Origin of the sequence: Funiculus sociatus GB2-C1, assembly GCF_039962115.1 — a bacterium.
In the GTDB taxonomy this organism is placed as follows: domain Bacteria; phylum Cyanobacteriota; class Cyanobacteriia; order Cyanobacteriales; family FACHB-T130; genus Funiculus; species Funiculus sociatus.
The window spans coordinates 1-57,671 of sequence record NZ_JAMPKJ010000029.1 but is presented as its reverse complement, the minus strand read 5'-3'; the positions used below and the strand labels follow the sequence as shown (position 1 = coordinate 57,671).

Sequence of the window (57,671 nt, the reverse complement as noted above, 5' to 3'; positions counted from 1 at the left end):
GTCAAGCCAGTAGAAATTTACAATTTGGGCGCTCAATCTCACGTAAGGGTCAGCTTTGACTCGCCGGAATATACTGTCGATGCGGTGGGAATGGGGACGCTGCGCTTGTTGGAAGCAATTAGAGACTACCAGCAGCGTACCGGGATTGAGGTACGTTTCTATCAGGCGGGTTCTTCTGAGATGTTTGGTAAGGTGCAGGAGGTGCCTCAGAAGGAAACGACACCCTTTTACCCCCGCAGTCCTTATGCTTGTGCCAAGGTTTATGCTCACTGGCAAACGGTAAATTATCGGGAATCTTACGGCTTATTTGCCTGTAACGGGATATTATTTAACCACGAGAGTCCGCGCCGGGGCGAAACGTTTGTAACGCGAAAGATTACCAGAGCGATCGCTCGCATCATTGCCGGAAAACAGAAAAAAATCTACCTGGGTAATCTCGATTCCAAGCGGGACTGGGGCTATGCTAAAGACTACGTAAAAGCAATGTGGCTGATGCTCCAGCAAGAGGAGCCGGATGATTACGTGGTAGCAACCGGAGAAACTTACTCAATTCGCCAATTCCTAGATGTTGCTTTTAATTACGTCAATTTGGATTGGCATGACTATGTAGAGTTTGACGAACGCTACCTGCGTCCAGCAGAAGTGGAGTTACTCATCGGCGATCCGACTAAGGCTCTAGAGAAACTAGGCTGGAAACCTTCTGTTACTTTTGAACAATTAGTTCATTTGATGGTGGAAGGGGATATGCAAGCTTTAGGCTTAACTTCACCTAACGGTAACGGTTCCCACTCCCCTCTGGATATGGCTACGATTCGCCAGGCTGCCGGTAGTATGCACGACTAGAGAGTTAAAAGTTAGGAGCTAGGAGTTATGAGTTATGAGTTTATTCATAACTCATAATTTTTAGCAGATATCCAAAAATTTAGGGGAGGATGGTAAGAAATATGGCTACTTTAGATTTGAGCAATAAACGGATTCTAGTTACGGGTGGGGCTGGTTTTTTGGGGCGTCAGGTGGTGGAACAGCTGAGGTTAGCAGGGGCAGACCTAGAGAAGATTACGATACCGCGATCGCGCGATTATGATTTGCGATCACTTGAAGCTTGCCAACGCGCTGTCGAACACCAGGATGTCGTGATTCACCTCGCAGCCCACGTCGGCGGCATTGGCTTGAATCTGGTAAAACCTGCTGAATTATTCTATGACAACTTGATGATGGGCGCTCAGCTGATTCATGCCGCCTATCAAGCTGGTGTCCAAAAGTTCACCTGTGTTGGCACTATCTGCGCTTATCCCAAGTTTACACCAGTGCCATTCAAAGAAGATGACCTTTGGAATGGCTACCCGGAAGAAACCAACGCCCCCTACGGCGTTGCTAAGAAAGCTTTATTAGTTCAACTCCAATCTTACCGACAGCAGTACGGCTTTAATGGTATTTACCTGTTGCCAGTAAACTTGTACGGCCCAGAAGATAACTTTGACCCCAAGAGTTCCCATGTTATCCCAGCTTTGATTCGCAAGGTACACGAAGCCCAAATTAGAGGAGATAAGCATCTACCTGTATGGGGCGATGGTAGTCCTACCCGCGAGTTTCTCTACTCAACTGATGCTGCTTTGGGTATCGTCATGGGTACGCAGGACTACGATGGTACAGAACCCGTGAACCTGGGAACAGGTTATGAAATTTCCATCAAGGAGTTGGTAGAACTCATTTGCGAACTAATGGGCTATGAGGGTGAAATTGTTTGGGAAACAGATAAGCCCAATGGTCAACCGCGCCGCTGTTTAGATACCGAACGGGCTAGCCGAGAATTTGGCTTCACCGCCAAAGTTGACTTCAAGCAAGGTCTAAAAAATACCATTGAGTGGTATCGACAACACGCAGAGTAAGTCGAAAAAATTTTGAGTGTGAAAAACCCGTTTTGTTTAACAAAACGGGTTTTTGTGTTGACAGTATCCAAAATCTTCTTACCGAGCGCACAGCAAGCCTCCTAGGATAGGGAGACACTAAGATGGAAGCTAGTATAATCTCACAACCAACCTATCCATAGAACTTGTGAACAAAGTTGATAATCAACTAGATAAAGTAGAATTACGGAGATCGCTTCTCAAAATACGGCAATTTATGCCTGTGAGAAAATGGAGAGAAAATAGCGATCGCATCTGCACTTACCTGCAATCCTCGCCTCTATTTACTCAGGCTAAAACTGTCCTCGCTTACTTCAGCTTTCGACAGGAACCAGACCTCAGCCCTTTATTTGTAGATAATCGCAGATGGGGATTTCCCCGATGTGTTGGCGATTCCCTGATGTGGCATATCTGCACACCTGGAGAATCGACGAGCCAGGGAGCTTATGGTATTCTTGAACCGCGCCCAGATGCTCCCATTTTGCAACCAGATGAAGTTGATTTAATTCTTGTACCTTCTGTGGCTTGTGATGTTCGCGGATATCGCTTAGGTTACGGTGGTGGTTATTATGATCGCTTGCTAAGTTCATCTCCGTGGGCGGACAAACCGACTATAGGGATTGCATTTGAATTTGCTTTTTCGCCCAAATTACCTATTGATGAATGGGATAAACCCTTGCATGGCGTTTGTACAGAAACGGGTTTGAGGATAATGCGATGAATCAAATCTCCAAATTTCTGATTTCCGCGCAGAGGACATTGTCCTCTGCGCTCTAACCACCTACCTTTAGCAAGCATTTGGTTAGACCAATACATTCACATAATATGACATAACAATGTTAATTGCAAGTATTTGTAGAAAAATAATTAGCAAATTTTCGGCAGTAAAAGCGCAATAGTTGATAATTTAGAGATGACCATTAATTGGAAATATAAAGTGTAATTGTAGATGAATAATTACCAGGCTAAAAAACCGAAGAACCAAGCTAAGAACTCAAAAATAAGAACTGTGTGGATGTATGGGATCTTGGGAGCGATCGCGGTGATTATGCTTTTCCCTCTGATCTGGCTCATCAGCACATCCCTCAAATCCCCATCAGAAAACATCTTTCAATTTCCACCCCAGTTGGTGCCAAGCCAACCGACATTCCAGAACTTTGTGCAAGTTTGGCAAACAAATCCCTTTGGGCAGTATTTGTTTAACAGTACCCTAATTGCAGTCCTGACAGTGGGCTTAAATTTGCTGTTTTGCTCCCTCGCCGCTTACCCGTTAGCGCGGCTAAATTTTCGGGGACGCGACATGATTTTTGCCGGAGTTGTCTCTACTATCATGATTCCGTTCCAGATAGTGATGATTCCCCTGTATATTTTGACGGTGCAACTGGGTTTAAGAAACACTTATTTGGGCGTTATTTTGCCAAGCGTTGCATCTGCCTTTGGAATTTTTCTACTGCGCCAAGCTTTTCAAGGAGTCCCCAAAGAACTCGAAGAAGCTGCCCGGATGGACGGCTGTTCTGAGTTAGGCTTGTGGTGGCACGTAATGCTTCCAGCAATTCGTCCAGCATTGGTCTGCTTGGCTCTTTTTGTTTTTATTGGTTCTTGGAGTGACTTTCTTTGGCCTTTGATTGTCCTCGATAGGCCAGAATATTACACTCTTCCTTTGGGTGTTGCTAATCTTGCCGGGACATTTTCTCTAGATTGGCGATTAATTGCCGCTGGGAGTGTTATTTCAATTGCGCCAGTACTGCTAGTTTTTCTATTCTTGCAGCGTTACATTGTGGCGACAGATACTGGCAGCGGCGTTAAAGGTTAACGACTTTTTAGAAGCAAGGAGTATTTTTGGGTTTATATGGAATCAACTCCAAGACAGAAACGAATAATTCCAGTCTCTCCTAATCCTCTGCGGTTGATTCTAGCCCTTTAAACGCAGAGGATAAGATCTACCGCTATATTCAGCGGCAGGCGCAACCATTTCCCGCATCCGGTGAACCATCGGCAAAAAATAAATCTGGAGTTTTCCGGAGGAGACTACCTTGCTAATGGAAACAAAGATTAGTAGATGCACCCTGATGTTTGCCCCAGGCGATAAGCCTGGGGTTTTCTTTTTGAGGGTTGAGATTTTGTGGGTGGGTAGGCTTAGATTACAAGAAAAACGAGCTATCGCAGACGCTGAAAAGGCAGGGTAAAGACAGGAAACTATAGAAGGAAGTAGTCCTGTGAAGATTTTGTCATAATCTCCTACCTGTCAGGTTGCAAGTGGGAAAAAAGATTTTGCCAGTCTAGGGAGTCAGCGCTATTTTCTCCCTCTTTCACCTCAAAAGTTACGTTACACGCTTTGGGTTGTTCTAAGGCTTGTATGCACAAATCGGCAATATCTTCTCGGCTCACTTTCCCCCGGATGTTGTCGCCTTGCTCGAAAATTAATTGTTTGCCTCCTGGTTCTTCAGTCAGCGCACAAGGTCTGATAATTGTGTAAGGGATTCCACTTTCTCTAACGCTATCTTCTCCGCGCAATTTCCAAGTTAAAATTCCTCCGAGTTGCTCGTTCATTCTCACCGCTGGCGGTTCTTCTTCTAAATTAATTCCAGGGCGGCCAGGACGAGTTACACCTGCTGAACTGATCATGATAAATTGAGGTAAAGTTTCACCACCGTAAGCTTTGATGGATTCTACTTGTAAGGCAAAGCCACCGGGAGAAAATTTGGGATTTAGCCCACCATCGTATTCAAACTTGCTCAACATGAATTGAAATGAGCAAATTTTACTGGAATTGATTGGCTCTCCATCTGTCAAAGTTTTGGCACGGAATACAGGAATTAAGTCCGCGAAAGGTACGCAAACATTAATCCAAGTATTTGCTACGGTATCGAAGGAATGGCTATAGGCAACTCCATCCCATTTAGCTTCTGTACGGAGAAAGAATTTATATCGTTTTCCGTCGCCTCTGACGCGCAATTCTATACCTTCGTAACCAGCTAAATCAATCGGTGACTCGAAGTTTTTCGTGCGAATTGAAGCAAAGCCGCCGGAGTTTTCGGTTGACACGTTTCCAGCAAATAGTACAGTGTTTTCAACCAGTTGGATACCACTCTGACTCACGCCACCCATAACAACATCATCCACTGCACCCCAAGTATTTTTGATGTCATCCGATGGGTTGGTAAAATCAAATATCCGTTTTTCGTCAGCTCCTCCTTTATTATGGGAGGAAAATTGCTCAGAGACGGCTTGTACTAGGTTTTTAATGCCTTGATAGTCTACAATTTCGGGCTTGTCCACGACTTCAGGCATATAAAATTTAATACCTTGATAATACTTAGCTCGATCTGGCGTGTCGCCTTCGACTGGCTGCACTTTGACACCCGTACAACAGACAATGGCTGTTACGTTTTGCATCATTGCGGAAGTGAGAGTTTCTGGGATGGTGATGTCTCCCTCGAACAGTTCCACATTGTCGCCAAGTATTTCCTTTGCTCTATGGGCATCTCTGACAAGCGATCGCACTCTATAACCCCGCTCAACCAGTCGTCGCACTACTCGCTTACCGACTCCGCCTGTCGCCCCTGCTACCAGTATCACTCCCACGCGCTTTTCTCCAGTAGGTCTGTCCTTATTATCCTTGGCACGACCTTGAAATAACCGCTGTAGACAACTGAGGAAAGGGATAACCTCGAAATAGGCAAGGGTTTGCAAAAATCTGCCAAAATCCCATTTAGAGCGATTGTTTTGATTTGACATTTTATTCTCAAATGCACATATATCTTTTTGATAACAGATAAGATTGAGGCATGGAGCAGGAAGATCGAGAAATAACCGCAGATATAAACCTATTAATATTGGACATGGATGGTACTGTGAGGCAACCGCTCTCAGGTAATAAGTTTATCCAGCGTCCGCGCGATCAACAGATTATCGAAGGTGTTGAGAATGCGATCGCATATTTCGCCGCTACTGGTTGAAAAATTGTCGGCGTGACAAATCAAGCTGGTGTCGCCAGTGGCAAAAAATCCCTCCAAAGTTGCATCAAAGAACAGCAGTACACGCTGGAATTATTGCCAGAAATCGAAGAAATTTATTTCTCTCCAGATTTTGATGGTAAAAAGTGTTTCTGCGTAACGAAAAACCAAGTTCTTAATTACAGCAAGCATCCCGAGTCTGGAAATTTTGGTTCTTCATTACTTGGTATGCCAAACTATTAGTTTAAAGGGCTGAAAAGCCTGGAATAGAAACCTTTGGGGCTTCTTAGCGCCTCTACCGCCAAAAACAATTTAAAATAATGCCCAAAACTCCTGCTAAGTAACAATTTTGGGCATCGCAGGAGGCAGATTAGCATATTAGGTACGGAAGAGCCGAAATTTTCGCAAACCAAACCCAGGAATGCTAAATTTGGTTATCCAAAAATATTCGCCTGTCTCAGTTTTAATGGTAGGCGATCGCAGTGAAGACCGAGAAGCAGCTGCAAAAGCAGGCGTAAAATTTCAGCAAGCCCAAAGCTGGCGACAAACCTATGGCGATGCTGATCTTTGAACTGGCAGGTGATAGATGCGATCGCTATCAGCTAGACTTATTATCGGATGCTTGCTGTACTTGCTCCACAGTCAAACCTAATACGCCTGCTATTTGTTCCACACTCAACCCCAATGCCAACAACCCAGGCACGGATTCTAACTTACCCTCTATTTTGCCTTCTTCCAAGCCTTCCTGCTTGATGGATTGATACATCCTTGTCTGCCTGAATTCGTCGTCTATTTCCAACATCTGCGCCAACTCCTCGCGGCTTAGCCGGGTAAATTTGTACAACAAAATAGTCTCTATTAATTCTAAAATTTTTCGCCTAGTTGCTTCATCCGCAAGTTCCTCACGCGCTTGCAAAATCAACTCTCTGCCTCGGTTAATTGCTGTAGCTTCGCTTTCCACAATTAACTGCACAACTGCAATTTCCAGAGAGCTTTCTGCTGCGTCCCCCAACTCATTCAAATACACGCGCTGTACTTGCGTACTCTCTAGTAGCAACCGATACGGTTCTTCGTCGTCTGTCTCTATACTTCGAGTAGGATAGATAACGACGGCACGCCAAAAGTTAACAGATTCATTTTGACGCAGGTAAAGGAAGATTTCTGCAAAGAAGCGTCTGTAAAAAGTTGAATCTTGTTGAAACTGGACTTCTACAAAGTAAACTGGTTGAACAGGAGCTTCTAGATTTGAGACGAACACCCCATCAATCCTAAAAGCTGTTTCTTTGAGTTCAACCGAGGTGAACTGATAGGCAGCGGCATCTGCACTTGTATCGCCAATTAGTTCAAAAAAGATGCTAGGAAATTCCTGAAATAGGCTATAAAATATTTTATCAGTTCGCACAAGTTAAATTATTAAATAATCGCTAGAATTATTGAATTTTACCAGTTAAGTATAAAATATAATTCTTTTCATTTTTGGTTCAGCACCATATTAATTTTAAAATTGCATCGCGGCACTTGATAGTAGTTACAGAAAAGGGTAATTGGCACTCCGGGGGTAGCGATCGCTATCTTACTGAGGCAAAATGTCAGTAAGATCATTCGTTGCAAACCATGCTTCAGTTTCAACCTCTCGGCTTTGAACAAAAAGTTATCGAAACCTCGCTGGGATCAATGGTTTACTACAGCGCACTAGACCAACCTTGGTCCTTATCCCGACAAGGTGCAGATTTGCCGCCGTTAATCTTCCTGCATGGCTTTGGTGGAGGATCGTCTGCTTATGAGTGGTCGAAGGTGTACCCAGCTTTTGCTACCACTTACCGCGTGTTAGCTCCGGATTTGATAGGCTGGGGTCAGTCGGCTCATCCAGTTCGAGATTACCAAGTTGCAGACTATCTCAAGACGCTAACTGAGTTTCTGGAAAAGATTTCTATCTCGACGGGAGAGCAAGGCTTTGCGCCGCTACAGGTGGTAGCTTCTTCTCTGACCGCTGCTATTACTATTCGCCTTGCTATTCAACGCCCGGATTTATTTAAGACACTGTTTTTGGTTTGTCCGTCTGGGTTTGCCGACTTTGGGCAAGATGCGGGGCGCAGACTACCCCTTCAGGTAATTGGCACCCCCATATTAGATAAGTTGATTTATACGCTTGGGGCGACGAATGAAGTGTCGGTGAGGAACTTTTTGGAACGGTTTCTCTTTGCCAAGCCAGAGCGAGTTTCTCAAGATATGGTAGAGGCTTTTTTGGCATCAGCGCAACAGCCGAATGCAGAATATGGGGCATTAGCATTTTTGCGGGGCGACCTTTATTTTGACCTGTCGCTATATATTCAACAGCTGACAGTTCCCACTTACGTTCTTTGGGGAGAGGAAGCGCAATTTACTAAGCTTCGACTGGGGCGGCGTTTAGCTGGGCTAAATAAACAAGCAATTTCCGTGTTTCAACCAGTTCCGGGAACAGGAGTTCTACCGCATTTAGAGCAGCCAGAGTTAGTAATTGGATTATTACAACATTATCTGTCAGCAACTAATGGCTAATAGTAAATAACCTTTTCTAGCAATTAGCCAATAGTCTTAGCTATTAGCTATTTCAAACTGATGCCTGACAACTTTTCTCTGAATTAACCACTAATTTAGGATAAGCAATGCGTTGGTGATTGTACTGTTGCCAGACTTGCACGAAGACTTGGGCAATGCAGGTTAAATCTTCTCGCGTTAGCCCAGAATCTACTAACTGGTTATCTTGCCAACGGGCGCGGAGGATTTTGTTAATCATCGCTAGCGCTTGTTCCGGTGTGGCTTCTTTGAGACTTCGCAACGCCGCTTCGCAGGAATCCGCCAACATCATCACCCCAGTTTCTCGCGACTGGGGAATTGGGCCGTCATAGCGGAAATCCTCCTCCCGCACAACTTTACTGGGGTCTTTTTCGGCGATTTGCTGCGCTTGGTGATAAAAATAGGCAATCAGCATTGTTCCCTGATGCTCCGGGATAAACGCCCGAATCGCTTTTGGTAAACGACACCGCCGCGCCATCACCTCACCTTCGGTAACGTGCTTTTTGATAATTGCTGCACTTTTCCAGGGGTCATTAATCTCATCGTGCTTATTTGGCCCACCCATCTGATTCTCAATAAATCCTAATGAGTCGTGCATTTTGCCGATATCGTGGTAGAGTGTACCCGCTCTGACGAGTTCCACGTTACAACCGAGTTTCCGGGCTGCCGCTTCTGCCAACGTAGCCACGAACAGGGTATGTTGAAAGGTTCCGGGAGCTTCAGCAGCTAATCGTTTCAGCAGGGGACGGTTGGGGTTAGCAAGTTCTGCCAGACGAATCGGTGTAACCAGGTCAAAGACGTGTTCAAGATAGGGACTAAGACCAAGGGCTACAATACTCCAAGCTAAACCGGAAAGACCGCATAAAGCAGCTTCTTGGAGGACGGTGTACCAAATTGAACCAGCAGCTGCACTGAAGATAAGATTTACCACTAGGTAGACAGTGCTTTGAGTTAATCCTACGCCAACACCTACAAAAGCCAATTCTTCGCGCGATCGCATTCTCCCAGCCAACAGGCTTACTACTATCCCACCCGCAATACCAGCCAGCAAATAATCCCAGCCGATTTTCAGGCTAATTGGTAATACGGCACTCAGCAGCCCCACAACCGTGATGCCCAAGGCCGAACCGTAAAAGCTGCCCACCAGTAAACCAACAGCTGCCAAGTTCGTGTAGCGAATACCCAAACTCACCAGCACTGGCGTACTCAAAGTTAGCAGCAACACCAGCAGGTGATCTCGTTGCCGCATTTTCCGGTGAAATCGGCGTTCCACCAGCCAGAAAGTACCAACAGCACCAGAGATGAGAATCCCAAACCCCAGCACACCAGGCAAACTGATGCCCCGGCGACTCAATTTGAAATAATCTAACAGCACAAAATCTGCTTGAGAAATTACTTCACCAGCTCGGACAATCGCCTCGCCTTTGTGCACCATCACCATTTGCGGTTTTACAGCTTGTGCTGCTTGTTCTGCGAATAATTTCGTTTGTTCTTGATCTTCGGTTAAGTTAGGTCGCAGCGCCCAAAGCAACAACTGGTTGGCTACAGGCTCAGCTTCGATGGGAACCAACGAACGCAGATGGACTTTCAGCGCCTCCTGTAAGATACTGTCAGGTAAGCCTGGAGGAATGCCTTGGGTAAGAATGCGTTCGGCAGCTTGCAGGATTCCCGTTTGGGTTTTTTGCCAGACATCATTTGATAAGTCAAGCAGGGAAACATCGTAGCGACTTCTGGCTTTGTCTGTTTCTGAGAGCGCAGCTAAAGCCTTGTCGTAGCGATCGCGTGCTTGGGTAATTGTATCAATCAGGATGGAAAACTGTTCCGGGCTAGCCGTCTTATAGTAGGCTCGGAGTTCAACCGCAGCTGGTGCTGTAGAAGCATTTAATTGCTTATCGGCATCAGGCAATGACCCCAACTGAGATTGGTTAACATCCATATCGGTGTTAACTGCTGCCAGCACACCCCGCCACTCCCATTCCGGACATTTACGGAGGGCAATCTGCGTGGGATATGACAATACATTAGCCGGAACTAAAGGAAAAAACCCGGCGATTTGTCGAAGGTCGTCCGCGGTGCGAAGCGATCGCTCCAGATCCTCGTACACTTGTTGAGTGACATCTTGATTTACCATCAAGATTGGTACAGCACCTGTGCGAGCAGCTTTGCGTTTTTCTTCCGTAGTTTTGAAATCCTCAATGCTGGCATCATAGGGAGCGCGGATGGTTTGAGGAGCTGTCTTGCCGACATCCAGCTTCGGAGCATTGTAAAAGCGTTGTCCCATCGTCCCCGTGAGAGACACCACTGCCAGCATCCAAACGAACTTGGGACGGTTTCCTCGCCTACGAAGTGTAGAATCAATACCTAGCCGCAAGCCTCGCGCCGATCCATCTGCTGCTCGACGAGATGAGCGGGATGGAAAAAGATTGCGAATAGGCTGGTTCGTTCGCCGCCATTGATCAAGCTGATGTGTCAATGACTGAAGCGTCTTCATAGTATGGTTATGACTGCCGTTTCAGGCGACAGGCGTGGTGAGAGGGAGCTAACTTTGCTTGGGTTCAAGGCATCTAACAGCAATCTTTACCTCTAGGCGGCACCCGATTGTTGGCTTCTTCCTACCTTACAGAACTCCGATGGGAATGCCTAGCCCCCTGTGGGGAAATAATCTTATCAGATTTGATTTCCTTTTACCAACTATAATCTTGGCATCTATTCTTGGGACTAAAAAAAGTTAACGTGGCTGAATTACGCGCGGAGCTGCCACAGCGCTACTTAGAGACGCAAAATTTTGTGTCTCTACATCTGTAGAAGGATCATAAACACCAGACCAAACGCCAAAGAGGCGGTCGGATAGTTGCAGCAATTGGGCTATTGACGTGATTCCCCAATGCTGTTTACAAGGTAGCCGCCATCCCACAGGAATGCCCCCTGTAGTGTTATACGCTCCAGACATTGCACCGACTAAACCGCAGGTAATCTGGGTTTGATAGCCGCTACGAGCCGCACGGGCGACACTCAGTCGAAAATCTTCTAAGGTACTAAGGAAGCAGTAAAAGGCTAAGGCAATTGGGGTACTATTTGGCTGAGCATCCCGACACAGTTGGGTTACAGCCATCTCTAAGCCAGCACCCTGCTCTAATAATATTTGAACTGCACCCAGTTGTTCCACCAGAGGTGTCTGGGAATTTTCTAGAAAGTCGAGGGTTTTGGGAATTAATGTGGCGGGATTCAATTTTTCTCTGAGAGATTGCGCGATCGCATATCCCACCGCCAACACCGCATCCTGCAATTCTGGCTCGTCTGAAAAAACGCTGGCAACTTGTTGCAAGTTTTGCCGCAGTTTCGCTTTATACTCGTGGGAAAATAACACGACAGTTAACGTCGAAATAATTGCTTCTGTAGAGACGGGATTCATCGCCTCTGGTTCCAAAAATTCCCTTTTGAGGCGATACCAATCTTCTAAATCTAATCTAGATTGCTTAATTAAGCTTTCTGCACCCAAAACCGCGATTTTGCCCCAGCCAGAAGAATGCTGCGGCTGTTTTTTGCCTTTATAGGCGTAATTTTCCCCAATTGCAGCCCCCAATAAGGTGGCGCGAAATCGACTTAAAAGTGAGTAGCGCATGATTTCTATGGTAGACTACGCAGCCAATCCATAAAAGCCTAAAGCTTGCCGTTTACTCATGGAACGCGGCGGCTGGATTTATCTTTTTCCAGCCTTTCCCGCAAATAAGGCATCTAGCGCCCAGTCCTCGCTATCCAAGAAAGTCAGATGGGTCAGCTGATGATTCTTAGTCTGGAACCATCTAACTAGAGAAACTGCGATTGCATTTTCTCTATAAATTTTCTAGCGTTACTACTTCTCCAGTTTTGACGTTCCTAAAAAACGGGATTCCCGCCCAAACCTCTATATTAAAGCTGTAAGATGAATTGTAGTCATTTATGATGTAACACCCATTAAAGCCGCGAGTTCTATTTAGAGATATATTCCAACAAGTAGGATACACGCCCCAATATTTATTAACTTCTCCAAATTTATTTTTATGGGGTTTCAAACTAACTTTATAAGGAACCTCAACAATATCTATAAACTCATACTCATATTCGTATCTATTCACTATTTTTTGCACATCTTCCCAATTTTCAACTTTTAGCTTTTTCTCAAAAATTTGTGAACTTATCCAAGATTCACCTAACCAAAGCAGGTTTTTAGCTATTGATTCAACGCGATTAGCGTCTTGTTTAAGAAACTCCAAATCTTCAGGAAGTAATACCCGATCTGGGATAACATTCCAAACCTCAAAGAAAGTTTCTGTATTAAGTAAAATAGTAGATTTTTTGATGCCAGGTATTTCTTCAAAAACTTGAATGGCGCTAATTGGTGCCAAGGAATCTAAATATCTGGCTCTGGTAGCGATTTTTTCAACATCAGGTAATTCTTTATTATGGTTTTTAGCTAATTCATATTCTGGAGCTTTAAATAAATCTTCTGGAATAAATCCTTTATTGGCAGTAAGCATATTTTTCACCTTTGAATGTTTCTAGTTAAATTAAACTGCCATAGTTGCTTAATGCCTGTAACTTATTACACTTTATTAAAAATAATGTTTTAATAGCTAAAAGCAGACTTTTTCCATCTATCAAAAGGTGTGTATTTACTGCATGAGCTACACTTAGCTATCAATCAATTACTCAATTCTTAGATGCGATCGCTGTAAAACCTGTCTCGCGTCAGAAGTCAGATGCCAACAACTTAATGTATTGTCATGTGGGTTCTCCTTTGGAATTGACATGAAAAACTTTTTTCATCGTTCCACTCGCAATAAAATACATCGCTTCCAGATTTTAATCGTCATCACTGGCGTTTTGTTTACAGCAACTCCAGCTGGAACCCAAGAGATGCCTACGTCGAAACCTACACCTGTAAGGGTTTACGGGGAAGAACTTTATTTTGCTGATGTCATAGTCAGAGGATACCCAGTTTTTCAAGTCGGAAGTTTGGCCGGACTTAGTGCTAAGGAGCGATCACAAATTATCAATCGGCGTATTGCTAGCGTACTGGCACAACCCGAAGCTTTGGGGCAAGTCGCCGTCAAGCCCGACGATCCAAAGAAAATCGCCACCTTACAAGTGAATAACCGCGTCTTGATGACAGTGACTCAACAGGATGCCCGCGACTTCGGTTTGCCTGTAGAAGTGCTTGCCGAGAGGTGGGCGAGGCAATTGAATGGGGCTTTTGAGAAACCGTCTCTAGCCATTGATGTCGGACAGCGCCTATATATTACTGTGCGGGATTTGCTGCGCGACACGATAAGCAAGTTGCCGTCAATTTTAGGGACGCTGGTGGTGATAGGCATTACTTGGGGATTTGCCAAGGGAGTGCGTTACGTGACCTTAAAATGGGCGCAAAAGACTGAAGGCGATCGCAGTGCTGAAATCCTCTTAGGACGAGTGGGATACGGTGGTGTTTGGGTAATTGGCTCAGTAGTTGCTCTAGGTGTCTTGGGACTCAACTTTGGAGCTTTACTAGGAGCGGTGGGACTCACTAGCGTTGCTATCGGTTTTGGTCTTAAAGAAATTTTTAGTAATTACATTTCTGGAATGATTTTACTTGCAGGCAGACCTTTCCGGTTAGGTGATCAGGTAGTGATTAAGGAATTTGAGGGAACCATCACCCAAATTCAACTGAGGGCTACAACCCTGAATACCTATGATGGGCGAAAGGTTTATATTCCTAATCAAGAGGTTTTTCAAGCGAGTATTACTAATAACACTGCTTACTCGTATCGGCGCAGTTCGGTAACGGTGGGCATTACTTATAAGGCAGATATCAATACGGCTACGCAAGTCATAACCGATGCTGTTGTCCAAGTTGAAGGGGTGCAGTCGAACCCACCGCCAGAAGTCTTGGTTCGAGAACTAGCTGCTGGCAGTGTGGGTATGGAAATACGCTTTTGGGTAAATTCCCGACGGTTAGAGTTTCTGAAGACTACTTCTAGCGCTAATCAGGCAATTAAAGAGGCGTTGCACAAGGCTGGAATTGAGATCCCAACGGAAGTTTATACGGTGCTGGTTCGCAATCCCCAAAATGACGCTGCTGGCGATCGCGATTCTCAGCGGTTATTTTCTAATGGCAACCCGATGCGATAAATCTCATCTGTAGCTCAGGTATCTTGCCTGCAAAAATAAGGACACGGCACAGCCGTGTCCTTATATAATGGAAAATTAAAAAATAATAAAGTTTTAGACTTTTAATTTTTAATTTTCTTTGAGATAGTGAATCAACGCCTGTAGTCCAAGCAGATAGCTTTGTGAACCAAAGCCGCTGATTTGCCCAATTGCCACTGGTGCAATATAGGAATGATGCCGGAAAGCTTCGCGGCGATAAATGTTACTCAGATGCACTTCAACTGTGGGAAGGTTCACAGCCGCGATCGCATCTCGTATGGCTACGCTTGTATGAGTGTACGCCCCTGCGTTAATCAAAATGCCTTGGTGCTGCCCCAGAGCGTTCTGGATGGCATCAACTAAGACACCTTCGTGATTCGACTGGATGATAGAAAGTTTCGCCTGTAGCGTTTGCCCTTCTTGCTCTAACAGGTGGTTAATTTCATCCAACGTTAAATATCCATAAATCCCTGGTTCTCGCAGTCCCAGCAGGTTCAGGTTTGGCCCGTGCAGTACCAAAACACTTACAGCGCCCAAAGTTTTATGAGTCACGTATTACACTAACGTCTTTGGCGCGATCGCTCGTTTACGGGTATTGGAATTGGTTCCGGTTCCGGCTCAGCCTCCGGCCCTAGCAGCGTTTCGATGAGCTTCCGCGCCCATTCTTTAAGCTTTTCCAACACGTTTTCTATGTAGTCCATTGTACTGACGGCTCCTGCAATACAACCAGGATAAATAGTTTACAACTGGGCAAAATTGACAGTTCTTAAATCCTATTGTACTAATAAGATTTATTATTTTAACCCTAGCACATTAGGAAATAGCATCTCTCTCCCACCATAGAAGAGTGTTTTAGTATCCTCTATCAGTCAAAAGACTGATAAGAGGTTCAGCGGGTCAGCAATTTTCGCCGCAGCAAGTCAAGGGCATTACAAGCGCTGGCATAGCGAATTGAGTCACGTTCTCGAGTTTGACCCAACTGGTACTTAAAACTTGACCCAATGTTATTTGGCCCTGCTAATCCAATGTAGACAAGGCCAACTGGCTTAGCATCCGTACCTCCACCTGGGCCTGCAATACCAGTTATACTAAGCCCCCACGTAGTGGAGAGACGTGATCGCACCCCAACCGCCATCGCTGTGGCAACTACATCGCTTACCGCACCGAATTGGGATAAATCTTCTGGATTGACACCCAAAAGGGAAATTTTCACCGAGTTGTCGTAAGAAATGACACCGCCCAGAAAGTAACTAGAACTTCCGGCGATAGACGTGATCATCTGCCCCAAGCCGCCTCCAGTGCAAGATTCCGCAACCGAAAGCGTCTCACCCTCTGCTTGCAACAACTGCCCCACCACAGAGGCAAGAGTGTCAGTGTCGCTGCCATAATAATCCAGCCCTGCAATCTGCTGCAATTGCTGCGCTACAGGCTCAATTAGTCCCAGCGCTTGGGGCTCCGATTCCCCCCTTGCGGAAATTCTCAAGCGTACCTCTCCAAAGTCAGCATAAGGAGCAACCGTGGGATTGGGCAAATTGAGAAAAGCAGAAACTTTTTCAGCTAAGGCCGACTCAGCAATTCCCCAAAATCTTAACATCCGGCTTTTGATAATTTCTTTGCCCCAGCCTTGACTTTTGAGATAGGGTACAGCGGTTTCTTGCCACATCCGCTGCATTTCGCTGGGGACACCAGGGAAAGTGAGAATCGTCAATCGTGGGCGCGGTTGCCAGATAATGCCAGGGGCTGTACCGCCTGGATTGGGTAAAATTGAGGCACCGTTCGGCATCAGGGCTTGTTTGCGATTGCTGGGTGTCATTTGCCGCCCCCGCTGGGCATATTTCCGAGCAATATCTTCGATAATTTCCGGGTTTTCCAGCAAGGGCACGCCAAAAAAGTCCGCGATCGCTTCCGTTGTCAGGTCATCCGGAGTCGGGCCAAGCCCACCAGTAAAAATTAAGATTTGCGATCTTTGCAGGGCAATTTCTATGACCTGCTTGAGACGTTCTGGATTATCTCCCACCACCGTTTGATAATAGTGCGGGATTCCCAGAGATGCTAGTTGCTGCGCCAAAAAATAAGCATTGCTGTTGAGGATATCGCCTAGTAGCAGTTCCGTACCAACACAAATAATTTCAGCACTCATAACTTTTTACTCTTCGCCTCTGACACGGGAGGATCGCCAAACTTGCCAACTGGTATAACCCAGCAGCAAAGTTGCGCCAAAAGCATAAGCTAGTCCGCTGGGTACCTTAGCCAGAGCCAGCGCCAGACTTCCCACCCACAGAGTTAAAGCGTAGATAAACAAAACTATCAAGCGTTGTGGCAGACCAGCTTGCAGTAACCGATGATGTAGATGGAATTTATCGCCAATGAAAGGGGAACTGCCGCGTAACAGCCGTTGTACAATCACGGCTGACATATCCACAATCGGCACAGCTAAAATTAAGTAGGGCAATAGCACAGCGGTGACAGCGGTGCTTTTCACTAAGCCAATCACCCCGACACCAGCCAAAGTAAAGCCCATAAAATAGGCTCCCCCATCTCCCATAAAAATCTGGGCGGGGTTGAAATTATATCGCAGAAATCCTAGTGCGCCGCCAGCAAGCGCTGCCGCAATTAGGGCTGCTGCTGGTTGGTTCATAAACAAACTTACAATTAGCATCACCACGGCACCGATACCAGAAACTCCAGCAGCTAGACCGTCCAAACCATCGATCCAGTTAATGGCATTGGTCATACCTACCAGCCAAATGACTGTGATCGGCCAGCTGATACTGTCTGGCAACGTGACAAGCCCAGCGAAGGGAACTGTGAGAAAGTCAATTTGGACGCCGAAGTGCCACGCCCAGCTAGCAATGATTATTTGCATAAACAGCCGCGTGAAGGGCGAAAGACTGAACAAGTCATCGGCCAGCCCAATCAGGAAAAAGCCTAGACCACCAACAGTGACTCCCCAAATCTCGGAGGATTTATCTGCGCTGAGAGTGCCAAATCCCCCGGTTCCCCAAACAATCAGCAGGGCGATTATGGTACCTGCAAAGATAGAGATACCTCCCACTCGCACTATCGGCTGCTTGTGGACTTTGCGTTCACCGGGTAAATCAACCAATCCCTTTTGCAAGCCAATTTTGTTGACAACGGGTGTCGTCCAGAGGACAACAAAGGCAGAGACGAGAAAGGCAACCAGATGGTATAGCTGGGGAGGCATCTGAAATTTAGTAGGGTGCGAGACATCACAAAGGATAATTCAAAAAAGCTGTTAGCTGTTAACTAATCGCTATTGATCTTTCATCCTTTAAAAAAGGCGTCAGGCAGAGTCTACTACATTTGGGACGGTAAACGTCAGTAGTTAGTCGTCATTTGTCTCTTGTCAGGGGTCAGTTGTCCGTTGATACTGACCGCTGGCCAATGACTGGTAACTAAGCTAGAGCTGGGACAGGAATTGTTAGATGGGGGTATAGGGGGAAGACTTCGCATAATGCCCCAACTCGACGCCGACAAGCAGCCGCTACTGCTTCGTCTTCCGGATTCAGCAGCCGTTCGGCAATAATATCGCCAATTTCGGTAAATTCCGTTGTTCCCATACCGCGAGTTGTCATTGCAGGCGTTCCCAGCCGCAAGCCACTCGTTACAAAAGGCGACTCTGGATCGAAGGGAACGGTATTTTTGTTGGCGGTAATATTTACCCCGCTCACCAGATGATCGGCTTGCTTGCCAGTCATGCCGATGGAACGCAAATCTACTAGCATCAAATGATTGTCAGTGCCGGCAGAAACAATCTTAAAGCCGCGTTTTTGCAACTGGGCGGCTAAGGCACGGGCATTTTCAATCACTTGCCCTGAATACGTTTTAAAGGCTGGTGTCAGTGCTTCCCCGAAAGCAACTGCCTTAGCAGCAATAACGTGTTCCAAAGGCCCGCCTTGTGTGCCGGGGAAGACGGCTTTATCTAGCTGCTTACCCAATTCCGGGTCATTGGTCATAATTAAACCACCTCTGGGACCGCGCAGGGTCTTATGAGTGGTCGTGGTGACGACGTGACAGTGGGGGAGGGGGTTGGGGTGATGTCCTGTCGCGACTAACCCGGCAATGTGGGCGATATCGGCTAACAGGTATGCCCCAATTTCGTCTGCGATCGCGCGGAATTTCTCAAACTCTATCACTCGCGGATAAGCTGAGTAACCACAAATTAGTAGCTTAGGACGATGTTGCAGCGCCAAATCCCGAATTTGGTCATAGTCTAGCTGCTCTGTTTCCTTACTGACACCGTAGTGACAAACTTTGAACCACTTTCCCGATACATTCACTGGCGAACCGTGGGTTAAGTGTCCCCCGTGGGACAAATCCATTCCCATAATCGTGTCTCCAGGCTGCAACAGCGACAGGAAAACGGCAAAATTCGCCTGCGCCCCGGAATGGGGTTGTACGTTGGCATGAGCCGCCCCAAATAGTTGTTTAATGCGGTCAATGGCCAGTTGCTCAATTTTATCTACAAACTCGCAGCCGCCGTAATAACGCTTTCCAGGCAAGCCTTCGGCGTACTTATTCGTCAGGACGGAACCTTGTGCTGCCAGAACCGCTGCTGAGGCAAAGTTTTCACTGGCAATCAGTTCCAGGTGGTCGCGTTGACGCTGGAGTTCCTGCCCAATAAACTCGGCAACGACGGGATCGGTTTGGGCGAGAAAGTCTAAGTTAGTTTTTGTCACGGAGTAAACCCCTAGAGATACTGTTAGCGATCGCTTCCTACTTTAGTTCGGATGCTTTCTTTTCTGGCTTGCGCCTGTATTTTCCTGAGTCTTTTATTTTAATGCTGTTGGAGTCGCGTCCGTCCTGACCTTTCTGTTAACACTCTACCAGTGATTCTACGGAGTTCCGTCTCTCCTAAAAATACCTTACCTGGCAACAGAACATATTAAAACTTTAAGACTATAAGGGTTAAAGACATTAAGGTGTATGTTAATTTACCATATATTCCCGAAAACCTGGCTTAAAATTGAGGAAAGCGGATAAGCCTCTTAAGGGAGGTGTCAAATGTTAGTCATTCTTACGGATGAACAAATTCTCTCTCCCAAGCAAGTTTGTCAGAACTGTTTACTAGCAGACTCTAGCGGTCAACCCCGCTGGCGGAAAGGACAACTCGGCTGTGGTCAATCGATTCACAAGCTGACGGAAAATCAACCGGAGCAATACGAGTGTCTCATGGGCTTCCGGATTGCCAATATTAAATGAGCGCGATCACTACCCCGGAACCATCTGGGGGAAAGATCCGCCTCACGCAGCCCCAACATGATTGACCTGCTGTGTGCGTTATCCTGAACTTAGTAAGAACTAGCGATTAATAACATTACAACAGGAGAACGCACGATGACTTGGCGTGGTTCAACAACAACCAAAGACCGGATTTTTTCTTGCCTTCCTTATATACTGCCTTTACTTTCGGCGTATCCTTTTCGTCTGTTTCTGGTTAGACAGTTTCCTGTATTTGGCCTTATTTACACGCCGCTGTCACCTTTGTTAGCAATTTACAATATACCTTTTGCTAGCTTAATAATTTTCTTTGCCTTGTTCTTAGGAGTAGTTAGAAACGAAAACATTAACCATTTTATTCGTTTCAACACCATGCAGGCAATACTTTTAGATATCCTGCTGTTTCTGTGCAGTATGCTTTTGGGGATTTTACTTCCAGCGCTAGGCGGCGCTAACTTAATCACAGAAACGCTGGTCAATGTAGTCTTTTTAGGAACACTGGTAGCCTGCGGCTATTCAGTTGTCCAGTCAATACTGGGACGTTACGGAGAAATACCCGCCATTTCCGAGGCAGCTTACACGCAAGTGCGCTAGTATTCAAACCGCAGGCATTTCTTTGTTTAGGACGCTGTCGGTGCGGGGCGTACCACAACGGTATTTTCCATCTGACCGATACCCTCAATTTCGATGCGGACTCGATCGCCCACTTGCATCGGCCCCACTCCCTGCGGTGTTCCAGTAAGCACTACGTCCCCAGGCAGCAGTGTCATCACCCTAGAGATGTAAGACACCAGAAAATCTGGCGAAAACACCATCTGATTAATTAAGGCAGACTGCACTGGCTGTTTATTGTCATTAAGAAAAGTTTGCAAGCGGGCAGCAGGACTCAATTCGCGGACAATCCACGGACCCAGGGGGCAAAAGGTATTAAACCCTTTTGCCCGCGTCCACTGACCGTCTGATTTTTGCAGATCGCGGGCAGTAACATCATTGGCAATAGTGTAGCCCCAGATTTTTTCTTGTGCCTCCTCTGGGGTACAGTCGCAAGCGCGATCGCCAATGACTAAAGCTAACTCGCCCTCATAGTCCACCTGCTGCGATTGCGGTGGATAATGAATTTCTGTACCCACTGCGGTGACAGAAGTCGGCGGTTTGAGAAATAGTAGCGGCTCTTTTGGCACTTGGGTTCCCATTTCCGCCGCATGGTTAGCATAATTCTTGCCCACCGCAATAATTTTAGACGGCGCACAAGGAGCCAAAATTTGGTAAGTGTCTGGTTCTAACTGCAAATCTGTAGGTTGCCCATGCAACCAGGGAGGCGCATCAAGCACCTGAACACCTCGGCTCAGTTGCAGTAAACCGTAGTAAGTCTGTCCTTTTTCAGTGCGAACTCGGACGTAGCGCTGCGCCATATGGTTGAGTAATGTTTGATTATGCTTTAAGAGTGTGCTTCAAATGTCACAGATGCAAATTTAGCCCGGTTAATTTGTAGAATTTGTGAACTGGTAGTAAGATTTTAAGTCCTTGCTTCTTCATGTTGTTAGGCGTTAGGGAAGAGTTATCAGGGTAGAAGGCCACAAGGCGAGGAATCACTACCCAGTCACCTCCTCCCCAGTCCTTAGCCCCCCAAGAAGCCTCATTGTCCATAAGGAGATTACCAAAATGCAGATCGTTTACGAAACTATGTACATCCTCCGTCCCGACTTAGGCGAGGAACAAACCAACCTAGCGATCGCCAAATACCAGAACATCCTGACCGAAAATGGAGCTGAGGAGATTGAAACTCAGCATCGCGGCAGGCGGCGTTTGGCTCAGGAAATTGGCAAGCACCGGGAAGGTGTATACGTTCAGATGAACTATAAGTGCAATGGCAGCCAGATTGCGCTTCTAGAACGGGCAATGCGTCTTTCCGAAGACGTGATCCGTTACCTCACAGTCAAGCAGGAAGTCCGCGAGGCGAAGCCAGAAGCTGAACCTGTTGAGCAAGAGGCGTAAGCTAAACCCCGACGACTAAAGTCGGGGCTACACAAACAAAGACCGCCTTGGCGGTCTATAAGCTGGCTACGGCTTTGTTTGTGTAGTAGCCATAAAAGTCTCTGGCGCACTTTAGTTAATAACTAATGACCAATGACCAATAACAGATTGTTATACTAGCGTGTGGGACACGCTATTTGACTGAGATATATTTTATAAAATGCAGCCTACTGACTCTACCAAGTTTACTGAAAAAGCCTGGGAAGGCATCGTCAAATCCCAAGATGTGGCGCGTCGCTTCAAAAATCAGCAGCTAGAGGTAGAGCATTTAACCATTGCCCTGATAGAACAAGACGGGTTGGCGAGTCGGGTTTTGAGTCGAGCAGCGGTAGACACCACAGCATTAAAAGCGCAACTGGAAGCCTTCAGCCAGCGCCAGCCAAAAGTCACCGTAATTGACCAGCTGTACCTGGGCAGAGGCTTAGATGTTATGCTAGACAAGGCTGACGCAGCAAAAAGTGCCTTACAAGATGAATTTATTGCCATAGAGCATATATTGCTTGGTTTTGCGGAAGATGACCGCGTCGGGCGGCGCTTGCTTAAAAGCTTCAACGTTGACAGACAGAAACTAGAAGCGGTAATCAAGGATGTCCGGGGCGCTCAGAAAGTACAAGACCAAAATCCAGAGGGACGCTATGAGGCGTTGGCAAAATACGGACAAGACTTGACAGAAAAGGCAAAATCTGGTCAGCTCGACCCGGTAATTGGGAGAGACGAGGAAATTCGTCGGGTGGTGCAGGTGCTATCTCGGCGGAGTAAGAATAATCCGGTGCTGATTGGGGAACCGGGCGTAGGGAAGACAGCGATCGCAGAAGGTCTGGCGCAGCGGATTGTTAACGGGGATGTTCCGGAATCTCTGAAAAAGCGCCAGTTGATCGCCTTGGATATGGGTAGTCTGATTGCGGGTGCCAAATATCGGGGAGAATTTGAAGACAGGCTGCGGGCTGTATTGCGCGAAGTTACCTCTTCTGACGGTCAAATTGTCCTGTTCATCGACGAGTTACATACCGTCGTCGGTGCTGGTGCCACTCAAGGCGCGATGGATGCGAGTAATTTACTCAAACCAATGTTGGCGCGGGGGGAATTGCGCTGTATAGGGGCGAGTACGCTGGACGAGTATCGTAAGCATATCGAGAAAGATGCGGCGCTAGAACGTCGATTTCAGCAGGTTTATGTAAATCAGCCTTCAGTAGAAGATACGATTTCGATTTTGCGGGGATTGAAAGAACGCTACGAAGTTCATCACGGCGTGAAGATTACGGATTCCGCTTTAGTGGCTGCTGCTACTTTAAGCGATCGCTACATCACAGAACGGTTTTTGCCAGATAAGGCGATAGACTTGGTGGACGAGGCAGCAGCTAAGCTGAAAATGGAGATTACCTCCAAGCCAGTAGAATTAGAAGCGATTGACCGCCGACTGATGCAGCTAGAGATGGAAAAGCTATCTTTGCAAGGGGAAGGTCAACGGCTGGGTTTAACTGTTGTCGGTGCTTTCCGTTCTTCCCAAGAGCGTTTGGAGCGCATTGAGCAAGAAATTGAGTCTTTGAGTGAAAAACAACGTCAACTAAGCTCTCAGTGGCAATCTGAAAAGCAACTGTTGGAAGAAATTAATGCTGTCAAGGAGGAAGAGGATCACCTGCGGGTGCAGATAGAGCAGGCGGAACGCGCCTATGACTTGAACAAGGCTGCACAGCTTAAGTATGGGCGGTTGGAGGTGTTAGGACGCGACAAGGAAGCCAAAGAAGCCCAGCTGTTGGAAATGCAATCTCGCGGTTCGGCTTTATTGCGCGAAGAAGTACGCGAGGGTGACATCGCAGAAATCGTTGCTAAGTGGACTGGCATCCCCGTGAACCGACTTTTAGAGTCGGAACGTCAAAAGTTGCTACATTTGGAATCGCACTTGCACGAGCGCGTTATCGGTCAATCAGAGGCGGTTTCGGCTGTGGCGGCGGCAATTCGTCGCGCCCGTGCAGGGATGAAAGATCCCGGTCGTCCGATTGGTTCCTTCCTGTTCATGGGACCAACTGGTGTGGGTAAAACTGAGTTAGCGCGTGCCTTAGCTCAGTTTCTTTTTGACAGCGATGATGCCCTGGTGCGGATTGATATGTCCGAGTACATGGAGAAACACGCCGTCTCGCGTCTTGTAGGTGCGCCTCCAGGGTATGTAGGTTATGAGGAGGGGGGTCAACTTTCAGAGGCGATTCGTCGTCGTCCCTACTCGGTGGTATTGCTGGATGAGGTGGAAAAGGCGCACCGGGATGTTTTCAACATTTTGCTACAGGTGCTGGATGACGGTAGGATAACGGATTCCCAAGGTCGGACAGTAGACTTTCGGAATACAGTAATTGTTATGACCAGCAACATTGGTAGCGAGCATATTCTGGATGTGGCTGGGAATGATGCACAATATGAGTTGATGCGGAAGAAGGTGACAGATGCGCTGCGATCGCATTTCCGTCCGGAATTCCTCAACCGGGTGGACGACATAATTCTCTTCCACACGCTCAACCGCAAAGAACTGCGACAAATTGTGGGGATTCAAATTAAGCAGATTGAGCGCATGCTGGCGGATCAGAAAATTACTATACAACTGTCGTCAGCAGCCCAAGACCACATAGCGGAGGCTGGCTACGATCCAGTTTATGGTGCGCGTCCCCTGAAACGGGCTATTCAGCGTGAATTGCAGAATACTCTAGCAACCGCCCTTCTAGAAAACACCTTCGTGAGTGGCGACACCATCGTGGTTGATTGCGTAGATGATGCCCTCACCTTCAGGAAAAAACAACCGCTGAAGATTTCCGAATCTATTGTAGAGACGAGTCTTCCAGTCTCTCCTACAAAAGTCATTCCCTAAACTTCCACTGCTTACATCCATCCCGTTCCCAGGCTGAGACTGGGAACGCATTCAGAAGGTGGCCGCCTCCCATTTGTTTCTAAAGCTACAGTGCATCTGCGTATAAAATTATCTCATGCTATTTTGATGTAAATACAGCATCCAAAAACTTAGGCGAAAGTAACATCAAACATGAAAGTCATTGCTTGGCCTGCGTTCAAAACCAGATACAAAAACCCGTATAACTGGTTGTTGTATTCCCAGATGGGCCAACAAGGGGTGACAGTTGAAGAATTTTCGCCCCTCAAATTGTTACGCCAACATTACGATATTTTTCATCTACACTGGGCAGCCGAAACGATAGTACGCCATCCCAACCCAACTTTAGCTTTTATAAGAGCAAAAGCCATGCTTGCCCTTATAGACAGAGTGCGGCACCAAGGGACGCGCATCATCTGGACTTTTCACGACACAATCCCCCACATCGTTTTGCATCCCCAGATAGCGGATTGGTTTCAGTCAGAATTCGTATCTCGTGTAGACGCATATATTAGTATGTGCGAGGCAGGAAAAACTCTAGCTGAAGAAACTTTCCCTTCCCTTAAACAACGCTTAAACTCGGTCGTACCCCACGGACATTATCGTGGAGAATATCCAAATCAAGTTGATAAAATTAGTGCCAGGAAAACATTAGATATACCAGAAAAAGCTAGAACCATAGTTTTTCTAGGACATATATCCCCCTATAAAAACGTTCCCCACTTAATCCGCACATTTGGTGAGTTAGATGATGCTGATTTAGTTTTAGTGGTAGCAGGCACTCCCGATTTACCAGAACTTAAAACAGAAGTATTTGAGGCAGCAGATGGTGATTTTCGCGTTAGATTATCCACGCAATATGTGCCGCCAGAAAACGTGCAGTTTTATCTCAAATCAGCAGATTTAGTAGTCTTGCCATTTCAAGAAATTTTAAATTCTGGCAGTGCAATACTCGCTCTTTCCTTCGATTGCCCAATATTAGTACCGCGCAAAGGTGCGCTGGGCGAACTACAGGCATTAGTAGGAGAAGCGTGGGTTAAAACCTACTCAGAGGAACTAACCTCAGATATCCTCCGCGAAGGCTTAGATTGGGCGGTGCATACTCCACGCCCAGACCAGGCTCCATTAGAGATGCTAGACTGGTCTGTATTAAGCAAAAAGACAATACAGCTTTACCGTGCAGTTTGTCAGCAGGAAAAAGCAATATATTAATTTTAATTGATTTATGAAACTATCTTTTCTCTTCCTCTGCGGACTCTGTGTCTCTGCTGTTCGTTAAAAATATAAAGACATTGCAGACAATGCCTCTACAAATCAAATTGGATTGCTATAACTAGCCAAAGTTATTTCATTCCACTAAATTCTTCTTTTTTCGGGTCTTTGTAGTTTGTTATGAAAATAGCCTTCGCTACCCACTACGATATTTTAAATAGGCATACTTGGCACCGAAAAATGATCGGCCATTGTGGGACTAACTATTACAAAGCCCTTGCCCTTGCTAGGCAGTGCGAATCATTGGAATATATTGGGCCTTTAAAAGAAAATTACTCACCTATATATAAATATATATCCAAAACAAAAAACCGCTGGCATAAGCATTTTACTAAGCAGGTTTACCAACCTTGGGCAGAAAAATTTGTTAACAAAAGCTACGCTTCCCAAATTCATCAAAAAGTATTAGATATAAATCCCCACATTGTTTTATGCCCGGACATTAATTTAGCTTCTTACTTGGAATGCAAGCAACCAGTGATTGTATGGACAGACGCTTCTTATGCTGGATTAATCAACTTTTACCCTGAGTTTAGCAACCTCTGTAAAGAGACAACTGAGCAATTAACTGCAATGGATAAACTTACCTATGATAAATGCAGTTATGCTATATTTTCGTCCGACTGGGCTGCACAAAAGGTAATTGATGTTTATCAAGTTGACCCTTCTAAAGTAAAAGTTATTCCCTCCGGTGCTAACGTTGAGTGTAACAGAACCTTGGAAGACATCAAAGAGATTGTGGATGCCAGACCGTCAAACCAATGTAAGTTACTCTTTTTAGGTGTAGATTGGTATAGGAAAGGTGGCGACATAGCCCTAGAAGTAGCAAGCGAGTTAAAAAAAACAGGGTTAAATGTTAAGTTAACAATAGTTGGGTGCCAGCCTTTCCAGAACGATTCATGTCCTGATTTTGTTATTAATCCTGGTTTTATTAATAAATCTACAGAAGAAGGATTAAAGAAACTAAACAGATTGATAGCTGAATCTCACTTCATAATAGTGCCTTCGAGAGCAGAAGCTTATGGCAATGTTTTTTGTGAAGCAAATTCTTTTGGCGTTCCTTGTATATCTACAAACAGCGGCGGTATACCGACAATTATTAAAGATAATTTAAATGGAAAAGTTTATTCAATAAATGCAATTGTTACAGAAGCTTGTAGCTATATTTATAGTTTGTTTTCCAACTATTCCAAGTATAAGGAACTCGCATTATCTTCATTTGATGAATATCAAACTCGTCTAAATTGGGCAGTTGCTACTCAAACAGCTAAAACTTTATTTATGACTTTAATATAATGGGTTGATTTATGAAAGTAGCTTATGTTACCACTTACGATGTTTTTAATAGTCCTACTTGGTCTAAAAATCAAGTAGGATTTTGTGGAGCAGGTTATTATATAGCCCAGTCTTTAGCTAGTCAGTCTATTGAACTTGACTATCTAGGAGCTTTGCAGAAAAAGTTTTCATTCTTGACTAGAGCTAAGTGGAGCTTTTACCGCAACTTATTTCATCAAGATTACTACCGATGGGCAGAACCATTAGTGCTTAAAAATTATGCTCGTCAAATTTCTAAAAAACTGTCTGCGTTAAATTCAGATATAGTGCTTTGTCCTGAAAATGCAGCACCCCTTGCTTATCTTGAATGTAAGCAGCCAATTGTTTTGTGGACAGATTCAACCTTGGCTGGATTAATTGATTTTTATCCTTATTTAAACAACTTGTGCGGCGAAACTAGAAATAATATCTATGCAATGGAACAAGCTGCGTTAAACCGATGCAAGTTAGTAATTTTCTTATCGGACTGGGCCGCTCAAGCAGCTATTAAAATTTATAATATTGAGCCAGCTAAAGTAAAAGTGGTTCCTTGGGGCGCAAATATAGAATGCGATCGCACAATTGATGATATTCAAAATATTCTAGCATCTAGAGCTGCAAAGCCTTGTAAATTGTTATTTATTGGTCTTGAGTGGCACAGGAAAGGGGGAGATGTTGCCTTTAAGGTTGCTAGAGAATTAAATCGCATCGGCTTGAATACTCAACTTACGGTAGTTGGGTGTAAACCAACTATTGATGAGCCTCTACCAAATTTTGTTGAAGTTCGAGGATTTATTGATAAATCAACTAAGGAAGGGTTGAATCAATTAAATAAGCTTTTTACTGAATCACATTTTCTGATTTTACCAACTCTTGCTGACTGTTCTCCTCACGTTTTAGTTGAAGCAAATTCTTTTGGGGTTCCTTGTTTAGCAACAAATACTGGCGGTATACCAACCATTATTAAAGAGAATTTTAATGGAAAGACTTTTGCGTTAGAAGCTAATATATCCGATTACTGTAACTATATTGTGTCTATTATAAAAAATTATAGTGAATATAAAAAAATGGCTATATCCTCATTTGAAGAGTATCAATCTCGTCTTAATTGGGATGTGGCTACTAAAACGGTGAAGCAACTCATGACTGACTTATTATAATAGTGGTTTATTTGGTTGGGACATTTTATGACAAGCATCAACACGTCTAAAATTCCGAGCGATGAATACATATCAAAAGACCGACTCATCAGCTACCATAATCAGGCGCGTATCATCAGAGGCTTAGGAAAGCAAGTAAATAATATTCTGGAAATTGGAATATTTAATTCACTTTTCACGGACTTGCTTAAACGGTTTGGATATAACGTCACAACCGCTGATTTTGACGCAGAATTAAAGCCGGACATGGTTCTGGATCTAGCAAGTAATTTTACACTGCCAGAAGATAAATTTGATGTGATCGCGCTTTTTCAAGTGCTAGAACATATCCCTTACGACAAGTCAGAAAAAGCCCTCGAAAAGCTGGCAAAGGCTACTAAAAAGTTTCTGGTAATATCGGTTCCCTATCGCAGTTTATTTTTGTCAATTCAGTTTAAATATTCTTTAAAACAAAGGCCGAGACATCTTTTTCTCCACCTTCCCCGCTTCTGGAGTCAAAAGCCCTTAACCGAGGATGAACACTACTGGGAAATGGGATTGAAAGACTACCCGAAACAGCGTCTGGTAAACTCGATTGAAAAAGCGGGTCTTACAATTAAAAGAGAATTTATCGATCCATTAAATCCATATCACTACTTTTTCGTACTGGAAAAAAAGGCTAAAACTTAGCCTTCAGCAAGCTTAATTGAGCGAATATAGACCAGCAAGTAGGGAAATCCGAATTCCCCTAGGGCGGAAAAACCCTTTCTCACAAGCATCTGCGATCGCTCACAATCAATCTTTAGAAAGCTTCTACACAACTACCACAAGATATATATGCTGGAACAAGGCACAATCACGATACATACCGAGAATATTTTCCCGATTATCAAGAAGTCCCTCTACACAGACCACGAAATCTTCTTGCGGGAACTGGTATCCAACGCCGTCGATGCTATCCAGAAACTTAAAATGGTTTCCTTCGCTGGGGAAGTCACAGGCGAAATAGGCGAACCAGAAATTAACATCGCTATTGACAAAGACAAAAAGACCCTATCTATAACCGATAACGGTATCGGGATGACAGCCGATGAGGTGAAGAAGTACATCAACCAAGTTGCTTTCTCCAGCGCTGAAGAATTTATCCAAAAGTATAAAGCCAGCGCCGAACAGCAAATTATCGGTCACTTCGGACTAGGCTTTTACTCCTCCTTCATGGTGGCGCAAAAAGTCGAGATTGATACCCTCTCATACCAGCCAGGAGCCCAAGCAGTACACTGGTCTTGCGATGGTTCACCAGCCTTTGTTTTAGAAGAGTCGCCACGCACTGAACGCGGTACCACCATTACCCTCACCCTTCAGGATGAAGAACAGGAATATCTGGAACCGATGCGGATTCGTCAGTTGGTGAAAACCTACTGCGACTTCATGCCAGTATCTATCAAACTGGATGGGGAGGTAATCAATCGTCAAAAGGCACCGTGGAAGGAATCGCCGCAAAACCTGGCCAAAGAAGATTATCTAGAATTCTACCGCTACCTCTACCCGTTCCAAGAAGATCCGCTGCTGTGGGTGCATCTAAATACTGACTATCCCTTCATTCTCAATGGGATTCTATACTTCCCGAAGCTGAAGCCGGATGTCGATGTCACTAAAGGGCAGATTAAACTATTCTGTAACCAGGTTTTTGTGAGCGATCGCTGCGAAGAAGTTATCCCCAAATTCCTGCTACCTCTGCAAGGTGTCATTGATAGCACCGACATCCCCCTCAACGTCTCTCGCAGTGCCCTAACCAACGACCGTACTGTCCGGAGAATAGCAGATTACATCGCCAAAAAAGTAGGCGATCGCTTAAAAGAACTCTACCGCGAACAGCGCGAAGAATACATCCGTTGCTGGCAAGATGTTGGCACCTTCGTCAAATTTGGCTCCCTCAACGACGACAAATTCAAAAAGCAAGTCGAAGACATCATCATCTATCGCACCACCGCCAACCTTACACAAGCAACTCCCGAAACTCCCCCAGCCGTCGAAGTACAATCTCAGGAAGGCGATGTTTGGCAAGAAGTCACCCCAACCTCCGGAGAACAACAAAATCCAACATCCCAATACACCACCCTCAAAGACTACCTGGAACGCAACAAAGAACGCCAAGAAAACCGCGTCTTTTACTGCACCGATGAAGTCACCCAAGCAACCTACGTACAATTACATAAAAGCCAGGGTTTAGAAGTCCTGTTTATGGACTCCTTCATAGACACCCACTTCATCAGCTTCCTAGAACGGGAACATCCGGATGTCAAGTTCTCCCGCGTAGACTCAGAACTGGACAAGACGCTAATTGACCAAGATAAATCCGGCGAAATTGTTGACCCTAAAACCAACAAAACCCGCAGCGAACAAATCAAAGAACTATTCCAGCAAGCCCTCAACAAACCCAAACTTAACATCCGCACCGAAGCGCTGAAGTCAGATGACCTGCAAGCAACGCCACCCGCAATGGTGCTGCTACCAGAAGTGCTGCGACGGTTGCGAGAGATGAACGCACTCATGCAGCAGCAAAATGTTGAGTTTCCCGAAGAACACGTTCTGGTAGTGAACACTGCCCACCCGCTGATCCAGAATCTCACTCAAATGAGTCAAGGTAGTATTATTCAAGAAGAAGGGCGATCGCCTACAGGTGAGTTGACTAATTTAATCTGTCAACATATTTATGATTTGGCGCTCATGGCTCAAAAGGGATTTGATGCCGAAGGGATGAAATCCTTTGTGGAACGGTCGAATCAAGTGCTAACTCGTCTCACAGAACGTTAGCAACTAGCAACCATCTCGCGTTCCCAAGCTTAGCCTGAGAACCAGAGATTCGATACAATAGACATCTTGCCAAAGTCTCGCGTTGCGCGAGACTTTGTTTGTCTAGCCATAGACCGAATTCTGTGGTTATTTAACCGAACCCCACTCTGGAGATATTCTATGTCGCGCAAATGTCAGCTAACCGGAAAAAAGGCGAATAATGCCTTTGCCATTTCCCACTCTCACCGACGCACCAAGAAGCTACAGGAAGCCAACCTGCAATCGAAGCGGATTTGGTGGTCTCAAGGCAATCGCTGGGTGAAACTGCGGCTTTCCACCAAAGCAATCAAAACCTTACAGCATAAGGGTTTGCAAGCAATGGCGAACGAGGCTGGAATCAACCTAAATCACTATTAATGCAGCCACTCTCGAAATTTCTCTGATTATTTTTTCTGTAGAAATTTTGATGGCAACACTGTATTGTTTAGCTCCCCCCTAGCCCTCCTCAACAAGGGGGCTAGGGGATAAAACTTTTTGTATCCAACGTCCCTACCGTTGTGATGTCTATCCTGCTTCTGTTAGGTGTTGGGCGGCTTCCCATTTTTTTTGCGAGGGGTGATAGGTTTTCTAAGACAGGTGGGTATGCTAAATACAGTAATTTCCCCACCTTGTTTGTTAATTTATGTTTAAGGTGATCGCTATCTTTCACAGACAACTCATACATCTTCCCTAAATCAGTCTTGTGGGGGAAGCGCAAACCTCACTTCTGTTTCAGAATTCTGGTGGACGATTTATGCTCCGGAAGAATACTGAAAAACTTAATAAAAATTTATTACATCTAAATGCGTACTTTCCCGGTTGATAACAAAGTTTAGACTTGTTAAGACAGAAAAGAACGCCAAAATCATGAAGTTTTGATGAAGCTTTACCAAGGCGATTAGGGAAGTTCAGCCCATCTGCCTTTTATAAAAATTTAATTTACCGCAGATTATTTACTCCTCAGTCTTCATTTCAGCCCTATCCAACGTTTGACAGGAAAGCAAGTATGTCACCCCACAAAAAGCTACTCAAAGCCATTCAAAATCTGTTCCGGGAAATGGTGCAGATAGCAAAAGCTGTCACCAAAAAGCTGATGAATTGGCTCTTGCGGAGCATATTGGTAACTGGGAAAAAAGCAAATCTGGCAAACGCTGGATTTATCTTGCCAACGGTGACAATGGTAATTTTGGTCGTTATATTGCTGACGACTGCAATGGTGTTCCGATCATTTGAACGATCTAAAAATGCCAGTAACGTCAGGGTGAATCAGGCAGTATTGGCAGCAGCTACCCCAGCACTAGACAGAGCTAAAGCCAAGATAGCGGCATTACTTGAAGATCCGACGCTGCCACGCTCCACCCCAACAGATGTGGCTCTGAATCAGGCAATCTCAGGAAACCTCAAGAAGTATAGTTTGGGTGACGAGACGCAGCTAGTCGTCCAGTATGACATTAATGGTGGGGGTATTCAAACAAATACTCCAGTTCTAGACAATGATGAAAGAATAACCACTGCCTGGAGATTTCCGGTTGATACAGATAACGACGGACGGTTTGATAGCTTTACTCTTTACGGTATTTACTTCCGCACTCCCAATCCATCTTTAAGAACTGCTAACCCTAGTAGAAGTCCTATAGAGGCGAGAACTGCACCTCAGGATGACAGTAGTGCCAATCCACAATGTGCAGCGGCACAGGGTACCTTTGCTGGTTTAGTAGGCAGTTCAGGTTGGTATAAATCTGGGTCGGTATTGAAGAAAAGCTTCTATGTATTCGCTACAACTGTTCCATTTACCAGTGCGGCTAATAAACCTGCAAATGCTCAGATTTTCCCACCAGGGAGCAACAAAGGCTTTTCTGCTATAGAGTACCAGCAAGACCGGGCGCAGATTCCGCTGAGCAACAATGCTGTTGTATATCAAGATGACTTAGAGATTACGCCTGGTTCTGGTATTAAGCTAAATGGACGCATTCAAACCAACGGCAACTTCTTCACAGGGGAAGTGGCTAATGGAGATGTTGAATACTATCAGGTTAGCAGCTATAAATCTTGTTTCTTCCAAGAAGAAAACGGCAAAATTACTGTAGGTGGAAATATACTTCTTGGCAGTGTAAATGGAAGTACAGCTAGGGCAGCTAAGGTTGATTTGTTTCAGCCAAGTAGCGTTAATCGTAGAGACTTAAGAACAGGCGACCAATCTGTCAGTGGCGCTACGCCAAGCCAAGCGGCATACAACAGCCAAGCGTTTGCTAACAGAGTTAACATTTTAGTGCAAAAGTGGACAGGTGCTAATCCAACTTTTGTCAACGATCCAACGGAAGTAAAAGAGAAAATTCCAGGTAATGCCTCGGCACTAAAACAAGAAGAAATTCGCCTAGCGGCACTACAAAATTACTTCAGACTGCGGATGCGGGGCGTGCCTTATGCAGAAAATACTGCTGGCGATGCAGGCAAAACGTATGCAGGAGCTGGGGACACGTTGCGTCCACCTAATGAATGGATATATCCAGTCGATCCAAATAGCGGAACAAGTAATAACAGTATTACGATTGAGCGGAATAAGCCCTCAGCGACAGAACCAACAAAACAAAAATCTGATGCTAGGGAAACCAATCTAGGCGATCGCATCTTGGTTGGCAATGGTCTACCCGCTATTTGGTGGGATAATACCTTAAACGATTTTGTGGGCGATCAAGGAAAACAACAAGTTAAACCTGATACAGCGTGGGATTCTTTCTCTGACGTTGCTAATAGGTTGCGCTACCGTACTACCCAGGTAGTTCCTCTGTCCGATTTAGGGAACACTGATCGTGACGGCTTCTGGGAAGAACACGCCGCCAAACCCCCAGTTCAAGGACTTGATGGATGGGGCGGACTACGTGTAGTCACTGGTGCTGGAGTTTACACGGGTGTCCGGATGTTGCCAACTCCGCCCCCACCAACTCTGCTACCAATTGCTTCTTTCCTGCCACCGCCACCAACTGTTCCCAACTATACACCAACCCTGAATGTTGATGAGTCACAGTTTACAGTTGTCTGGCCTGACTCAATGCCCATGTGGGAAGACACAGATCTAAACGGCCTTCCCTCGCTTCCTCCTTCATCGTTTCCACCCGACGCTAACAACAAGGACAGAAAAGGGGATCTGGTAATGCGAGCCACGGCAGTTTATCACTATAAACGCAGCGCTGCTCAAACCATTACAGCTCCTCAAGCACCAATTGCCTGTGTCAGCAGCTACTACGACCCCAGCACCAGTGCAACTGCTAAAAACTCACTAACCGGACCTTTTGCTGGACCTCCTGGTGTAACTGGAACAACTACAGGCAGGTCTAATAACGGCATCAGCTACGCACCCCCACCGGCACGACCTACAGCTTCAGCACCGCCAAACAATACTACTGGTTTATTTCCTGTTGTCGCCGGAGCTGAGAATCCGGCAAGTGCTGTTCCTGTGCTGTCACGACTCTACTATCAAGCCAACCTAATATTTCCTAACGGGCGTTTTGTAAATGAGCCATTGCGCGATGCACTCACAGCCTTATCCAATAACGCAGCTCTCACCCTAGCTCAGCAATCTGCCCTTGATTCCACTATTTGCGCCTTGACAATTGCGGACAATACGTTGCCTCGTAATACCTCTGTTATCCCCGATGGAGCAATCTACGAAACCAGTTTTCTCGACTCTCGTGAGATTAAAGCAATTGAGCAAGATAATAATCCCGCTGACGATGCGAATGGGGGATTAGCATCGTTTAGAGCCGTAAACGCTGCGAATCAATCTACCATAACCCCAGCACTAGGGAACTATAACCTGCCTTTAGAAGAGCGTCAGCCCCTGGAAAGCCGTGTCACTGTCTTGGATTTAAGCAAGCTGCGACAAACAACAATTGGAGGACTGGTTGCACCAAACGGTCCTACACCAGAGTTTTTGCTCCCAGATAGCGGCATTATCTATGCTACCCGTGATGATGCTCTGCCGGATTTGAGCGCGCCTACGCCTGCTGGAACAAATACCCCAAAACAAAAAGAGGCAGAACGCAAGAGCCAAAGCCCAGTTGACTTTAAGCTAGACCCCACCCGAAAACCTAACGGAATTATGTTAGTCAACGGCAGCATCCTAGCTCGTGGGGCTGCGACTCCTACTAATGCTTACACTTTGGTAACTCCTCCAGGTTCAGAAAAAGGTTTGATCCTGGCGACTAACTTGCCAGCTTATGTCAAAGCTGATGCTACCAATAGCTTTAACAAGCACCAAACATCAGGTGGAGCAGAGCTGGAAGAGTTTGTCCAACAGCTAGGAACTAATGCCTACGCTCAGGGTTATTTCTATGGTCGTCAAAATCCGGAAACCAGATTTGCTTGTCGTGCAGGTCAACCGGGGATTAACTGTGGTACAGGTGATTTATGGCGAACCGCAACAGTGCTTGCAGATTCTGTCAGCCTACTTTCCAACGATTTCCGGTTTGGTTTCCGTAACGAGGGAGACTATGACCTGAGAAACAACCAAGGAGATCCCAGCTCCATAGCGCAACGAAAGAAAGACGGCTTTTTGAGCAACAACTTCGTCACCAATGGGCTTAGCAGTGGTGCCACTGTCACAGCGACGAACAGTGGTAGCGTTAATGCTGCTTTCGTAGCCAGAAGACCTGTAGATGCTACCTACACCAGCAATACTCCAGACACTAATTACATTCCCAGTTCTTACTTCAACAACTTTGTCACCCCAATTCAACGGCGGGGTCAGTCCAGAGAGTATGTCATGGAAATCTGCCGGAAGTTGCCAGTGACAGAATGTACAGCAGACGACTGGGTAGTAGGTTATGACTTTAATGGCATCAATGGTTTAACCGACACGGTAAACGAAAGTGGACGTGACCTTAATAATGACGGTGACACAACTGACACCATCCAAGAGAAAGATATTAAGGCATCTGGTCTCCTAGCAATTGCTGGTGCTAGATTTGACAGAGTAGGCTCAGGCACAACTGACAGACCCTCTTTAGTAGCAGCCGATCAACGCTATGCCCGCCGTATTGCGTTTCAACGGGATACCAAAAACGGACTTTTGCTTACACCAGCATCTCTTAATACTGCGATACCACTGGGCATAAATCCTACAGGACAAGTTCAAGCGTACCCCTACACCACTGGTGGTATTCCTAGTGTTCCTAGACAAGCCCCAAATAATAATGCTTTGGCTTTTAGGACTACGACCAATATAACAACCACTCCCTGGACACGAGACTACAGACAAGACAGACCTCTGTTTTATTTGCCACCTGCTAATGAAAGTGAGGAACTGCTGTTACCAAATATTGCCGACATCCCAGGGGCAAGACCTGTTACAGAAGCCCTTAACGGGCCTACCCCGACTGTAAACCCTCCGATAGACAATGACGATGCTATGGACTTTGCGGTTTGCCTAACAGATCCAGGTGGGCGCTCGTCAAATCAGTATTCAGTCACTGCTCTTGCTCCTAGTGCTGTCTGCTCAGCGGCTGCTCCTAGTATTGCAGCTGCTAGAAATGCTTTAGCACTTATGCCACAGACACCCCCGCCGCAAAATATAAGACGAAGACTGGACAACCCAAACTTCCAACTTCCCCTGGCTGGAGAAGCTCCCAGACGAGAGAAGGTGTACATTTACAATCTGGGCCCAAATCCTACTATTGGTAGAGGGTTAGGAACCAATATTACACTTACTGGCGATTCCGAAACCATCTTTATCTTGCGAGCAACAGGTGGCGGAGGAAACATGACATTTCAAAATGTCACATTGAATCTGAAAGGAGTTGATCCTAATAACATTTTCTGGGTGTCAAATGGTGGCCTTGCTTTCACAGGAACTAATAAGCAACTAGCAGGCAACTTCCTGGGAACAGGTCTTCTTAACATCGGTACTACTACCGATATTGTTGGAGGTCGTTTCCTGGGCTTTAGTAATCTTGCTGGTAGTATTCCACCGGGCAAGGTTAAGGCTATTACTGCTCAAGCTGAGCCGCTTTTGGTTCCAGTATTGCAATATCAGCTCACACATCAACCTGTTGCTACAGATCCTGATACTGCTCCTATTCAGGGAGGCATTAAGGACAATTCACTATGGCTGCAAAGACCTTCCACAGGCACGATTTTTAATCTGGCGGTTGCTGGAGGAGATAGTCCTAGTAACGGTACCAGGAATGAACAAAATGGAGGTCTGCAAAACTTTGTGCGATTCCTAGAGAACTGGAAGGCTGACATTCCTGCCCGAATCAGTGGTTCATTCATCCAGTTCAAGCGCAGTGCCTATGCCACAGCTCCCTTTAAGGAAGTAACAACAACTCTAACTCCGCCTACAAGCCCGTTTGGATACACAAAGTTGTACAGCACTACCATCAGTCCCATAAATCCCAGCAATCCAGACCTTGGTGGTGGCTCACCCTTCTACGTAGAACCAAACCGTTTCTGGGGGTTTGATGTGGCGCTACTGTCTCAAATACCCGACTTATTCTCCCAACGGTTCACAACCCCGTCTGCGGGCGATCCTAACGAGTTTTACAGAGAAGTAGGTCGGGATGACAAATGGGTACAAACTTTACTGTGTGCTAAGTTGGCTTCTAATGGTACTACTCCTGCCATAGACGGAGACCAACGTCCTGGTACTTTCTGCGCCGCTAATACAGGCGGTTGATTACTGCCAGCGATAGGCAAAAATATTCTCCAGACTCTAGCAAAACTCTAGTTCAACTAAGACCGAGCCATGATAAAACCCAAACAGCAGCAAATTCCTCGCCAGTCTAATCAAGCTGGTTTCACAATCATTGAATCTTTGCTGGCGATTCTGGTGGTGACTATTTTGATGGTGGGAGTAGCACCAGTTATCGTTCTTTCGGTAGCAACGCGGGTTCAGGCAAAGCGGGTAGAACAGGGAGCTGATGCGGCTAGAGCATACATTGATGGGGTTCGGTCAGGGGCCATCACAAATGCCCCTCCAGCCCCTACTCCGGGGTTCCCGGTTTACACCACTCAGTCTTTTAGGCTGGTTCCTGCTCCTACAAGTGCGGCGGGTTTGTATTGCGTCGATCTCGATGGTGGTGGTTGTAATATCGGGAGCAACAAAGACTTATATATTCAGGCTTTCCGAAACGGTCTTCCAGCTAGGCCTCAAAATGGCTATAAGTTGGGTATTAGAGTTTACAGGGCAGATGCGTTTTCAACTTCAGGCCCCTTAAAGACGATGGGAGTTGATAAAGCTAAAGCTCAAACTTTTAGTGCAGGAGCGCTCGATCGCAAATCCCCCCAATTTGAGACGACTACAGAGATTGCTGGCAATAATACATCGTTGAGAAATTTATGCGCTCGCTTGCAAGATATTAACAATGCTGCTAACAGTTGCCAATAGCAATCTTAATTGCGATCGCTAAATGTTTGTGAAAAAAGGGTAATACACTAGCATTATGAATCAAATTAAATTTTTGTTAATCAGTCAGCTAAAACGCTCCCGTTTGGCTGAGAAAAAAAATAGCGGGTTTACCCTGATAGAAGTCCTAGTAGCTATGATCCTGGCAGCCTTGGTGCTTACGCCTTTGCTAGGATTTATGATCAATATTCTAGATAGCGATCGCAAAGAACAAGCCAAATCAACTACAGAGCAAGAAGTTAAGTCCGCCCTTGACTACATTGCACAAGATTTATCGCAGGCCGTCTTTATCTACGACGCAGCTGCGTTAAATACAAATTCATCTACCACTCCTACTAATTCGGGAATAAAAGACCAAATACCACCGGTTCAAGCAATTGGTGGTTGTAGTAATACAAATTGTAAACCAGTTCTTGTTTTCTGGAAGCGGAAGTTTCTTAGTAGTGCCGACATAGGAAATTTCACAGGCGGAAATGATACTTTTGTATATTCACTCGTAGGGTATTACTTAATCACTGATGGTGGTAGTAATGGTGCTTGGTCAAACACAGCCCGGATAGGCAGATTTGAAATAAAAGATGGCATCCCCAATCCTAATCGTAACACTAGATTCTCAAGACAAGATAATGGGAAAACTGTCTACTACGACAAACTGCCCGATAAAGGTTTTAAGCTCTTCGATTTATCCAAGGCAGGCGATTTGGCTACAAAGATGAAACAATGGGTAAAACACCCAGAACTATACAATATTACTGAAATTACAAATCATCCAATAAGTGCTATTTTGATTGATTACGTCGATAAAGCTGCTAACGGAGCTACTTGTCCCGTCACGACACCAGCACAAACCCCTACATCACCGACACCTGGCTTTTATGCCTGTGTGAATGCCACTGGAACTACGGCACAAGTGTTTATGAGAGGGAATGCTTTAGAGCGAGTAAGGAAGAATCCACCTGCTGTTTACAGCCCTAACCAGTCTACTTATTTTCCAACTGCCAGTATTCGGGTTCAAGGACGTGGTTTTCTGTATACAAAATAATAAACACCTTAGTAAGGCAAATTAGTGGCGCAAGAAAATATGGATAACCTAGCTCTTTTAAAAAAAATACAGCAGTACCAGTCAAAGCAATCGCCATCTGAATCTAACTCCGGATTCACGCTGATTGAGCTTATCGTAGTAATTATAATAGTCGGAATTTTAAGCGCGATCGCGGCTCCTGGCTGGCTTGGTTTTTTAAATCGGCAACGGGTGAATGCAGTTAACGATGCGGCATTGAATGCCCTCCAAGAAGCCCAGAGAGAAGCTAAAAGGACAAAACTAAGCTACAGCGTCAGCTTTCAAACTCCAAATGGTCAACGTCCACAGGTTGTTGTTTATCCTGGTACTACCGCCCCAGCTGCTACTGACCCTCGGTGGAAGACTTTAGCTGAAAATCAAGACATCAAGCCTGGTCAAGTTCAGGTTACTCCTAATGCAAATTTATTCACCTTTGACTACCAGGGCATAGTTAGCCAAAACCAAACTCTTCCATATAAAGTTACCGTATCTCTTCTACCGAACAACGCTGTAAAGCGGTGCGTCAAGGTGACAACCCTTTTAGGAACAATTCAAACCGGGAAAGAGGCTTCTGAATGTAGCTAATTAAAAAATTAGCCTGATCTGAAAAATTGGGGAAAATACGTAATAAAAAAGACGCACCCAAAGAGGAAACTTGAAAAGTTGGGTGCGTCTTTTTGTATTTAGCTAATTCACAAAAGATGGCAAAAGTCAAGAGCTAAATTTACGCTAATAGAGAGTTTAGTAGTAATTTTGATTATTAGGAATATTGAGCGCGATCGCAACTGGGAAACATACTGACTATAACTAATAGGCAATTGCCAAAATCAGCAAAGATACCGAACCCAAAAGGCACACCCAGAGAGGAAACTGGAAAAGTTGGGTGCGTCTTTTAAGTATTTAGCTAATGCGTAAAAAGTTATCTAATTGCTCCAGCAGTGGGTTCACGCTGATCGAGAGTTTAGTAGTAATTTTGATTATAGGAATATTAAGCGCGATCGCTGCTCCCAGCTGGCTAAGCTTCCTCAGTACCCAAAGTCTCAGAACAGCCCAAGACCATATTTATTGGGCAATGCGGGCAGCCCAGAGCAACGCCAAACGCGATAAACAAAACTGGCGAGCTAGTTTTCGAGAAGTTAATGGAATTGTGCAGTGGGCAGTTTATCCGTCTAGCCTTAGTCCAACGGTAGCAAACTGGAATAGCCTTGACCCGCTGATTCAAATTGATCCAGAAACCACCTACCCCATTCAGAGCAATGGAGTACGCGGTGTAGAATTTGGCTTTCTGGGTGAAGTGAAAACAATTCCATTTGGTCGCATCACCCTGTCCTCAAAAAATGGTGGTAAAGCCAAACGTTGTGTAGTTGTTTCTACTCTCTTAGGAGCAATGCGAACTGCCAAAGAGCATTCTACTGCCCAAGATAACAAGTATTGCTATTAGCAAGTTTGTGCATGGGTTGGGAGGCTGGAAATTTCTCTAGTTGCCTAGCGAAGCGATCGCTAGAGAATGCTTACAATGAGACAGAACCTTTCTTCTGAGCGTTCCCAGTCTCTGACTGGGAACGAGAAACAGCCTTCTTAGCCTGGGTCGGCACACTTTGTTTGTTCGCCCTTAACTTCAGTCCTAGGCTTAAGACATCGCCCCTGCCGTCTTCTGCGGGTCGAGCTTCAAAATCAGCACCCCCAGAGGCGGCAAACACAGGTCTAACGAATAAGGACGAGTGTGGAACGACCATTCATCAGTCCACTTACCGCCCAAATTGCCCATATTACTGCCGCCATACTCGCGGGCATCACTGTTAAACAGTTCCGTATAGAATCCAGGTACAGGGACACCTACGCGGTAGTGACTGTGTGGCTGAGGCGTGAAATTGCAGACCGTGACCACGAACTCATCAGAGTCCTTAGAGCGACGGATAAAGGCAACCACACTGTGGCGATTATCAGTGCAATCAATCCACTCAAAACCTTCCTGAGCGAAATCCTGAGTATAAAGTGACGGTTCAGTGCGATACACGTGGTTGAGTTCGCTCATAAACCGCTTTAGTTTTTGGTGTGGCTCATGCTGCAACAAATGCCACTCCAAGTCACCCCAGACATTCCACTCACTCCACTGCCCAAACTCCATACTCATAAACAGAGTTTTCTTGCCTGGGTGAGCAAACATAAAAGCGAACAGGCAGCGCACATTAGCGCACTTCTGCCACTCATCACCAGGCATCTTGCCGATTATATTACTCTTGCCGTGGACTATCTCATCGTGAGACAGGGCCAGCATGAAGTTCTCGCTGTGGTTGTACCACATACTGAAAGTGATATTGTTCTGGTGGAATTGGCGGAACCACGGGTCCATGTGGAAATAGTCCAACATATCGTGCATCCAGCCCATATTCCACTTCAAATTAAAACCCAGCCCCCCCATATAAGTAGGCCAAGACACCATAGGCCAAGAGGTGGATTCTTCCGCAATCGAGAGAATACCAGGAAAGTAGCTAAAAATTGTGTGATTCGTCTGGCGCAGGAAATCAGCTGCCTCAATATTTTCTCGCCCGCCGTACTGGTTAGTCAGCCATTCCCCCTCTTCACGGCAATAGTCTAAATAGAGCATTGATGCTACAGCATCCACGCGAATTCCGTCAATGTGATACTTGTCAAACCAGAACAGGGCATTGGCAACCAGGAAGTTACGCACTTCATGGCGATTGTAGTTAAATACCAACGTACCCCATTCTTTGTGTTCGCCCTTGCGGGGGTCTGCGTGTTCGTAGAGGTGAGTACCATCGAAGAATGCCAGACCATGGCCATCTTTGGGGAAGTGACCGGGAACCCAGTCCACAATTACCCCTATCCCGTTTTGGTGGCACTGGTCAACGAAATACATGAAGTCTTGAGCTGTGCCATAGCGGGAAGTGGGGGCATAGTATCCTGTTACCTGGTAGCCCCAGGAGCCATCATAAGGATGCTCTGCTACTGGTAACAATTCAATGTGAGTGAATCCCAGCTCTTTGACGTAGGGAATCAGTCGTTCTGCCAGTTCTCGGTAGGTGAGGAACCGCGCCCCTGGTTTATAGTCAGAGACAACTACAACATCCTCAGTTTCGCCATTTGGCAACCGCGCAGGTTCAGCTGAGGAAGCGTGCAGCCATGATCCTAGATGAACTTCATACACGGAGATGGGATGAGTCAGCGGCTCGGTGTGGCGGCGCTTCTCCATCCACTCTTCGTCCTTCCATTGGTAAGAATCTAGATCAGTGACGATAGATGCAGTTTTAGGTCGGACTTCCTGTTGAAACCCGTAGGGATCAGATTTCTCGTAAATGTGACCATCAATGTTTTTGATTTCATATTTGTAGTGTTCCCCGACAGCCAAACCAGGGATAAATAGTTCCCAGATGCCAGTGGAACCTTTACGCATTTGATGCTGGCGACCATCCCAGAGGTTAAAATCTCCCAAAACTGAGACGTTGCGGGCATTTGGGGCCCAGACAGCAAAGTAAACTCCTTTTACGCCGTCGATTTCTGTCGCATGAGCGCCCAGTTTCTCGTAGATGCGGTGATGGTTTCCTTCGCCAAACAGATGCAGGTCAAAGTCTGTGAGGCGGGGAGAACGGAAGGCGTAGGGGTCATAGATAACACGCTCGTGTTCTCCTTCTTGAACTCGTAGCTGATAGTTTGCTAATTCTGGGGTTTCAATGGTGCATTCAAAAAAATGGGGATGATGCACTGATTGCATGGGGTATTCAGTCCGTTCTTCTGGGCGAACTACCCAGGCAGCGATCGCATTGGGTAGGTAGGCTCGAACTGCCCAGACGGTTTTGCCATTTTGCGTGCTGGGATGGGCACCCAGGATTTCAAATGGGTCTTGATGTTGATTCCAAACAATCCGCTCTATCTGTTCGGGGGCGATGGTCATGGACATAAACCTACTTATCCTAAAGGTCTTGACTGAATTGAGACGATTCGCTCAATAAGAAGCTTGCACTACCCATCAGGGTAGCTGCCACTCTCGCTTAAAGTCGTTTTGCTTCTAAGCATCTACAGGCGCTCTATGTAAGAGTGCTTTATATTTATATACATTTTTTTATGTTTGTATATTTTGCATCCTGCTAAGGGACAATAGCAAATTATGTCACCAGTATCCGCAGGAGAAAGGCGCAAAGGTAAAAAATTATTGGCGGGGAATCAATCCCAACAGTCTGAGATGTCTTGCTGGGAGTGACAAAATGCTATTTGATGGGAACGCCAATTCTCCGCAGTAGTTGCCGCACTCTCAGCAGAAAAACTAATTCTCGCAGTTGAGGATTGAGTGGGGATGCCCCTGGGGTAATGGTTTGCAACTCGGCTTGCAGCTGGGCGTATTCAGCTGCTGTGATGGGTTTGCCATCAATTGGCGATCGCGCTTCGGTAATAATCTCCGTCCGCAATACTTCCTCTGGTACTTCCTCCGGCGGTGGTAATGCCCACGAAGGAAGGCAAAAGGCAAAAGGTAAAAAACAAAAGGCAATCCCGCCTAACCCCCAGCAATAAAAGTTTTTCCCCTCTCCCCTGCTGGCGAACCAGTTGGAGGGGGTGGAAGGCTGCAAAAGGCAAAAACTTGTTTTTTTTAATTCATCGTTCATCCTTCAGAAGTCCTAGGGGTAGCGGTTCGTTACAGATTTGTTGAATCTGCTTGATGCGCTCAAACAACCAAGGGTATTCTTCCCAATAATTGGGAATCAGTGCTAAAGGGCTAACCAGGGCAGCTATTCTCCAAGGCGAGTGGGGAGCCTATGCTTTCATCAAACCATTCCAGCATCAATGCTTCGGTCGGTAGCTGGGAATCTGGCAAAGAAAGCGCTGGTTTAGAACGATGGCTGTCTAAAAATTTTAAAATCGGCGATGAGTGTGCGATCGCTTCCGGCTCCCATTTTGCCAAAAGCACCGGAACTCTCCTCAGCCTGGTGAGTGGTTTTAGCTTGAGAATATCTAGCCCTGGGGTTAAATTCTCACTCGATGGGCAATTTATTTAAATCCCAGCCCCAGTCTCGTTTTCGACAATAGTCAAGACTGCCTAATTGCAGTAGTAGCATTTAGCGCCAAAAGCTGCTTACCGCAATATCATATAAATCTTGTCAGCCATTACCTAAAATTTAGCTGCGCCTACATCTGAGATAAAACTTGTATTTGCTGGTAATCAAAAATCTGATACCCAGGTGGTAGTACATGCCTAACTTAATATGTTAGGAACGATTACCAACCTGAGATTCAGACTAGGGATAACTAACCAACTGGAGAAAATCATACCCTTTCGGCGGTATGAACTTCATTCAGGGGATGAGAAGCGAGACCCAGCTTAATTACTAAGGAGATGTGGTAGGTGATGCGGTGGGTGATACGGTGGGTGAAGGACTAGCTCCTTCTCCGCCTCCTCCCGTTTGGTCACAAGCTCCCAAGGTGGCAGCCAAGCCGAGTACCAAAACCAAACTAAGTATCTTTTTGTTCATACACTCCTCTTTTATGGATTGCTACTGAAGGAATCGTTTGCTATTTAATCACAATATTGTATTTTTTGCTTGAAACTCCTGTCCCTACAAAGGAGGATTTCTGGATTTTGAACTTCACTTTGCCCAATCGGCTAGAAGTGATGTTTCCGTTTCGAGTGAGTCCCGACGATTTCCGCGTGCCTCACCTTTCCTAAGCTGTCTTAGATATTGACGGTTTATCGCTGCCTTTGCGGATTTGCTTTTATTCGCCAGACAGCGAATTTGCTTGGGGTTTTGGAATTTTTTGAAAATCCAAAATAACCACAAAAATTTTAGCATGAACGGTAATTTCTGTCTATACTATTTTTAGTGTAAAATCCATAACTAAAGAGTGATGCAGTTTTTTTAAGCTTTAAATAAGAAAAAACCCTGTAAATTGGAAAGAAACTTCTATCGAAGTTGAGTATTAGTTAATCTGAATACAACTTAAGGAGGAAAAGATCCGTTATGCTGACAAAGCTTCACCGGGCAAAATAACTTGACAAAAGGACTTGTAACCACTGCATAAAAATTTAACTAGCCCACAAGCGCCCGAATTGTTCAAGGAAAGCTTTGTGTTCCCTATTTTTGCTAAAAAAAGCAAATTACTAGCAGCCTGGATGCCATATCCTCAAAAACATTGGACACTACTACAGAAAATCGTTGACCGGATTCGGAACTCATTGGAATTGAGAGTAGTTCTGCAAACGGCGGTAGACGAAATTGCCACATTGCTAAACCTGGATAGGTGTTGTTTTTTGTGGTATTTCGAGGATACGCAACGGGTGCAAGTAGTAGTAGAGCGATCGCGCCAAAATCGAAAAAATGCTCAACTGGGATACTATCCGGTAGAAAAGTTTGGAGCGATCGCGCCCGCGATCGCTACTGGCAAATTAATCATCAACAGCAAAACAGCAGTTTCTAATCCAGGCGTGGTGGGTATAGTTAGCCGATGGCTTTCCCAGCTGCGGCTGATCCAACAGCAGATAAAGAAAGACCAACGATCGCCGCAGTTGGCTATATTCCAGGGTGCGATCGCTAACTTATTAGTTCCCTTAAAGCAGTCAGAAGGCTCGATAGGCTTTATTGCCTGTATTTCAGAGCAACCCCGCATTTGGTCAAGCTCCGAAATCGAGTTTCTGCAAGCGATCGCCCAGCAGCTGGAAATTGCCATCCGTCAAGCTCAGCTTTATGAGCAAACCCAGAAACAAGCTCAAAGAGAGCAACTGGTGAATCAGATTACCAGTCTTACCCGGCAAAGTTTTGACCTAGAAACCATTCTCACCGAAGCGACGCGAGAGCTGATGCAAGCATTATCAGCCGATCGGTGTCTAATTCATCTGGTAGAAAGTCATGAACAGGAGAGTATCCGTGTATCTGAGCGGGAGAATCACCTACAAAACCCCCAACCCTCTTCTGCTGCTTTCAGACGGAAACACCTTTATGAAGTGTGTAGGGAGCCTTTTCCCCCCACAATCGATGATTTTGATACTCACGGCCCAATCACCCAGTGGGTGATCCAGCATCGTCAACAGGTGAGCATCTCCGACATTACGCGAGATGGACGAGTTGGGGAAGCCAACCTTGAGTACCAAAAAGCTCAGATAAAATCTTCTCTAGCGGTGCCAGTTCAGGCTAACGGAACGCTGCACGCAATTCTTTATCTCAATCAGTGTTCCGAAATCCGGTATTGGTCGAAAAATGACCAGAAACTAGCCCAAGCAGTTGCCGATCAGTTGGCGATTTCTATTCAACAGGCGAATCTGTATGCCCAAACTCAGCAGCAGGCACACACGAGCGCCCAGCAAGCCGAGCAACTCTCCCAAACGCTCTTAGAACTGCGGCTAACGCAATCTCAGCTGATTCAGAGTGAAAAAATGTCAAGTTTGGGGCGGATGGTGGCTGGGGTTGCTCACGAAATTAATAATCCAGTGAACTTTATCTACGGCAATATTCCTTATGTAGAAAATTATATCCATGACCTGATCCGGTTAGTGCAGGGCTATCAAACTCAGTATCCGAACCGAAATGCGGAATTACAAAAGCTGACTGAGCAAGTGGAGCTAGATTTTTTACTCAGAGATTTACCCAAGATTTTAAAATCGATGCAGGTAGGTGCTGAGCGGATTCGCGAGATTGTTAACTCATTGCAGCACTTTTCTCGCCTCAATCAAGCGTCCCAGAAATCGATAGATATCCACGAGGCGTTAGAAAGTACCCTCTCAATTCTGTACAGTTACCTGGGCGATGAAATTGAGGTGGTGCGGCATTATGGCGACTTACCCCCCGTGGAGTGTTACCCAAAGCCACTCAATCAGGTATTTATGAGTATCTTGATGAACGCTATAGAAGCGATCAGCAGGTGGTCCTCTAAAGAAAAAATTATCAAGTTGCGTACAGAGTTGGTGAGTGATGGGGAAACGGGGGAAGATTTTGTGAGGATTGCGATCGCAGACAATGGCCCTGGAATTGCCCACGAAATTCAGCCGAAAATCTTCGACCCCTTCTTTACTACCAAAGATGTTGGTCAGGGCAGGGGATTGGGCTTAACCGTAAGTTATCAAACCATCGTCTCCCAGCACCAAGGCAACTTACACTGTCACTCCCAACCCGGTCAAGGTGCAGAGTTTATTATAGAAATTCCTCTCCAGCAACCCAAACCGTTGTCACCAAGTAAAGGAGAGATTGGGGATCGGGAATTGGCGACTGGGGACTGGGAAGACACCACGATGAAATTAGGGATGGAGATTAGGAAGACACCATTGGGCAAGAATTGACAAATTGCACGAAAACAGACTAGCGACTCTAAAATGTGGACAATAGACAGCCTTTGTGTCTATGGTTTAAAGTCGTTGGTGTTTTGTCCTTTGTCAGTGGTCATACCATTTTGGATTTTGGATTTTGGATGTGAAACTCTAAGCTGTAGAAGTTTCAATAATTCAAAGCGTTACCAAAGTAAAACAAAATGGTGTCAGTAGTTAGTGGCAAGGAAAAACAACCGACAACTAACAACTGATAACCAACAACTAAAAACTGCTTATGTCTGCTGTCCCTCAATCCGTTGCTTCAGACCGCCGCCTTGGGAAAAGAAAACCAGATATCTCCTCGCGGCAACCCAAAGGCGGCGTACCGTCTAGAACCAGTAGCAGAAGAACCCAAAAGCCAGCATTTCAAGCTCAATCACCAGGTTGGCTGCGATCGCTTGCCTACGTGCAGCGCGTATCAGACATATTGTGCTTCGGCTTGATTGCCGCTACGCTGGGGGTTTATGCTTGGACAGTCTATACTCAGCAGATGTGGAGCCGGCAGTACAAGCATCTGGAAACCTTGCAACGCAATGAGCGACAGATGACGGCGGCGAATGAAGTCTTGAAAGATAAGTTGGCTCAAGAAGCTGAGCGTCCGGGAACTGGCTTGGTTTCTCCTAATCCCGCCAACACCATCTTTTTAGCGCCTGCACCGCAGCGCCAGTCACTGCCCACACCAGCAGCGACTGCTAACCCAGAACCAGCACCAACAATGCCAATGGGCTACTAGAGGCATGGAGAATTCAGGATCTAGAAGTCGTAGGACATCTACGCAGAAAGTCTCCGGAAATGGCAAAACTACGAACCTGTTGAATCACAAAGCTAGTAGGATGCCATCAGCCAAAAAACTGCCCCTAGAAGCTACTCGTGCCAGAAAAAATCATCAGGTATCAAATAATGTAGAGACGCGCAATCTCGCGTCTCTAATGGGTGCCAAAAGTCCGCAAGAAGAGAAACAAACAAGCGGCATAATTCCTTTTCTTGCCTTGCTGTCTAATCCTTCATCCATCCGGCTGCTACTCGTTTGGGGAGTGCTGTTCGCAAGTGGGTTAGGGCTGGCGCTGAATGTGTATCGGCTGCAAATTGTCAAGGCACCAACACTGCTTGCAAAAGCGCGACAGCAGCAAATGGTATATCTGCGTCCGTTTGTGCCGCGCCGCGCGATTGTGGATCGCAACGGCAACGTTTTAGCAACAGACCGCCCTGCTTATACACTGTTTGCCCACCCAAAGCTGTTCAAACAATCAAAATCTGCGATCGCTACCAAGCTAAGTGGGACTTTGGGAATTTCTGCCGACGCGCTGGTTACTATGTTTAACCAGCGCGATAGTGGGATTCGGGTTGCCTACTCTCTAACCGAAGAACAGGCTGACAAGATCGCCCAACTGCGAAACGATGGACTTGAACTGATTCAAAATTACGCCCGCCTCTATCCTCAGAAGGATTTAGCAGCAGACGTGGTGGGCTATGTCGATGTTGACCATCGCGGACAGGCAGGTGTGGAATATAGTCAGGAAAATTTACTGGTGCGTGCTGTTCGCACCGTGCGACTCAGCCGCGCTGGGAATGGCACGTTAATGCCTGACCATTTGCCAGAAGGATTGCTGCACTTTGATGACCTGCGACTACAGCTGACGATTGACTCTCGCTTGCAACGGGCGGCGCGATCTGCCTTGAAGCAACAGATAGAGTTGTTTAGAGCTAAGCGTGGTACGGTTATCGTTATGGATGCGCGGGATGGTGCTTTGCTGGCGCTGGTGGCAGAGCCGACCTATGACCCGAATGAGTATTTTAATTCTGACGTGGGTTTGTTTAAGAACTGGGCGCTGGCTGACCTTTATGAGCCGGGTTCGACGTTTAAACCGTTGAATGTAGCGATCGCTCTGGAAGCTGGAGCAATTACACCAGAAACTACATTCTATGACGGCGGTAATATTCAGGTAGGTGGCTGGCAGATCAAAAACGCTGAACCTGGCCGTCACGGGAGGCTCACAATTTCTGAGATTCTGCAATACTCCAGCAACATTGGCATGGTACAAATCATGCAACAAATGAAGCCAAGCGTCTACTACGGCTGGCTGGAACGCCTGGGGCTGGGGCAAACAGCGGGCATTGACCTGCCTTTTGAAGCACCAGGGCAGATGAAAAGCTCTGAGCAGTTTACTTCATCTCGGATTGAACCAGCTACCACCTCGTTTGGTCAGGGATTCTCTCTAACGCCTATCCATCTCGCACAGATGCACGCTTCTCTGGCCAATGGTGGCAAACTGATAACGCCCCATCTAGTCCGGGGGTTATTTGATACTCAAGGGCAGGTGTTTTGGCAACCAAATCAACCAACACCGCGCCCCCTCTTTTCCCCGAAGACTACCCAGACGGTGTTAGAAATGATGGAAGCTGTGGTGGTAAAGGGAACGGGTAAAGCGGCTCAGATTCCAGGTTATCGGATTGGTGGTAAAACGGGAACTGCCCAAAAAGCCAGTGCTACAGGAGGATACTCTAGTGCCAGAATTACAAGCTTTGTGGGTATCTTGCCTATAGATTCTCCCCGCTATGTGGTTTTAGCTGTAGTGGATGAACCGAAAGGGGAAAATGCCTATGGTTCCACTGTGGCGGCACCAGTGGTTAAATCAGTCATGGAGGCGCTGATTAGTATCGAACAAATTCCACCTTCGGCGGAAAAATGAGGGGATTGGGGATTGGGGATTGGGGATTGGGGATTGGGGATTGGGAAGAATCTTAGCCAGTTCCTAGTCCCTAGTCCCTAGTCCCTAGTCCCCAGCCCCTACCCCCTAGTTTGGCTTTGCAAAAGTTGCTCCCACATCTGATCTTGGGTTTGGGCGGGTTGCAGACAAGTTAGCCCTTGACAAACTAATCCCACCGCCTCAGATGGCATCACCTCTGCATTGCATACAGTTGTGGGGAGATATTGAGCGATCGCGCTGGCAAGTTGGTTAACTGTGGTGCGAAGCAGCGTACAGTGAAGATACCAATCCAGCCCGGTAAACAAACCTGGACACGCTTGTGGCGATCGCTCCATTATGCTGCTAAATGCTTGTAATGTTTGCTCTGCCCGATCGAGATATTCCAGATTTTCCGTGAGCATAGCTAGACGGACTAAGTTGGCGATCGCTATCCCGTTCGGCGCTGGTGTAGCATTATCCACATAGCTACGCTCTCGCACGATTAGATCGCTACTGGCATCCTTCGCTGTGTTATAGTATCCACCCAGTTCCACACTCCAAAGAAATTCGTCAAACTCTTCTTGCAACTGTATCGCTTTCTCCATCCAGAAACGAGCTTGAGTCACTTGGTGCAAATCTAGCAGGGCTTTGATAAACAGGGCGTAATCTTCCGACTGCGCCAATACGGATGGACAGCCGTCGTAGTTAAGGCGGTGGAAGCGTCCGTCAATAAATTGGCGATCTAAGATGAAATTGGCAGCGCCTCCAGCGAGAGACAAATACTCTTCTTTGCTGAATACTCCGTAAGCTCTGGCTAAACCTGAAATCATCAGGCTATTCCATGCCACAATCATTTTAGTATCGGTGACAGGTGGAATCCGTCCCGGCCAATTTCCAGTTTTTGCCTCTTGGTTGTTGCGGGCTGGAGGAAAATTTTCTAATCCTGCCTTAACACCATAACGAGCTTCAAACAGCTTTTCTAAAGCTGCTTCTAGTGTTTTAGTCAGTTTCCCTGGATGACGGCGCTGCAATACAATTTTGCCTTCAAAGTTGCCTCCTGGTGTCACTGTAAACTGTTCTTGAATTTCTGCAAACTCTTGGGGAGTTAGCAACTCGGCTATTTCCGGGTAACTCCAAATGTAAAACGCCCCTTCTTCGGGTTCTGCCTCTTCTGGAGTGGTAAAATTATCCGCATCCTGAGCAGCGTAGAAGTAACCTTCGGGTGCAGTCATTTCGCGTTTCAGCCATTTTACTGTGTGCGCGATCGCTCTCTCAAATGCTGCTTCCTTTAACCCAGCACTCCATAGATTCGCCAAATACTCGACAATTTGTCCATTGTCGTAAAGCATTTTTTCAAAATGTGGCACCGTCCACGTAGGATCGACTGTGTAACGGTGAAAGCCGCCGCCTACATGGTCGTAAATTCCTCCTAGTGCTAAATCTAATCCTCGCTTGCTGCAAGCTTGGTTAGGATCGGATTTGGATTCAAAATTAAATCGGACACCCCGCAGCGCCAACTCGGTATACGGTATCATCGGGAAACTCGCACCCTGTCCGTCGCTGTCTATTACCCCGGCGCTAGTTTCCAAACCTCGCCGCAACAAATTTTTATCCAACCCCTGCGTCTCTACTCCAGTTTGCAATACAGCTGCTTGCTGCATATAACCGAGAAGTTCTTCTTTGAGACTTTGCATTTTGTCGGTTTCGGTGTCGTAGTGGCGGCGAAGCGCTTGCAACACTTGCAAAAATCCCGGTCGTCCATAGCGCGGTTCTACGGGGAAATATGTACCGCCATAAAAAGGCACCAAATCATCAGGCGACAGAAAGATATTCAAAGGCCAGCCGCCTTGACCACTCATCATCTGCAACGCCTGCATATAAATACTATCAATGTCAGGACGTTCTTCCCGGTCTACTTTAATCGGGATAAAATTGGCATTTATATACTGCGCGATCGCGTTATCTGAAAACGCCTCTCCTTCCATTACCGTACACCAGTGGCAGCTGGAGTAACCAATCGAGAGCAAAATCGGCTTATTCTCAGCCTTTGCCTTTTCTAAGGCTTCTTGACTCCAAGGCCACCAGTCTATGGGATTTTCAGCGTGTTTGCGGAGATAGAGGCTTGATTCTTGGGCTAGGCGATTGCTCATAAACGCTAATTGCAGCACTCGGTCTGACAACGGTTTTCACCTTTAGCAGTTTAGCGTGAGGCATCAAGCGATCGCTCCATCTTGCGTCGTATCCTGTTCGATTGTCTTTGGTGGTAGACGCGCCTACTCGCGATCGCATCAATTCACTGAGCCTTTTATCAAAGCGTTATTATCATTAAATTCTATATCGCTTATTTTTAATTGCCCTAGTTCCAATTCTAACTTTAGCCTTTCTTTTATTTTATCTTCAGGAATCCCCAGCTTTTGGGAAAGCTCTGATATTGTCAAGCTCAAGTTTCCCAGTTTTATTCTTGTATCTTCCTCAAATTTTAACTGGCCATTTTCTACTTTAGGCTTACCCTCTATGCCAATATAAACATCTTGATTTTCTAAAAAAGGAAAAGTTTTAGTTATCTTTTCTACAAAAGCCTTTTCCCTTTGCTCTAGTCTGTCTTTGGGAATCTCAGAAACATTTATTACTGCTCCACTTTCTAGATTTCCATCTTTTATGGTTGTATTAAAACCTTTGGTTGTTTCCAATACTTTACTATTCGGTGTATTTTCTGCTACCGATGAAACTACCAACTCGTTGAAATCCTTTTCGCTTAAGTCTATTTCTATAGTTCTACTATTTTCTTTGGCTTCAGGATTTTTCGGTGCATCAGTATTAACTTCATATCCATCAACCCTAGCTAATTTAGGGCTGACTTCTTGACGAGCATTAATGCTGTCTTCTATTTTGGTATCAATCTTTTCTTGGAGCTTAGTTTTTACTGCTTGTACTTCTACTTCATTAGATAGGTTAATTAATTTATCGCTACTTACTCCCTTGGAAACGTACCAATCCGGGAGCTTTGTTGCCTGACTCCAAAAGTAATAAGCAACAGAAGCAGAACCCAATATTAGTAATAAAAATGCAATTAAACTTTTTTTCATATTTAAACTCCACTTTGCTAAGCCGCTCTCGTTATGAAAACGACAGGTTGACCAGCCTTTACTAAGGTTTACAACCTTTTTAAGATTGCTATATCGTCACTAGCTAACGACTAATGACTTTTGTCTTTGCACGATAGCATTTTTTTTTGTAAAGTGCATCATGAAAGCGCTGTAGGTACAAAGAAACGAAAAACTCAATTTCTTTTCGGGCGCTGTATTGCATCTGTATAGGAAGGGTGTGTGCGATCGCTGCAAAGGATTCTGTAACACTTTCGAGTAAATCAAAAATTTCTTCTAGAGGTGCATCCTGATATTGGCGCGATCGCAAAGTAAGTGCTAATGTGGGCATTAGCTCAATTTCTTGTTGAGCTAACGCCTCTAAATCTTTAAATTGTGGTGTCATTTAGCGGTTCCTTGATTAATTAAGTCTCAGTTTTTGAGAAATTGATCCAGCACACTCGCTATTGGTGTTGAAGTTTTCCCGGACGGCAATTGATTAGTCGTCTGGTTTATACTAGGTTGGTTAAGTGCCGCAATTACGTTGAGAGACAAGGTGATCGCGGCGGCTTGGAGAAGTCTTTTAAACATGGACAAGAGCCTCCGTCCATCGCATGGTAAATATTACGATACGATGTTGTCTAGAGATCGCACTTCGTTCTATCGATTCACCCGATTGGGTGATTATTGTTAAAGTCAAAATGCCAGGGTGACTTCAGTCGCTACCTTTGTAAAGTGTGGGTGTATTGCAAATTCACCTGATAGCAGGATGTATTAAACATTCTCCAGCCAGTAGTCTATGGCTTACAATATCTCTGCACAAGGCTACTGTGCGAAATTTTATGTCATCCTACAACAAAGCTGGCCTGATATTGGAAATAGGTCTTGGTGTTGCTCTTCTTGGTGGGATGAGCGTTTACGCTTACACTGAAATACAAGCTGAACAAAGCCAAGAAATGACTTTAATTGAGATGCAAAGTCCGTCAAGTCCTTTGCAAACTTCTCAAGCAAAAACCATTTTGGAAGAAGTTGAAAATCTCAAAGCTGCGGGAAAATTTGAGGAATGTATTGTACAAGCCAAAACAGCACTTAGTAATTCCAACTATTACGCCGATGCTAATGCACTAACTCAAGAGTGTCGATTTGAGTGGGCGAACCAGTTAGCAGCATCCAATAATTATAAAGAGGCACTTGTTAAAGTTGGTAGAATTTCACCAAGCAGCGAATGGCATACAAAAGCTCAACCGTTAATCGCTGAATGGGCAAAACGTCTCAATCTTAATGGTGATTGGTGGCTGTGCAGTGCTTTGGGAAACTCGGAAGTGACAAATAAGCCCAGCCAAGTTGAGTTTTATAAAAATAGCAATACTTGTTATGACCTGGCGTTAGAGTGTTACTGCCAAAAAATAAATTAGCGATCGCTCTTATAAATTTAAACTCCTTATTTGGATATTGTCAGTAGTCAGTGGTCAGTATTTTGTGGCAACTGACCACTGACAAAAAACAATAAAGATGTGCAGCTTCCTAAAATTAGGGCGAAGCGGTGGGAGATGCTTGGGGGCTACTTTGGGGAGTAGGAGAAATACTAGGTTTTCCAGAATTACTGGGTTCCCCAATTTTTTTCGTCCGCACAAAGATGTCAAAACGGCTAGAGCGATCGCTACTAAGTCCAGCTGTTACCCCAATGGAGCGAATCGCATTTGTAAATATCTTTTGATCGGGCGAAAATTGCGGCAGTGCCAGATTTCCAGTATTAATCGTGCGGTCAACATCAATGAAGAAGCTACCATTTTTGGCATTAAGTTCTGTTGGCATCCCCTGTTTAAATAACTCACTGTCGGAGAGAGTTGCTTGTGGTTGCGGGACGATGGTAGTAGCAACAGGTGCGCCCAAGGACAGGAAGGCAACATTTCCATCTAACCAGCCGTGAGTTGCGGCTAAACCACCCAACTGCGATGTCCAGTTGACTACTGGTTGATTATTCAAGCTTCCCTGTTGCACCTGGAATTGGTATTGGTTTGCCATCACCTGATCTATTTGCTGGAGGGATTTTTCCGCACGAGAGCGATCGCTTGCTTGCACCATAAATACCACCCCAGCACCTAAATTTGAGGGAACTCCTTTAGGTGCGGGAATTAAAGCCAAGCTAAACTCGCCTCGCATCCAAGGCAGCAAATCTTGCTCTAAATCTAGACCAAGTTGAGACTTTATTCCAGCTTTCAGGGCTTCTGGATTGATCGGGATAATCGGATTTGATTGAGCGCCCTTGACGTAATCTTGCCATAATCGCTCTAAATTGCCGCCAGAAGTCATCATCAGCGTGTTTTCTGGCAAGCGGCGGGACATAATTTTGGAATTGTTTTCAACAGCATACTTGTTTTCGCTGTTCGGCTTCAGCCAAGAAACCCCTTTAAAAAGAATTCCCTGTGGTTGCAACATCACCGTTGTTGCTAAACCCTGCTTTTGTTGCAAAGAAGCGAGGTTTTGGGAAGGAAGCGATCGCGCCGAGTTTGCTGCGGCTACAGCAGTAGCAACTGGCACATTGAAATATAATCGCGCAAATGGATCTGTGGCTCTAATCCTACCCAACGCCTCCGAGTAACCTGGAGTAGTCCCCAAAGATGCTGCACCTTTGTAGGTATCGATTATGCGCTCCGTCCCTTTAGGATCGGTGCTGACAACCAAAGAACGTTCTAGCAGCGTTGTGGAAAACTTCTGTGCCGCACCGCTCGGCGTTTCTCTAATCTTAATGCCCTTGTAATCGCGTTCAACGAACTTGTTGGCGGTTTGCGGTCTGGCTCTTTCCAACACTTGCTTTGCTTGCAAGGGATCGTTAATTGGCAGCACCATCACCACCGATTGTTGACCAACGGGAATCGCATTCGGGGATTGCGGTGTTTCCGGGGGCAAAAAAGCGATCGTAACTTCTTTACCCACCCAAGGCTTAATATCTTGCTGATAGTTGTAGCCGTTGGCAGTGAGGAGATTTTTTTCCAGCTGTTGCAGCTGTTTGGCAAAGGCAGCTTGGCTTTGCGGAGTGCCATACTCCCGCAGTTGCTGCCATTGCTTTTCATCAGTAGAAACTGATACGGCAAAGAGCGCATCCTGAGGAACTAACTTGGCACCTTCTGGGACATTACCCCGTAAAATATTTTGCTGCACCAGCAGCCAGTAAGCCAATGCGCCGCCCAGTAGCAACGCACCAGTTCCCAAAGCCAGAATTAGGGGACGTTTATTTTTCTTAAGCATGAAATTCAGACAGGCTATGCAGTGCCATTGCCAATTTAGCAGGGAATGGGGAAAGGGAAATGGGGAATCGAGAATCGGGAATGGGTAATTGCTACTACCAATTACCAGTTACCTATTATCAATTACCTCACTGCTCATTTCTACCCTGAGAAGTAGTTACATTTTACCGATGGATGGCGATTATGGTATTTCATTTCAATACCATCGCACTTTTGGTGCGCTTTGGGTGTCATAGGATTTAGACCTTTGCCTGCGGATATACACCAATTTAGGGAGAAGTTTACTAACTATACAAGCAAAGGCTTAACCTCGTCTTTGAGTAAAATTCTATGGGAGTGTTTTCAATTTGTTAAAAAACATTCAACAGGATTGGCTGAAATATCAGAGATTAAGAAAATCGGCACAGCGAAATATAACTCAGTTGCGAGAAGGGCTATTGGAAGAATCCATAATAGACCTGAACTACATGGTATTGATTGTTGGGCTGACTGCCTGACAGAAGTAGGTGAAAGCCAATAGCCGCGGGGAATTTGTGAAAAAGGGTAGAGGGACATGAGAGGCTAGAGTTACCACACAACAGCCATCTATTCATGACAA

Annotated in this window: 49 protein-coding genes and 1 pseudogene (1 of these 50 running past the window's edge); 30 read left to right on the top strand and 20 right to left on the bottom strand. The window is 45.7% G+C overall.

What is annotated here, in order from left to right; translation table 11 throughout:
- From gmd to NDI42_RS15160, 4 genes are all read left to right on the top strand, one after another.
- Positions 1-843 carry the 3' portion of a GDP-mannose 4,6-dehydratase gene (gene gmd, locus NDI42_RS15175; protein ID WP_190455145.1) on the top strand. The gene continues 237 nt to the left of window position 1, outside the view, so 843 of the gene's 1,080 nt are visible here — the last part of the coding sequence; its start codon lies off the left edge, out of view; it ends in the stop codon at positions 841-843.
- Between the two features lie 101 nt (positions 844-944).
- Positions 945-1,889, top strand: a complete 945-nt coding sequence (locus NDI42_RS15170) for a GDP-L-fucose synthase family protein (protein ID WP_190455142.1) — start codon at positions 945-947, stop codon at positions 1,887-1,889.
- Between the two features lie 166 nt (positions 1,890-2,055).
- A complete protein-coding gene (locus NDI42_RS15165; RefSeq protein ID WP_190455140.1) occupies positions 2,056-2,628 on the top strand; it encodes a 5-formyltetrahydrofolate cyclo-ligase in 573 nt (190 codons plus the stop codon).
- Between the two features lie 228 nt (positions 2,629-2,856).
- Entirely contained in the window at positions 2,857-3,720 is an 864-nt protein-coding gene (locus tag NDI42_RS15160; protein ID WP_190455137.1) for an ABC transporter permease subunit, read from the top strand.
- Between the two features lie 425 nt (positions 3,721-4,145).
- Here NDI42_RS15160 and NDI42_RS15155 read toward each other — a convergent pair whose 3' ends face one another.
- Entirely contained in the window at positions 4,146-5,645 is a 1,500-nt protein-coding gene (locus NDI42_RS15155) for a CIA30 family protein (RefSeq protein WP_190455135.1), read from the bottom strand.
- 50 nt (positions 5,646-5,695) lie between these two features.
- Between NDI42_RS15155 and NDI42_RS15150 the strand changes: the two genes are divergently transcribed.
- The 3 genes and pseudogenes from NDI42_RS15150 to NDI42_RS15140 form a co-directional block, all read left to right on the top strand.
- Positions 5,696-5,866: a hypothetical protein gene (locus NDI42_RS15150; RefSeq protein WP_190455132.1), complete on the top strand. Its 171-nt coding sequence runs from the start codon at positions 5,696-5,698 to the stop codon at positions 5,864-5,866.
- 12 nt (positions 5,867-5,878) lie between these two features.
- Positions 5,879-6,106, top strand: coding sequence for an HAD family hydrolase (locus tag NDI42_RS15145; RefSeq protein WP_190455130.1), 228 nt, complete (start codon positions 5,879-5,881; stop codon positions 6,104-6,106).
- A gap of 163 nt (positions 6,107-6,269) precedes the next feature.
- Positions 6,270-6,434, top strand: a pseudogene (locus tag NDI42_RS15140) (HAD family hydrolase); the annotation flags it as partial.
- A gap of 27 nt (positions 6,435-6,461) precedes the next feature.
- On the opposite strand, the gene NDI42_RS15135 reads toward NDI42_RS15140, so the two are convergent.
- Complete coding sequence (locus tag NDI42_RS15135; RefSeq protein ID WP_190455124.1) at positions 6,462-7,265, bottom strand: Rpn family recombination-promoting nuclease/putative transposase; 804 nt, start codon at positions 7,263-7,265, stop codon at positions 6,462-6,464.
- Between the two features lie 212 nt (positions 7,266-7,477).
- Between NDI42_RS15135 and NDI42_RS15130 the strand changes: the two genes are divergently transcribed.
- Positions 7,478-8,401, top strand: a complete 924-nt coding sequence (locus NDI42_RS15130; RefSeq protein WP_190455121.1) for an alpha/beta fold hydrolase — start codon at positions 7,478-7,480, stop codon at positions 8,399-8,401.
- 52 nt (positions 8,402-8,453) lie between these two features.
- Here the strand turns inward: NDI42_RS15130 and NDI42_RS15125 are convergent, their stop codons facing one another.
- The 3 genes from NDI42_RS15125 to NDI42_RS15115 form a co-directional block, all read right to left on the bottom strand.
- Positions 8,454-10,892, bottom strand: coding sequence for an HD family phosphohydrolase (locus tag NDI42_RS15125; protein ID WP_199311145.1), 2,439 nt, complete (start codon positions 10,890-10,892; stop codon positions 8,454-8,456).
- A gap of 255 nt (positions 10,893-11,147) precedes the next feature.
- Positions 11,148-12,041: an ADP-ribosylglycohydrolase family protein gene (locus NDI42_RS15120; protein WP_190455115.1), complete on the bottom strand. Its 894-nt coding sequence runs from the start codon at positions 12,039-12,041 to the stop codon at positions 11,148-11,150.
- A 211-nt stretch (positions 12,042-12,252) separates the two neighbouring features.
- Complete coding sequence (locus tag NDI42_RS15115) at positions 12,253-12,936, bottom strand: hypothetical protein (RefSeq protein WP_190455113.1); 684 nt, start codon at positions 12,934-12,936, stop codon at positions 12,253-12,255.
- Positions 12,937-13,207: 271 nt separating this feature from the next.
- Between NDI42_RS15115 and NDI42_RS15110 the strand changes: the two genes are divergently transcribed.
- A complete protein-coding gene (locus NDI42_RS15110; protein WP_190455110.1) occupies positions 13,208-14,566 on the top strand; it encodes a mechanosensitive ion channel family protein in 1,359 nt (452 codons plus the stop codon).
- Between the two features lie 108 nt (positions 14,567-14,674).
- Here NDI42_RS15110 and aroQ read toward each other — a convergent pair whose 3' ends face one another.
- The 5 genes from aroQ to glyA all read right to left on the bottom strand — a co-directional run bounded on the left by aroQ (position 14,675) and on the right by glyA (position 19,284).
- Positions 14,675-15,136, bottom strand: a complete 462-nt coding sequence (aroQ, locus tag NDI42_RS15105; RefSeq protein WP_348231422.1) for a type II 3-dehydroquinate dehydratase — start codon at positions 15,134-15,136, stop codon at positions 14,675-14,677.
- Positions 15,137-15,144: 8 nt separating this feature from the next.
- Complete coding sequence (locus NDI42_RS15100) at positions 15,145-15,285, bottom strand: hypothetical protein (protein ID WP_190424186.1); 141 nt, start codon at positions 15,283-15,285, stop codon at positions 15,145-15,147.
- 188 nt (positions 15,286-15,473) lie between these two features.
- Positions 15,474-16,724 carry a competence/damage-inducible protein A gene (locus NDI42_RS15095; RefSeq protein ID WP_190455107.1) on the bottom strand — a complete coding sequence of 417 codons (1,251 nt, stop codon included), beginning with the start codon at positions 16,722-16,724 and terminating at the stop codon, positions 15,474-15,476.
- Between the two features lie 6 nt (positions 16,725-16,730).
- A complete protein-coding gene (locus tag NDI42_RS15090) occupies positions 16,731-17,789 on the bottom strand; it encodes a glycosyltransferase family 4 protein (protein ID WP_190455104.1) in 1,059 nt (352 codons plus the stop codon).
- Positions 17,790-18,000: 211 nt separating this feature from the next.
- Positions 18,001-19,284, bottom strand: a complete 1,284-nt coding sequence (gene glyA / locus NDI42_RS15085; protein ID WP_190455101.1) for a serine hydroxymethyltransferase — start codon at positions 19,282-19,284, stop codon at positions 18,001-18,003.
- Between glyA and NDI42_RS15080 the strand changes: the two genes are divergently transcribed.
- The 3 genes from NDI42_RS15080 (at position 19,278) to NDI42_RS15070 (ending at position 20,419) form a co-directional block, all read left to right on the top strand.
- Positions 19,278-19,412, top strand: a complete 135-nt coding sequence (locus NDI42_RS15080; protein ID WP_277873965.1) for a hypothetical protein — start codon at positions 19,278-19,280, stop codon at positions 19,410-19,412. The two genes, glyA and NDI42_RS15080, sit on opposite strands and share 7 nt — an antisense overlap.
- Positions 19,413-19,609: 197 nt before the next feature.
- On the top strand, positions 19,610-19,807 hold the full coding sequence (locus NDI42_RS15075) for a hypothetical protein (RefSeq protein ID WP_190424194.1): 198 nt from the start codon (positions 19,610-19,612) through the stop codon (positions 19,805-19,807).
- 135 nt (positions 19,808-19,942) lie between these two features.
- Positions 19,943-20,419 carry a Tic20 family protein gene (locus tag NDI42_RS15070; RefSeq protein WP_190455099.1) on the top strand — a complete coding sequence of 159 codons (477 nt, stop codon included), beginning with the start codon at positions 19,943-19,945 and terminating at the stop codon, positions 20,417-20,419.
- A gap of 26 nt (positions 20,420-20,445) precedes the next feature.
- Here NDI42_RS15070 and NDI42_RS15065 read toward each other — a convergent pair whose 3' ends face one another.
- Entirely contained in the window at positions 20,446-21,237 is a 792-nt protein-coding gene (locus NDI42_RS15065; protein WP_190455095.1) for a fumarylacetoacetate hydrolase family protein, read from the bottom strand.
- Positions 21,238-21,487: 250 nt separating this feature from the next.
- Between NDI42_RS15065 and rpsF the strand changes: the two genes are divergently transcribed.
- The 13 genes from rpsF to NDI42_RS15000 all read left to right on the top strand — a co-directional run bounded on the left by rpsF (position 21,488) and on the right by NDI42_RS15000 (position 41,191).
- Positions 21,488-21,820 carry a 30S ribosomal protein S6 gene (gene rpsF, locus NDI42_RS15060; RefSeq protein ID WP_190424200.1) on the top strand — a complete coding sequence of 111 codons (333 nt, stop codon included), beginning with the start codon at positions 21,488-21,490 and terminating at the stop codon, positions 21,818-21,820.
- Positions 21,821-22,019: 199 nt separating this feature from the next.
- Positions 22,020-24,713: an ATP-dependent chaperone ClpB gene (clpB, locus tag NDI42_RS15055; RefSeq protein WP_190455092.1), complete on the top strand. Its 2,694-nt coding sequence runs from the start codon at positions 22,020-22,022 to the stop codon at positions 24,711-24,713.
- Between the two features lie 171 nt (positions 24,714-24,884).
- Positions 24,885-25,943 (top strand): glycosyltransferase, encoded by a 1,059-nt coding sequence (locus NDI42_RS15050; RefSeq protein ID WP_190455089.1) that lies wholly within the window; start codon positions 24,885-24,887, stop codon positions 25,941-25,943.
- A 180-nt stretch (positions 25,944-26,123) separates the two neighbouring features.
- Positions 26,124-27,299, top strand: a complete 1,176-nt coding sequence (locus NDI42_RS15045; protein ID WP_190455086.1) for a glycosyltransferase family 4 protein — start codon at positions 26,124-26,126, stop codon at positions 27,297-27,299.
- Positions 27,300-27,310: 11 nt separating this feature from the next.
- Entirely contained in the window at positions 27,311-28,477 is a 1,167-nt protein-coding gene (locus tag NDI42_RS15040) for a glycosyltransferase family 4 protein (RefSeq protein WP_190455082.1), read from the top strand.
- Positions 28,478-28,504: 27 nt separating this feature from the next.
- Positions 28,505-29,146 (top strand): class I SAM-dependent methyltransferase, encoded by a 642-nt coding sequence (locus NDI42_RS15035; protein WP_190455080.1) that lies wholly within the window; start codon positions 28,505-28,507, stop codon positions 29,144-29,146.
- Between the two features lie 147 nt (positions 29,147-29,293).
- Positions 29,294-31,270, top strand: coding sequence for a molecular chaperone HtpG (gene htpG, locus NDI42_RS15030; RefSeq protein ID WP_190455077.1), 1,977 nt, complete (start codon positions 29,294-29,296; stop codon positions 31,268-31,270).
- Positions 31,271-31,429: 159 nt separating this feature from the next.
- Positions 31,430-31,666 carry a 50S ribosomal protein L28 gene (gene rpmB / locus NDI42_RS15025; protein WP_190448256.1) on the top strand — a complete coding sequence of 79 codons (237 nt, stop codon included), beginning with the start codon at positions 31,430-31,432 and terminating at the stop codon, positions 31,664-31,666.
- 628 nt (positions 31,667-32,294) lie between these two features.
- Positions 32,295-37,961, top strand: coding sequence for a hormogonium polysaccharide biosynthesis protein HpsA (hpsA, locus tag NDI42_RS15020; RefSeq protein ID WP_190455074.1), 5,667 nt, complete (start codon positions 32,295-32,297; stop codon positions 37,959-37,961).
- A 69-nt stretch (positions 37,962-38,030) separates the two neighbouring features.
- Positions 38,031-38,672 carry a hormogonium polysaccharide secretion pseudopilin HpsB gene (hpsB, locus tag NDI42_RS15015; protein WP_190455072.1) on the top strand — a complete coding sequence of 214 codons (642 nt, stop codon included), beginning with the start codon at positions 38,031-38,033 and terminating at the stop codon, positions 38,670-38,672.
- Positions 38,673-38,727: 55 nt separating this feature from the next.
- On the top strand, positions 38,728-39,732 hold the full coding sequence (gene hpsC, locus NDI42_RS15010) for a hormogonium polysaccharide secretion pseudopilin HpsC (protein WP_190455069.1): 1,005 nt from the start codon (positions 38,728-38,730) through the stop codon (positions 39,730-39,732).
- Positions 39,733-39,771: 39 nt separating this feature from the next.
- A complete protein-coding gene (locus NDI42_RS15005; RefSeq protein WP_190455066.1) occupies positions 39,772-40,335 on the top strand; it encodes a prepilin-type N-terminal cleavage/methylation domain-containing protein in 564 nt (187 codons plus the stop codon).
- A gap of 322 nt (positions 40,336-40,657) precedes the next feature.
- Positions 40,658-41,191 (top strand): pilus assembly FimT family protein, encoded by a 534-nt coding sequence (locus NDI42_RS15000; RefSeq protein WP_190455063.1) that lies wholly within the window; start codon positions 40,658-40,660, stop codon positions 41,189-41,191.
- A gap of 189 nt (positions 41,192-41,380) precedes the next feature.
- Here NDI42_RS15000 and glgB read toward each other — a convergent pair whose 3' ends face one another.
- A complete protein-coding gene (glgB, locus tag NDI42_RS14995; RefSeq protein ID WP_190455060.1) occupies positions 41,381-43,669 on the bottom strand; it encodes a 1,4-alpha-glucan branching enzyme in 2,289 nt (762 codons plus the stop codon).
- Positions 43,670-43,976: 307 nt separating this feature from the next.
- The gene (locus tag NDI42_RS14990; RefSeq protein WP_190455172.1) at positions 43,977-44,255 is read right to left on the bottom strand and encodes a hypothetical protein; all 279 of its coding nucleotides are present in this window, start codon (positions 44,253-44,255) and stop codon (positions 43,977-43,979) included.
- 264 nt (positions 44,256-44,519) lie between these two features.
- Here NDI42_RS14990 and NDI42_RS28930 point away from each other — a divergent pair, with 264 nt between their 5' ends.
- Positions 44,520-44,759 (top strand): hypothetical protein, encoded by a 240-nt coding sequence (locus tag NDI42_RS28930; RefSeq protein WP_190455057.1) that lies wholly within the window; start codon positions 44,520-44,522, stop codon positions 44,757-44,759.
- 330 nt (positions 44,760-45,089) lie between these two features.
- On the opposite strand, the gene NDI42_RS14980 is transcribed toward NDI42_RS28930, so the two are convergent.
- Positions 45,090-45,233: a hypothetical protein gene (locus NDI42_RS14980; RefSeq protein ID WP_190455052.1), complete on the bottom strand. Its 144-nt coding sequence runs from the start codon at positions 45,231-45,233 to the stop codon at positions 45,090-45,092.
- Positions 45,234-45,871: 638 nt separating this feature from the next.
- On the opposite strand from NDI42_RS14980, the gene NDI42_RS14975 reads away from it, so the two are divergent.
- The 3 genes from NDI42_RS14975 to NDI42_RS14965 all read left to right on the top strand — a co-directional run bounded on the left by NDI42_RS14975 (position 45,872) and on the right by NDI42_RS14965 (position 50,745).
- Positions 45,872-48,028: a GAF domain-containing sensor histidine kinase gene (locus NDI42_RS14975; RefSeq protein ID WP_190455049.1), complete on the top strand. Its 2,157-nt coding sequence runs from the start codon at positions 45,872-45,874 to the stop codon at positions 48,026-48,028.
- A gap of 262 nt (positions 48,029-48,290) precedes the next feature.
- Positions 48,291-48,788 carry a hypothetical protein gene (locus NDI42_RS14970; protein ID WP_190434679.1) on the top strand — a complete coding sequence of 166 codons (498 nt, stop codon included), beginning with the start codon at positions 48,291-48,293 and terminating at the stop codon, positions 48,786-48,788.
- A gap of 196 nt (positions 48,789-48,984) precedes the next feature.
- Positions 48,985-50,745: a peptidoglycan D,D-transpeptidase FtsI family protein gene (locus NDI42_RS14965; RefSeq protein ID WP_190455168.1), complete on the top strand. Its 1,761-nt coding sequence runs from the start codon at positions 48,985-48,987 to the stop codon at positions 50,743-50,745.
- A gap of 98 nt (positions 50,746-50,843) precedes the next feature.
- Here NDI42_RS14965 and NDI42_RS14960 read toward each other — a convergent pair whose 3' ends face one another.
- The 5 genes from NDI42_RS14960 to NDI42_RS14940 all read right to left on the bottom strand — a co-directional run bounded on the left by NDI42_RS14960 (position 50,844) and on the right by NDI42_RS14940 (position 54,416).
- Complete coding sequence (locus NDI42_RS14960; protein ID WP_190455046.1) at positions 50,844-52,892, bottom strand: thioredoxin domain-containing protein; 2,049 nt, start codon at positions 52,890-52,892, stop codon at positions 50,844-50,846.
- A complete protein-coding gene (locus NDI42_RS14955; protein WP_190424237.1) occupies positions 52,840-53,031 on the bottom strand; it encodes a hypothetical protein in 192 nt (63 codons plus the stop codon). Before NDI42_RS14955 ends, NDI42_RS14960 begins: the two co-directional genes overlap by 53 nt.
- Complete coding sequence (locus NDI42_RS14950) at positions 53,031-53,828, bottom strand: hypothetical protein (protein ID WP_190455043.1); 798 nt, start codon at positions 53,826-53,828, stop codon at positions 53,031-53,033. Before NDI42_RS14950 ends, NDI42_RS14955 begins: the two co-directional genes overlap by 1 nt.
- A gap of 103 nt (positions 53,829-53,931) precedes the next feature.
- Positions 53,932-54,231 (bottom strand): hypothetical protein, encoded by a 300-nt coding sequence (locus NDI42_RS14945; protein WP_190455042.1) that lies wholly within the window; start codon positions 54,229-54,231, stop codon positions 53,932-53,934.
- Between the two features lie 26 nt (positions 54,232-54,257).
- A complete protein-coding gene (locus tag NDI42_RS14940; protein WP_190455040.1) occupies positions 54,258-54,416 on the bottom strand; it encodes a hypothetical protein in 159 nt (52 codons plus the stop codon).
- A gap of 251 nt (positions 54,417-54,667) precedes the next feature.
- On the opposite strand from NDI42_RS14940, the gene NDI42_RS14935 reads away from it, so the two are divergent.
- On the top strand, positions 54,668-55,240 hold the full coding sequence (locus NDI42_RS14935) for a hypothetical protein (protein WP_190455037.1): 573 nt from the start codon (positions 54,668-54,670) through the stop codon (positions 55,238-55,240).
- A 115-nt stretch (positions 55,241-55,355) separates the two neighbouring features.
- On the opposite strand, the gene NDI42_RS14930 is transcribed toward NDI42_RS14935, so the two are convergent.
- Positions 55,356-57,074, bottom strand: coding sequence for a DUF3352 domain-containing protein (locus tag NDI42_RS14930; protein WP_190455033.1), 1,719 nt, complete (start codon positions 57,072-57,074; stop codon positions 55,356-55,358).
- Between the last annotated feature and the right edge of the window lie 597 nt (positions 57,075-57,671).

Bases quoted from the DNA above. Each gene is read 5' to 3' on its own strand.
- NDI42_RS15170 (WP_190455142.1), top strand. From the start codon at position 945: ATGGCTACTTTAGATTTGAGCAATAAACGGATTCTAGTTACGGGTGGG.
- NDI42_RS15160 (WP_190455137.1), top strand. From the start codon at position 2,857: ATGAATAATTACCAGGCTAAAAAACCGAAGAACCAAGCTAAGAACTCA.
- NDI42_RS15155 (WP_190455135.1), bottom strand. From the start codon at position 5,645: ATGTCAAATCAAAACAATCGCTCTAAATGGGATTTTGGCAGATTTTTG.
- NDI42_RS15150 (WP_190455132.1), top strand. From the start codon at position 5,696: ATGGAGCAGGAAGATCGAGAAATAACCGCAGATATAAACCTATTAATA.
- NDI42_RS15130 (WP_190455121.1), top strand. From the start codon at position 7,478: ATGCTTCAGTTTCAACCTCTCGGCTTTGAACAAAAAGTTATCGAAACC.
- NDI42_RS15120 (WP_190455115.1), bottom strand. From the start codon at position 12,041: ATGCGCTACTCACTTTTAAGTCGATTTCGCGCCACCTTATTGGGGGCT.
- NDI42_RS15115 (WP_190455113.1), bottom strand. From the start codon at position 12,936: ATGCTTACTGCCAATAAAGGATTTATTCCAGAAGATTTATTTAAAGCT.
- NDI42_RS15110 (WP_190455110.1), top strand. From the start codon at position 13,208: ATGAAAAACTTTTTTCATCGTTCCACTCGCAATAAAATACATCGCTTC.
- NDI42_RS15100 (WP_190424186.1), bottom strand. From the start codon at position 15,285: ATGGACTACATAGAAAACGTGTTGGAAAAGCTTAAAGAATGGGCGCGG.
- NDI42_RS15095 (WP_190455107.1), bottom strand. From the start codon at position 16,724: ATGAGTGCTGAAATTATTTGTGTTGGTACGGAACTGCTACTAGGCGAT.
- NDI42_RS15090 (WP_190455104.1), bottom strand. From the start codon at position 17,789: ATGCCTCCCCAGCTATACCATCTGGTTGCCTTTCTCGTCTCTGCCTTT.
- NDI42_RS15075 (WP_190424194.1), top strand. From the start codon at position 19,610: ATGTTAGTCATTCTTACGGATGAACAAATTCTCTCTCCCAAGCAAGTT.
- NDI42_RS15070 (WP_190455099.1), top strand. From the start codon at position 19,943: ATGACTTGGCGTGGTTCAACAACAACCAAAGACCGGATTTTTTCTTGC.
- NDI42_RS15065 (WP_190455095.1), bottom strand. From the start codon at position 21,237: ATGGCGCAGCGCTACGTCCGAGTTCGCACTGAAAAAGGACAGACTTAC.
- rpsF (WP_190424200.1), top strand. From the start codon at position 21,488: ATGCAGATCGTTTACGAAACTATGTACATCCTCCGTCCCGACTTAGGC.
- clpB (WP_190455092.1), top strand. From the start codon at position 22,020: ATGCAGCCTACTGACTCTACCAAGTTTACTGAAAAAGCCTGGGAAGGC.
- NDI42_RS15050 (WP_190455089.1), top strand. From the start codon at position 24,885: ATGAAAGTCATTGCTTGGCCTGCGTTCAAAACCAGATACAAAAACCCG.
- NDI42_RS15045 (WP_190455086.1), top strand. From the start codon at position 26,124: ATGAAAATAGCCTTCGCTACCCACTACGATATTTTAAATAGGCATACT.
- NDI42_RS15040 (WP_190455082.1), top strand. From the start codon at position 27,311: ATGAAAGTAGCTTATGTTACCACTTACGATGTTTTTAATAGTCCTACT.
- NDI42_RS15035 (WP_190455080.1), top strand. From the start codon at position 28,505: ATGACAAGCATCAACACGTCTAAAATTCCGAGCGATGAATACATATCA.
- htpG (WP_190455077.1), top strand. From the start codon at position 29,294: ATGCTGGAACAAGGCACAATCACGATACATACCGAGAATATTTTCCCG.
- rpmB (WP_190448256.1), top strand. From the start codon at position 31,430: ATGTCGCGCAAATGTCAGCTAACCGGAAAAAAGGCGAATAATGCCTTT.
- hpsA (WP_190455074.1), top strand. From the start codon at position 32,295: ATGTCACCCCACAAAAAGCTACTCAAAGCCATTCAAAATCTGTTCCGG.
- hpsB (WP_190455072.1), top strand. From the start codon at position 38,031: ATGATAAAACCCAAACAGCAGCAAATTCCTCGCCAGTCTAATCAAGCT.
- hpsC (WP_190455069.1), top strand. From the start codon at position 38,728: ATGAATCAAATTAAATTTTTGTTAATCAGTCAGCTAAAACGCTCCCGT.
- NDI42_RS15005 (WP_190455066.1), top strand. From the start codon at position 39,772: ATGGATAACCTAGCTCTTTTAAAAAAAATACAGCAGTACCAGTCAAAG.
- NDI42_RS15000 (WP_190455063.1), top strand. From the start codon at position 40,658: ATGCGTAAAAAGTTATCTAATTGCTCCAGCAGTGGGTTCACGCTGATC.
- glgB (WP_190455060.1), bottom strand. From the start codon at position 43,669: ATGTCCATGACCATCGCCCCCGAACAGATAGAGCGGATTGTTTGGAAT.
- NDI42_RS28930 (WP_190455057.1), top strand. From the start codon at position 44,520: ATGCTTTCATCAAACCATTCCAGCATCAATGCTTCGGTCGGTAGCTGG.
- NDI42_RS14980 (WP_190455052.1), bottom strand. From the start codon at position 45,233: ATGAACAAAAAGATACTTAGTTTGGTTTTGGTACTCGGCTTGGCTGCC.
- NDI42_RS14975 (WP_190455049.1), top strand. From the start codon at position 45,872: ATGCCATATCCTCAAAAACATTGGACACTACTACAGAAAATCGTTGAC.
- NDI42_RS14970 (WP_190434679.1), top strand. From the start codon at position 48,291: ATGTCTGCTGTCCCTCAATCCGTTGCTTCAGACCGCCGCCTTGGGAAA.
- NDI42_RS14965 (WP_190455168.1), top strand. From the start codon at position 48,985: ATGGGTGCCAAAAGTCCGCAAGAAGAGAAACAAACAAGCGGCATAATT.
- NDI42_RS14960 (WP_190455046.1), bottom strand. From the start codon at position 52,892: ATGAGCAATCGCCTAGCCCAAGAATCAAGCCTCTATCTCCGCAAACAC.
- NDI42_RS14955 (WP_190424237.1), bottom strand. From the start codon at position 53,031: ATGCGATCGCGAGTAGGCGCGTCTACCACCAAAGACAATCGAACAGGA.
- NDI42_RS14950 (WP_190455043.1), bottom strand. From the start codon at position 53,828: ATGAAAAAAAGTTTAATTGCATTTTTATTACTAATATTGGGTTCTGCT.
- NDI42_RS14945 (WP_190455042.1), bottom strand. From the start codon at position 54,231: ATGACACCACAATTTAAAGATTTAGAGGCGTTAGCTCAACAAGAAATT.
- NDI42_RS14940 (WP_190455040.1), bottom strand. From the start codon at position 54,416: ATGTTTAAAAGACTTCTCCAAGCCGCCGCGATCACCTTGTCTCTCAAC.
- NDI42_RS14935 (WP_190455037.1), top strand. From the start codon at position 54,668: ATGTCATCCTACAACAAAGCTGGCCTGATATTGGAAATAGGTCTTGGT.
- NDI42_RS14930 (WP_190455033.1), bottom strand. From the start codon at position 57,074: ATGCTTAAGAAAAATAAACGTCCCCTAATTCTGGCTTTGGGAACTGGT.